General features: G+C 53.0%; 63 protein-coding genes. 14 read left to right on the top strand and 49 right to left on the bottom strand.

The window, feature by feature from the left end; translation table 11 throughout:
- Window positions 1-41: 41 nt before the first annotated feature.
- The 15 genes from SE18_RS08700 to SE18_RS08630 form a co-directional block, all read right to left on the bottom strand.
- Complete coding sequence (locus SE18_RS08700; protein ID WP_160319488.1) at window positions 42-698, bottom strand: hypothetical protein; 657 nt, start codon at window positions 696-698, stop codon at window positions 42-44.
- Window positions 691-1641, bottom strand: coding sequence for a hypothetical protein (locus SE18_RS27455; protein WP_160319487.1), 951 nt, complete (start codon window positions 1639-1641; stop codon window positions 691-693). Before SE18_RS27455 ends, SE18_RS08700 begins: the two co-directional genes overlap by 8 nt.
- Before the next feature lie 56 nt (window positions 1642-1697).
- Complete coding sequence (locus tag SE18_RS27125; RefSeq protein WP_054534055.1) at window positions 1698-1985, bottom strand: hypothetical protein; 288 nt, start codon at window positions 1983-1985, stop codon at window positions 1698-1700.
- Between the two features lie 3 nt (window positions 1986-1988).
- Window positions 1989-2279, bottom strand: coding sequence for a hypothetical protein (locus tag SE18_RS08685; RefSeq protein ID WP_054534054.1), 291 nt, complete (start codon window positions 2277-2279; stop codon window positions 1989-1991).
- 34 nt (window positions 2280-2313) lie between these two features.
- Window positions 2314-2583 (bottom strand): hypothetical protein, encoded by a 270-nt coding sequence (locus tag SE18_RS08680; protein WP_054534053.1) that lies wholly within the window; start codon window positions 2581-2583, stop codon window positions 2314-2316.
- 33 nt (window positions 2584-2616) lie between these two features.
- On the bottom strand, window positions 2617-3345 hold the full coding sequence (locus tag SE18_RS08675) for a hypothetical protein (protein WP_054534052.1): 729 nt from the start codon (window positions 3343-3345) through the stop codon (window positions 2617-2619).
- A 51-nt stretch (window positions 3346-3396) separates the two neighbouring features.
- The gene (locus SE18_RS08670) at window positions 3397-3600 is read right to left on the bottom strand and encodes a hypothetical protein (RefSeq protein ID WP_054534051.1); all 204 of its coding nucleotides are present in this window, start codon (window positions 3598-3600) and stop codon (window positions 3397-3399) included.
- Window positions 3601-3818: 218 nt separating this feature from the next.
- Window positions 3819-4124 (bottom strand): hypothetical protein, encoded by a 306-nt coding sequence (locus tag SE18_RS08665; RefSeq protein WP_054534050.1) that lies wholly within the window; start codon window positions 4122-4124, stop codon window positions 3819-3821.
- Window positions 4114-4419 carry a hypothetical protein gene (locus SE18_RS08660; RefSeq protein WP_054534049.1) on the bottom strand — a complete coding sequence of 102 codons (306 nt, stop codon included), beginning with the start codon at window positions 4417-4419 and terminating at the stop codon, window positions 4114-4116. Before SE18_RS08660 ends, SE18_RS08665 begins: the two co-directional genes overlap by 11 nt.
- A 793-nt stretch (window positions 4420-5212) precedes the next feature.
- Entirely contained in the window at window positions 5213-5917 is a 705-nt protein-coding gene (locus SE18_RS08655; RefSeq protein WP_054534048.1) for an AAA family ATPase, read from the bottom strand.
- Window positions 5918-6318: 401 nt separating this feature from the next.
- On the bottom strand, window positions 6319-6519 hold the full coding sequence (locus tag SE18_RS08645; RefSeq protein WP_152976588.1) for a hypothetical protein: 201 nt from the start codon (window positions 6517-6519) through the stop codon (window positions 6319-6321).
- Window positions 6520-6550: 31 nt separating this feature from the next.
- A complete protein-coding gene (locus SE18_RS08640) occupies window positions 6551-6922 on the bottom strand; it encodes a hypothetical protein (RefSeq protein WP_054534045.1) in 372 nt (123 codons plus the stop codon).
- Entirely contained in the window at window positions 6919-7113 is a 195-nt protein-coding gene (locus SE18_RS08635; RefSeq protein ID WP_054534044.1) for a hypothetical protein, read from the bottom strand. Before SE18_RS08635 ends, SE18_RS08640 begins: the two co-directional genes overlap by 4 nt.
- Entirely contained in the window at window positions 7110-7268 is a 159-nt protein-coding gene (locus SE18_RS27450; protein ID WP_160319486.1) for a hypothetical protein, read from the bottom strand. The genes SE18_RS08635 and SE18_RS27450 overlap by 4 nt, the downstream gene beginning before the upstream one ends.
- 111 nt (window positions 7269-7379) lie before the next feature.
- A complete protein-coding gene (locus SE18_RS08630) occupies window positions 7380-7820 on the bottom strand; it encodes a hypothetical protein (protein ID WP_054534043.1) in 441 nt (146 codons plus the stop codon).
- A 172-nt stretch (window positions 7821-7992) separates the two neighbouring features.
- Here SE18_RS08630 and SE18_RS08625 point away from each other — a divergent pair, with 172 nt between their 5' ends.
- The 14 genes from SE18_RS08625 (at window position 7993) to SE18_RS27445 (ending at window position 17322) form a co-directional block, all read left to right on the top strand.
- Window positions 7993-8208, top strand: a complete 216-nt coding sequence (locus SE18_RS08625; protein ID WP_054534042.1) for a helix-turn-helix domain-containing protein — start codon at window positions 7993-7995, stop codon at window positions 8206-8208.
- Between the two features lie 308 nt (window positions 8209-8516).
- On the top strand, window positions 8517-8768 hold the full coding sequence (locus SE18_RS27120; protein ID WP_152976587.1) for a helix-turn-helix transcriptional regulator: 252 nt from the start codon (window positions 8517-8519) through the stop codon (window positions 8766-8768).
- Between the two features lie 435 nt (window positions 8769-9203).
- The gene (locus SE18_RS08620; protein WP_054534041.1) at window positions 9204-10235 is read left to right on the top strand and encodes a hypothetical protein; all 1032 of its coding nucleotides are present in this window, start codon (window positions 9204-9206) and stop codon (window positions 10233-10235) included.
- Window positions 10235-11578, top strand: a complete 1344-nt coding sequence (gene dnaB / locus SE18_RS08615) for a replicative DNA helicase (protein WP_054534040.1) — start codon at window positions 10235-10237, stop codon at window positions 11576-11578. The genes SE18_RS08620 and dnaB overlap by 1 nt, the downstream gene beginning before the upstream one ends.
- A 1-nt stretch (window position 11579) precedes the next feature.
- A complete protein-coding gene (locus SE18_RS08610) occupies window positions 11580-11927 on the top strand; it encodes a hypothetical protein (protein ID WP_054534039.1) in 348 nt (115 codons plus the stop codon).
- Complete coding sequence (locus tag SE18_RS08605; protein ID WP_054534038.1) at window positions 11924-12277, top strand: hypothetical protein; 354 nt, start codon at window positions 11924-11926, stop codon at window positions 12275-12277. The genes SE18_RS08610 and SE18_RS08605 overlap by 4 nt, the downstream gene beginning before the upstream one ends.
- The gene (locus tag SE18_RS08600; protein WP_054534037.1) at window positions 12274-12615 is read left to right on the top strand and encodes a hypothetical protein; all 342 of its coding nucleotides are present in this window, start codon (window positions 12274-12276) and stop codon (window positions 12613-12615) included. Before SE18_RS08605 ends, SE18_RS08600 begins: the two co-directional genes overlap by 4 nt.
- A gap of 57 nt (window positions 12616-12672) precedes the next feature.
- Window positions 12673-13665 (top strand): ParM/StbA family protein, encoded by a 993-nt coding sequence (locus SE18_RS08595; protein WP_054534036.1) that lies wholly within the window; start codon window positions 12673-12675, stop codon window positions 13663-13665.
- Window positions 13662-14030, top strand: coding sequence for a hypothetical protein (locus SE18_RS08590; RefSeq protein ID WP_054534035.1), 369 nt, complete (start codon window positions 13662-13664; stop codon window positions 14028-14030). The genes SE18_RS08595 and SE18_RS08590 overlap by 4 nt, the downstream gene beginning before the upstream one ends.
- 136 nt (window positions 14031-14166) lie before the next feature.
- Window positions 14167-14613: a hypothetical protein gene (locus tag SE18_RS08585; RefSeq protein WP_054534034.1), complete on the top strand. Its 447-nt coding sequence runs from the start codon at window positions 14167-14169 to the stop codon at window positions 14611-14613.
- 17 nt (window positions 14614-14630) lie between these two features.
- The gene (locus SE18_RS08580) at window positions 14631-16025 is read left to right on the top strand and encodes a P-loop NTPase family protein (RefSeq protein ID WP_054534033.1); all 1395 of its coding nucleotides are present in this window, start codon (window positions 14631-14633) and stop codon (window positions 16023-16025) included.
- Window positions 16026-16117: 92 nt separating this feature from the next.
- The gene (locus SE18_RS08575) at window positions 16118-16396 is read left to right on the top strand and encodes a hypothetical protein (RefSeq protein ID WP_054534032.1); all 279 of its coding nucleotides are present in this window, start codon (window positions 16118-16120) and stop codon (window positions 16394-16396) included.
- Between the two features lie 94 nt (window positions 16397-16490).
- Window positions 16491-16712 carry a hypothetical protein gene (locus SE18_RS08570; protein ID WP_054534031.1) on the top strand — a complete coding sequence of 74 codons (222 nt, stop codon included), beginning with the start codon at window positions 16491-16493 and terminating at the stop codon, window positions 16710-16712.
- 466 nt (window positions 16713-17178) lie between these two features.
- On the top strand, window positions 17179-17322 hold the full coding sequence (locus SE18_RS27445; protein WP_160319485.1) for a hypothetical protein: 144 nt from the start codon (window positions 17179-17181) through the stop codon (window positions 17320-17322).
- Between the two features lie 172 nt (window positions 17323-17494).
- Here the strand turns inward: SE18_RS27445 and SE18_RS08565 are convergent, their stop codons facing one another.
- The 34 genes from SE18_RS08565 to SE18_RS08400 all read right to left on the bottom strand — a co-directional run bounded on the left by SE18_RS08565 (window position 17495) and on the right by SE18_RS08400 (window position 46565).
- Window positions 17495-19270: a hypothetical protein gene (locus tag SE18_RS08565; protein WP_054534030.1), complete on the bottom strand. Its 1776-nt coding sequence runs from the start codon at window positions 19268-19270 to the stop codon at window positions 17495-17497.
- A gap of 21 nt (window positions 19271-19291) precedes the next feature.
- Window positions 19292-20662, bottom strand: a complete 1371-nt coding sequence (locus SE18_RS08560; RefSeq protein ID WP_054534029.1) for a hypothetical protein — start codon at window positions 20660-20662, stop codon at window positions 19292-19294.
- Window positions 20663-20665: 3 nt separating this feature from the next.
- Entirely contained in the window at window positions 20666-25693 is a 5028-nt protein-coding gene (locus tag SE18_RS08555) for a phage tail tape measure protein (protein ID WP_054534028.1), read from the bottom strand.
- A gap of 105 nt (window positions 25694-25798) precedes the next feature.
- Window positions 25799-25975, bottom strand: coding sequence for a hypothetical protein (locus tag SE18_RS27440; protein WP_160319484.1), 177 nt, complete (start codon window positions 25973-25975; stop codon window positions 25799-25801).
- A complete protein-coding gene (locus SE18_RS08550; RefSeq protein ID WP_054534027.1) occupies window positions 25972-26274 on the bottom strand; it encodes a hypothetical protein in 303 nt (100 codons plus the stop codon). The genes SE18_RS27440 and SE18_RS08550 overlap by 4 nt, the downstream gene beginning before the upstream one ends.
- Window positions 26274-26693, bottom strand: coding sequence for a hypothetical protein (locus SE18_RS08545; protein ID WP_054534026.1), 420 nt, complete (start codon window positions 26691-26693; stop codon window positions 26274-26276). Before SE18_RS08545 ends, SE18_RS08550 begins: the two co-directional genes overlap by 1 nt.
- 59 nt (window positions 26694-26752) lie before the next feature.
- Window positions 26753-27337, bottom strand: coding sequence for a phage tail tube protein (locus SE18_RS08540; protein ID WP_054534025.1), 585 nt, complete (start codon window positions 27335-27337; stop codon window positions 26753-26755).
- Window positions 27337-27792 (bottom strand): hypothetical protein, encoded by a 456-nt coding sequence (locus tag SE18_RS08535; protein WP_054534024.1) that lies wholly within the window; start codon window positions 27790-27792, stop codon window positions 27337-27339. The genes SE18_RS08540 and SE18_RS08535 overlap by 1 nt, the downstream gene beginning before the upstream one ends.
- A 2-nt stretch (window positions 27793-27794) precedes the next feature.
- On the bottom strand, window positions 27795-28139 hold the full coding sequence (locus SE18_RS08530) for a hypothetical protein (RefSeq protein ID WP_152976586.1): 345 nt from the start codon (window positions 28137-28139) through the stop codon (window positions 27795-27797).
- The gene (locus tag SE18_RS27800; RefSeq protein WP_054534022.1) at window positions 28057-28416 is read right to left on the bottom strand and encodes a hypothetical protein; all 360 of its coding nucleotides are present in this window, start codon (window positions 28414-28416) and stop codon (window positions 28057-28059) included. The genes SE18_RS08530 and SE18_RS27800 overlap by 83 nt, the downstream gene beginning before the upstream one ends.
- Window positions 28403-28762 (bottom strand): phage head completion protein, encoded by a 360-nt coding sequence (locus tag SE18_RS08520; RefSeq protein WP_160319483.1) that lies wholly within the window; start codon window positions 28760-28762, stop codon window positions 28403-28405. The genes SE18_RS27800 and SE18_RS08520 overlap by 14 nt, the downstream gene beginning before the upstream one ends.
- 2 nt (window positions 28763-28764) lie before the next feature.
- Window positions 28765-29100, bottom strand: coding sequence for a hypothetical protein (locus SE18_RS08515; RefSeq protein WP_054534020.1), 336 nt, complete (start codon window positions 29098-29100; stop codon window positions 28765-28767).
- Window positions 29101-29102: 2 nt separating this feature from the next.
- Window positions 29103-29612 carry a hypothetical protein gene (locus SE18_RS08510; RefSeq protein ID WP_054534019.1) on the bottom strand — a complete coding sequence of 170 codons (510 nt, stop codon included), beginning with the start codon at window positions 29610-29612 and terminating at the stop codon, window positions 29103-29105.
- 5 nt (window positions 29613-29617) lie between these two features.
- Complete coding sequence (locus SE18_RS08505) at window positions 29618-29914, bottom strand: hypothetical protein (protein WP_054534018.1); 297 nt, start codon at window positions 29912-29914, stop codon at window positions 29618-29620.
- 29 nt (window positions 29915-29943) lie between these two features.
- Window positions 29944-30354 (bottom strand): hypothetical protein, encoded by a 411-nt coding sequence (locus SE18_RS08500; protein WP_054534017.1) that lies wholly within the window; start codon window positions 30352-30354, stop codon window positions 29944-29946.
- A 52-nt stretch (window positions 30355-30406) separates the two neighbouring features.
- On the bottom strand, window positions 30407-31789 hold the full coding sequence (locus SE18_RS08495; RefSeq protein WP_054534016.1) for a phage major capsid protein: 1383 nt from the start codon (window positions 31787-31789) through the stop codon (window positions 30407-30409).
- Window positions 31790-31820: 31 nt separating this feature from the next.
- Window positions 31821-32939, bottom strand: a complete 1119-nt coding sequence (locus SE18_RS08490) for a hypothetical protein (protein WP_054534015.1) — start codon at window positions 32937-32939, stop codon at window positions 31821-31823.
- A 3-nt stretch (window positions 32940-32942) separates the two neighbouring features.
- Complete coding sequence (locus SE18_RS08485; RefSeq protein WP_054534014.1) at window positions 32943-34973, bottom strand: phage portal protein; 2031 nt, start codon at window positions 34971-34973, stop codon at window positions 32943-32945.
- Window positions 34970-35188 carry a hypothetical protein gene (locus SE18_RS08480; RefSeq protein ID WP_054534013.1) on the bottom strand — a complete coding sequence of 73 codons (219 nt, stop codon included), beginning with the start codon at window positions 35186-35188 and terminating at the stop codon, window positions 34970-34972. Before SE18_RS08480 ends, SE18_RS08485 begins: the two co-directional genes overlap by 4 nt.
- 42 nt (window positions 35189-35230) lie before the next feature.
- Complete coding sequence (locus tag SE18_RS08475; RefSeq protein WP_054534012.1) at window positions 35231-35461, bottom strand: hypothetical protein; 231 nt, start codon at window positions 35459-35461, stop codon at window positions 35231-35233.
- Window positions 35462-36715 (bottom strand): terminase large subunit domain-containing protein, encoded by a 1254-nt coding sequence (locus SE18_RS08470; RefSeq protein WP_054534011.1) that lies wholly within the window; start codon window positions 36713-36715, stop codon window positions 35462-35464.
- Window positions 36684-37316, bottom strand: a complete 633-nt coding sequence (locus SE18_RS08465; RefSeq protein WP_054534010.1) for a terminase small subunit — start codon at window positions 37314-37316, stop codon at window positions 36684-36686. Before SE18_RS08465 ends, SE18_RS08470 begins: the two co-directional genes overlap by 32 nt.
- Window positions 37317-37385: 69 nt before the next feature.
- Window positions 37386-37598 carry a hypothetical protein gene (locus SE18_RS08460; protein WP_054534009.1) on the bottom strand — a complete coding sequence of 71 codons (213 nt, stop codon included), beginning with the start codon at window positions 37596-37598 and terminating at the stop codon, window positions 37386-37388.
- A gap of 9 nt (window positions 37599-37607) precedes the next feature.
- Complete coding sequence (locus SE18_RS08455) at window positions 37608-38411, bottom strand: peptidoglycan recognition protein family protein (RefSeq protein ID WP_054534008.1); 804 nt, start codon at window positions 38409-38411, stop codon at window positions 37608-37610.
- A gap of 3 nt (window positions 38412-38414) precedes the next feature.
- A complete protein-coding gene (locus SE18_RS08450) occupies window positions 38415-38801 on the bottom strand; it encodes a hypothetical protein (RefSeq protein WP_054534007.1) in 387 nt (128 codons plus the stop codon).
- Window positions 38773-39270 (bottom strand): hypothetical protein, encoded by a 498-nt coding sequence (locus SE18_RS08445; RefSeq protein WP_054534006.1) that lies wholly within the window; start codon window positions 39268-39270, stop codon window positions 38773-38775. Before SE18_RS08445 ends, SE18_RS08450 begins: the two co-directional genes overlap by 29 nt.
- A 129-nt stretch (window positions 39271-39399) precedes the next feature.
- The gene (locus tag SE18_RS08440; protein WP_054534005.1) at window positions 39400-39675 is read right to left on the bottom strand and encodes a hypothetical protein; all 276 of its coding nucleotides are present in this window, start codon (window positions 39673-39675) and stop codon (window positions 39400-39402) included.
- 624 nt (window positions 39676-40299) lie between these two features.
- Window positions 40300-40551, bottom strand: a complete 252-nt coding sequence (locus SE18_RS08430) for a hypothetical protein (protein WP_054534003.1) — start codon at window positions 40549-40551, stop codon at window positions 40300-40302.
- An 858-nt stretch (window positions 40552-41409) separates the two neighbouring features.
- The gene (locus SE18_RS08425) at window positions 41410-41883 is read right to left on the bottom strand and encodes an HAD-IIIA family hydrolase (protein WP_054534002.1); all 474 of its coding nucleotides are present in this window, start codon (window positions 41881-41883) and stop codon (window positions 41410-41412) included.
- Between the two features lie 564 nt (window positions 41884-42447).
- The gene (locus SE18_RS08420) at window positions 42448-43413 is read right to left on the bottom strand and encodes a 3'-5' exonuclease (protein WP_054534001.1); all 966 of its coding nucleotides are present in this window, start codon (window positions 43411-43413) and stop codon (window positions 42448-42450) included.
- Window positions 43414-43466: 53 nt separating this feature from the next.
- On the bottom strand, window positions 43467-43679 hold the full coding sequence (locus SE18_RS08415) for a hypothetical protein (protein WP_054534000.1): 213 nt from the start codon (window positions 43677-43679) through the stop codon (window positions 43467-43469).
- Between the two features lie 305 nt (window positions 43680-43984).
- Window positions 43985-45097 carry a ParB N-terminal domain-containing protein gene (locus tag SE18_RS08410; RefSeq protein ID WP_054533999.1) on the bottom strand — a complete coding sequence of 371 codons (1113 nt, stop codon included), beginning with the start codon at window positions 45095-45097 and terminating at the stop codon, window positions 43985-43987.
- Window positions 45098-45100: 3 nt separating this feature from the next.
- Window positions 45101-45937, bottom strand: coding sequence for a PRTRC system ThiF family protein (locus SE18_RS08405; RefSeq protein ID WP_054533998.1), 837 nt, complete (start codon window positions 45935-45937; stop codon window positions 45101-45103).
- On the bottom strand, window positions 45918-46565 hold the full coding sequence (locus SE18_RS08400; RefSeq protein ID WP_054533997.1) for a Mov34/MPN/PAD-1 family protein: 648 nt from the start codon (window positions 46563-46565) through the stop codon (window positions 45918-45920). Before SE18_RS08400 ends, SE18_RS08405 begins: the two co-directional genes overlap by 20 nt.
- Window positions 46566-46634 lie beyond the last annotated feature (69 nt).

The following is a 46634-nucleotide window of genomic DNA, read 5'->3' as shown; positions in this document are numbered from 1 at the left end:
GCAGCGGCTGATCAGCCGCTGCGATGTAGTGACGAACAAGGTTAGCGAGTGTTTGCATAGCCCTCACCCTCCAGCAGTTCGATCAGCCGAATGTTTGCAGGAAGTAAATCACCAAGAGGATAAGCATCGTCATTGGTAATGGTTTCCCAAAATTTCACGACTGAACCCGGATTCGAGCGAGAACGAGAGTTATTGAGGTGCGATGCAAAGACGCTCGTAAAAAAGCGATCAAGCATTGTGTCGATTGTTCTATTCGCTGCTTGGAGTGCATTCCCCGTATCGCCCCAGCAAATCGTGCCATTGCTATAGACATTAGGAAATGGCGAATGATAGAGCATCGTATTTTCGTTTGGCCAGGCTGTGCTATTGAGTGCATAGATTCGATAGACGGTTCCGCATCCACTCCACACTAGTGGCGGTGTCACAATCGAAATCGGTTTGGGTTTATTGCTCTCAGTGGTGATCAAATTCCGGCGCTTTGGTGGAACATATTTGATAATCAAGTCGCGGCCATCATGGCGGCCCATTGCAATCACATGCTCGGGAAGAATACCTGTTGATCGTGGAATATTGCCAAGCAGGGCGTGGAGCGATTCAATATTAACTGGATAGACCTGCTGAACCAATCCATCATTACGCTCAAGAATCGTCGCTGTTTTATAGAAATGAACCACCAGCGGTGCTGCTTCATCAGTCAAATGAAACGCTAATGATTGGCTTTGTGTAGGGTTCGGCGTTTCCAAGCCATTTATTGGCTTCTGCAAAGAATTCTTCTGCATCTGCGGGGTCCTCTGGAAAAATAAGGTCATAAAGCGGTTGGGCCTCGAAATCTTCCTCATCCTTCGTGTCATTATTCCCAAGAACAATGTCGATCAGCGCCTTTGATTGTGCCGCCACGTTCACATTTTTGCTGCACACGACTGCAATAGCGCCATACAGCGGAAGAACAAAATCGAGGGTGATATCAGGGTTGAAAGCTAAATCATGGGAACGATCGAGGTACAGACTTTCGAGAAGTCTCCCAAAGAGTTGGTTTCCTCGAACGCGATCAATGTAGTCAGGCATCTGCCAATCAGTGTTATTCCCTTGGATTCCACTCTCTTGGATTCCCCGATGCGACCAATCAACAACATCCAACCCAGTAATGTTGTTGATATAGGCCACGATGGCGGCAAGCTGGCGATGATTCGGATCAGCCGATGCAGCAAGGACATTAACCACCTTGCTACAAAACAGGAAATCCTTGGGCGCACGGCTGGCGCGTGGGAACTGGGCAACGTCAGGATCAAAGGTGTGTGCCTCGTCGCCCATAATGTGGTTGATAACACTGGCAAGCCAGTGCTGCCTAGTGCCCGGATAGCGACTAGGGGGGTCGTATCCATACACCATAATCGGCATATCCTGAAGAAACATGCCAACGATTTCAAGAACGGAAAAGGCTTCCTCATCGCTGTTGAAGGTCATGGCGAGTCCTTCAACATCAAGGTGATCACGCAAACTGTTGTACAGGTCGAGATAATCTTCGATCCAAAAACAATAGTTCAGGGCCATGACGGTCATGGGTCGAAGCTGAAATTTGACGGTTTGCCAGAGATCATAATCAGGCCAGTTTTGCTGCATGGCTCTACCAATCAGCAGCATTTTCCGCATCGCCTCAATATCGTCCCGCTTAATGTAGGCGTTCAGCTCGCGTCCTGTTACCAGCCGTCCGGCAGATCGTTGCTCGCCATGACTGGGCTTGGGCTGATCTCCGCTGCCTTCTCGATAATCGTGAGCGTTGCTGGTTCGCTCGGGTAGGTGGCTATACATTTGACATACTCCCAGACAGGTTGCGATTGAAGCACCTCGTCAATCGTCATGTCGCTCGTTCGTAAACCCAAAAAGTCGCGCATCCATTGCGGCAATGGTGGTGGTGGCGGAACAGGGTCTAAAGCAGTCAGCGCGGCTACCAATGCCGCGCTGAGGTTAATCGTTGGCTGTTGCATGAGCTACCCCTTTGTGCCAACCTTCTTCACAAATTCAACAATGACTTGGCCATCGTTCGTTGTCTGCTTGATCTCAGCATTGGCCATATCAGGAAACCCCATCGCAACCAACTGTGCCTTGATTTGCAGGTTTTCAGCTTCGTGCTCTTTGGCCGTGGTTGCCGTTGATGGGAATTGATAGTCTTGGGTTGGCGTGCGAACAATTTTCACCTTTGGGGTGGCCGCTGCGGTCGTGGTTGGCTCGGCGGTTTCGGCTGGAGCGTCGGTTGATTGTGGTTTGGTTTTGCCTGACATGATGGTATCTCCTACAGATTCATGTGCCATAGAATTAATTGGCTTTTATGTCTGATTCAAACACCCGATAGTAGCGATGGTGGCTGACGGCGATCAGATAGACCTCTACGCCGTCGGCTAAGCGTGGCGGGATAGTGCCTGGTAATCGTCGATACACCTTCGTGACCCCGATTACCATTCCTTTGCGCACGCGGCCCATATACTGCGTGCGCGGCCAGCCATCAGCATCGGGCTTGGGGGCAACGATGCGTGAGAATCGCACCCATTGCCCTAGTTCATACTTTTTCTTTGGTGGCCGTGACACAACCCCTCCTTGCTGCGATGTGATGTGCTTGATTTATTGCTGCGTGAACGCGCCCAAGTCGAGCAGCCCGCGCAGCCCCATGGCCGCGATTTGCACCAGCTCTTTGATTGCATCCGCCGACAGCACAGCAGAGTTTTGGGCCTTTTTCACCTCTACCCAAAACTCTTCTAGCTCTTCGAGTAGCACGGCATATAATTCGTGCTGATTACGAATCGCGCCATGCTTCCGGCAAGCTTTTTCAAGCTCGGTCAACACCGCATCGAGCACTGGCGCAATCGCATCTTCGAAGGCTATTTCTTGGGCTTGCTCTTTGCGCTCGGCAGCAGCTTGGTCGAGCAACCAGCGCCCGAAGTATTCCCAAACTTCTTGCTCGGCAGCGGCTGGCGTTTCTGGCGCGCCGATGCGTGACTCTGATGGCAAGCGGCGAAGGTAATAGTGATCTTCGCTTTTGTAAATCTCTAAAACCTCGCCTTCATACTCCAGCACCAGCGGTGTGTCGGTTTTTGCATCGAGGCAACATTCAATCAAGATGTAGCCATGTTCGTAATCAACCAGCCACTCTTCTGTGACCGCCAGCTGGAGTAATTCCGGTGATACGAGGTCGTGCCAATCGTTGATCATCGCGTGGCGCGCCAGATTCGCTTCTTGTAAATCTGCAAGGCGGGTATTGGCCTGCTGCTCCAGCCACGCTGCCTGCTTAGCTTCGTGGGCTTCGACCATCTTCGTTTGCAGGGCGGCTTTCTGTTCGGGTGTGTATCGCATTTGGATAACTCCTTTATGTAAAATCAATATCGTGGTGGCCGATGATTACGGCTATGTTGGCTGGCGGTAGTTTTTGCCAGTTGTGGGCTTAAGTGGTTTCCATCGGTCAGTTGGCAACGGGTCGCGGCGATCATCGAAGCGCTGCCATGAGTCGCCTTGCCACAGATAGCAACGCCATTTGCCATCAACGAGAAGCTGTACAGCCTTGCCAAGCCCCGGCGTTGTTTTGCTGAGTTGGTACACTTTGGATTTCATCTATCCTCCGGCTGCGCAGCCAAGTCGGTGATCAATCGACCTAGCCGCGCGATTGGAATCTATTCGGGCATGGATGGATGGGTGGGATGCTTTCCTCGAGGAACTATTTGATTACTTCCGGCAATCAATCGACCTCGTAACGTGAGGTGGTTCGGCGTGTTTACCAGGCCAGCACACAGGCCTCAGTAGCCAGGTTGGCCGCTGGCTACGGCCAAGGCTCAAACGATTTTCTTGAGCACATCGCGCAGGTTATCGCCAACAAACTCAAGATTGCGGTAGTACAAAATCACGCGATTCTCGTGCAGGTGTGCCACAATCGTCCAGCCGTGATGAACCGCTGCTTCAAGCTTATTAATGGCCTTGCTATCAATCGGCAGGTCGGCCAGCGATTGTTGCGCCAGCTCGGCAGCGCGTTGGTCGAGTTCTCGCTCGCGCTTGCAATTCGCTTCGTGCCACAGGAAGTTCGCGCGTGTGATTTTGACCAATGGCCGCTTGCAAATCGGGCAGGTTTGGTCAGTCGCCATGAACTGGTTCCTTCTCGAAGGCAGCAACCGCAACCTCGCGTAGCGTCGGCCCCTGCCATAACAGGCCGCGTGCAACCAACTGAGTACACTCATTAACGCGGTTGATGACCACAACGTGTTCGCCTGCTGCTAACTCCAACTCTTCAAACAGCCAATTAATCTCCAGTTGGTCAAGCAACTCCGTTTGCAGATCAGCTACCTGAGCTTGCAGCTCGGCGATGTGCGTGGCCATCGCCTTGATTAAGTCTGCTTGGCGCTCATCCTCAAGCGAGCGCGCCGCTAATTCGTTGGTCATAATTCGGTACAAATCCTTCCTCCTAGAGACTCTAGGCGCGGTCAGGGTTGTGATAGTTGGTGGCGCTAATCGGTATTGCGGCGGCCTAGGTTGGCGGCCTCAATGCGTAATCGCTCTGCATGTTGTCTCGCTGCGCGTTTTGCTCGGCCACACGATTCAGGCGTGGCACAGGGCGTTTGGTGGCAGCGCGTACATTCCGTTTCCGCTTTCACGGTGGCCTGCTTGCGATCATTGCGTTTCATTGTTTCAATCGCGGCGTTGAACTTTCCCTGCCGGATAGCGGGCAGCTTGGGCGCTGGGCAGCGGTGGGTATGTTTTCGTGCCTCGGTGATGGTCTTGCCACAACTGGGGCATTGCCACTTAGGTGTGGGCTTTGGTTCCGGCAGCGGCTCAGGGTTGGGGTTGGCTTCGCATCGCTTTTGATGGATTACGATACCCCGCGCGCTGATGTGCAACGTTTTCTTGCACCAACAGCACGTTCTATCGTCGTTTCCGTGGCTCATACAGTGCCTCGCAGTCGTTGGTGTTTGCACACAGACCCAAATCGAACGAATTGACCACACACGCGGCAGCGCAGATAGAAGGTTCTGCGCTTGGGCTGCTTTGGCCGCTGCGGGCAGCGATCCAGGTGTTCTGTGTATTTCCAGAGTGGCCAGCCGTTGCAGTATTTGCCACAGTAATGGCAGCGCTCCGGCGCTTGGTCAATAATGTCCTTCATCGCCTCCTCCAATGCGGGTCTGGAGGAGTGCCGCCAAACCCGCCATTGCACAAACAAAGATGATTAGTGTCATCGTTATTCCTTTGGCTTGGGCGGTTCAAGGCCCAGCGCTTGTTCGATGGTTCCCCACTTCTGAACTCGTGGCCGCGCTCCAAGCCTGCCTGAACGATCCTTGCCCCAAACCGTGCCGCTCTTGTGGCTAATTTCATCAGCCGTAAAGTGATAGTTTTGCCCGCTGCGCCAGCAATGAATGCCAACATCAACGAGCTGCTTCACGTAGCGGCAGAGCGCTTCCGGCAAGGCCAGCACTGTGTGCTCGTATCCATCCTCATCCTTTTCGATTTTCGAGTGTGCAATAAGGATTTTGACCAGCGGCAGGGCTGAAAGTTGATCGAGCGCAGCGGTTAGTTCTTGGGTTGGTTCAACGTGGCTCAACCGCTTGTCCTTCACTGGATCACCCTTGCTGTTTACTTTGCCGCTCGGTGATTGACGATGAATCGAGCGATAGAGCCGATTCAGGCCATCGATCACCACGTACTCGTAGGGGTGGTCGTTCTTGGTCAAATACCGAATGACCTCGTTCAGTTCCTTCAAGCTGGAGACTTCTGCAATGTCGCCAGCGATTGCCTTCGTTCCACCCTCGCAGCACACAACCAATCGATTCTTAATTGTTCCCGCGCTGCACCCTAAGGTGGTTTTGCCTGCGCCTGCCTCGCCATACAACAGGACTGTTACGGTACTGAAATCAGGCGCTTGCTTCCGTTTAATCAGAGATGACATGGCGTAATTCCCCGTTATAAATCGCGGTTTTGATATAGGTTGTTAAGGTGCAACAACATTATTTTGGGTAAAGAATGGCCCGCAGGAGGCTGAGGCCTGCGAGCCGTGAACTGCTATGGTCGCGCCTGATTGGCGCTGGTAAACGGGATTAGCAGCCCGTTTCAATCTGTTCCGACGCGATTACTTGTGCTTGCAATACTTGACGTGTTGGGCAAGTGGCCCACCTGGGTCAATCTCACGCCCGCAATGGGGGCATGGCTTTTTCTTCGGTGGCGCTTTGCCCTTTGGCAGGCGACAATCAATATAGACTTTGATCATGGCGGCTCCTTGGTTGAGGTAGTGCCGGTGACGCTTCCGGCTTTGCAAAGGCGGCTGCCAGTGCAAACGCTGGTTGATGCCGATTATTTGTAAACAACGAGAACGCTGTAGGTATGTTCGTCCTCGGTATTCTCACTTTCAGGCAACGCTGCGTGGGATGCGCTCGTTGACACAATTTCAGCGTTGGTGTGGTTCATCAGCCATGTGTTGAATTGATGCACAACCTCAGCTGCTGCCTTATTGAAATCACTGTCTTGGGCACTGAAAATTCGTACTGCGGTCAATTCAATCACCTCCTTTCATTCCAGACTTTGGCTAGAGCCGAATACCGCGCGCCTTGATCTGGGCATCCAGGTAGCGACTGGCAAACTCCAGCCGCCAAAACTCTTTGTTGTTCCCTGCGCGCGATTCGGTGCAGGCCATGTGGCGCAGGCTGCTGCGAGCGGCCAACAAGGCAGCATTGGAATAATCATCGAGCGGCAACCGGCGGCAGCATGCTTGGGCAATCGACAAGGTATCTTTGATAACGCTTGTCTGGCTTTCAAAACCATATTGCAGTTGGTTGTAGGCCTCGGATAAATCCGCGTTAAGCGAGGCGCGCCGCTCGGGCGTTGTCGCAACTGAGAGTGCAGTGGCTATCCTCGCCAGCGCTTTGGCCAGCGCGTTGATCTCTGCATCAGTGATCATTGTCGCCAAGCCCAGTCGTTGACGGTTGCGCTTGCAGCCTGCTCGGCATCTTCGTAGTTGGCATACGGCCCAAGCACTGAGCCATTAGCAAACAAGATATAGATGCCTGCGCGCTTGGCCGTGTAGCGGTAGCCGTTGGCCAGCGTGACAATTTGGCCTTGGTTCAGGTATTCATAGGTGCGCTTGTTCATTGCTTGCCTCGCTGCCAGCGCTGAAGCTCGGTAATGGCTTCGGCCTGCGTCCGCAGCCCATCAGCCACGCGCTCGCCGTTCCACCACACGCCCCAGCCGCTGACGGTTTCACGCACACAGTTGTGCACGTTGTTATCGTCGAGAGAAAAAGGCATCAAAGCCTCCTTGATCGGTGTTGTTGCAAATTGGAAAGGTGCAAAAAAGTTGGTTGGGTTTTTCAGGGTTGCGAAGGAGCACTTGGGAATTTCCCAAGTGCTATTGGTGTGCTAGGCGCTCATCGCTGTGCGCCGCATGCGATTCCGATGGGTCACGCGATGTTTCGCGTGGTACTCGGTGTGATCCATGCGGGCAACGGCTAATTCGTGCGCTGCTTCGGGGTTGGCTTGTTCCCATTCGATGCGCTGAGCTTCGAGAATGGCACAGCGCTTGGCCCATGCGCGTTCGTAGATCGCCTGGGCTTGGGTCAGCAGTGCATTTAACTTGAGAGCCATGGATTCAGCCTGCTTCAACGTGGCGCGCAAGGCTTTGCGTTCGGCGGCCAACTCAGGGCCAGTCAACGCACGCAAGGCTTTCTTGAGCTTCGCTACCACGGTAGTAGCTTCGAGCGCTGGAAAGATCAACGCTGATGCTGCGGCCTGTGTTTTGTGGGCGTAGGCAACCGCCTGCTTTAACGCAGGGGTTTCCACTGGGGAGAATTGAGGGAGCATAACTGCCTCCATTTATTTAGGTAATTCGGTTTGTGTTAGGCGTGTCCGGCAAAAGATGACCTAATCACATTTGCAGTATAGCATCAATATCACACTTGTCAAGTATGTAATATTACACTTGACAAGTGTGATATTGATGCTATTCTTGGGGCACAATAAAGTGGAGGTATAGATGGCACTAGATGATTTCATAACCGTGCAGGATGCGGCCAGAAAGCTAGGGGTAACGCCCTCGCGCGTGTATCAACTGATTAGAGAGAATGTGATCAAGGCTGATCATGTCGGAGAACAAAAGACTATCATGTTGGTTTCCAAGGCAGAGCTAAATCGTTATATCCAGTCTTTGAGTTTAAAAAGCGAAGCGCCACCAGCGGGAGCTAGCCGCTAGTGGCGCAATTGGCATGCCAGGACATGCCACTATCATCAGAGGATTTATTAATTAGTTTAAATCAATGCTGCATTATAGTTTGTATATATGTAGCACAGATGGGCTAAGGTATTGATACTAAAGCATTGTAAAGCTATAATTCAGCAAGAGGGGAGGGTGTGCGCTGTTATCTTTGCCGGACACACGCACACCCCAACCGAACTTACCCAATAAATTGGGAAGCGCAGAATGCTAACCAATAGGGCATTCTACTCTTGCATTATACGTTGATTGTTTCACCCTTGCAACAATCAACGAGCGAGAGATCAATGAAGAACAAGCATACATCTGACGAAATCACAGGGGTTGTGCCAACCCCAGAGGTATCCACCAACGTGGTATATCGATCCATCGTTTCACTTTATCGCGCTGGCACGCCTGTAACCCAGGCGCTCATCGTCAGGACGACAGGACTAAGCAAAGCGACTGTGAGTCGCCATGTAAGCAAACTGCGTGGGCTGAATCGCATCAACATCGAGCGTTCAGGTCGTACCACGATTTTGCAACCCAAGGAGGCCTAAACGGTGATTCTTAAAAAGGGAAGCCGACCTGCGGCAAACAGATCGGCATAAGACCTTGAGCAATTGTTATTGGGATTTGCTCGGAGAATCACCAACACAACCATATATAAAGCCCGACTATTGATAGGGTTCAATGAGATGCGTGGTGTACAAAAAGTGTAGCATACTTAGCCTGACTTTCAAGTGGCAAACTGACAGCACTGACAGTCAATCCTATGGCCTGTATGTGTTACCCCTCTCTAGCTACCCCACGCACCTCAATATTTCATTTTGCAACAAATTATGTCAATGCGTCGTTCGTGCGTGTGCCGTGCGGGGTTAAGCCGCACAGCCGTGACACAGAGCACGCACCGTTGCAGGTCGAATCTGCGATGCTTGAATGGTTTGATTTTGTTAGTCGTTGCCAGCGCTGGCGGCGGCTCTGAGGTGCTATATATGTCACGTCCTGATTATTCCCCTACTCCCGTGGTTATGGCAATTAACGAAATTGCCTTTCACGGAAATATTATCCCCTTAACTTGGTTTCATCACATTCAGTATGAAAACGGTAAGCCTAATTTAGTGGCGATCATTATCTTGTCTGATGTGATCTACTGGTATCGACCTCAAGAACAACGCGATGAAGAAACCGGAAAATTTGTTGGTTGGCGTTCGAAATTCAAGGGAGACATGCTCCAGCGGAGCTACGATCAACTCTCAGATCGGCTAGGCATCACTAAACGTCAGGCTAAAGAGGCGACCGACTATCTAGTGAGCGAAAAACTATTGAAACGCGAATTTCGCAATGTTCTAACAGATCGAGGAAACCTACTCCCTAACCGAATGTTTTTAGAGCCAATTCCAGAAGGGATTAAGCGTATAAATGAGATGCCAACAGGTGGTTCTGAGGTATCCCCCACTTTAGTGGAAGATACCATGGTACGCCAGAGTGGAAGATACCATGGTACGCCAGAGTGGAACACATGTACAGAGATTACTAATAGTACAGAGACTTCGTTAAGTACAGAGATTACTAATAATGAAATTAATCATTCATCCATGCATGAGAGCGTTGATTCTGAAAATTCAGAACCCAAGCACGCAACTGACATGCATGGCGTGGATGTGTTGTCAAAAAATCCAAGTTACCGATTACTGAAAGAGTGCGGTGTTCGGAGCGACAAGGTATTAGCTGAACTGTCAATTATTCCAGTCGAAATAATCCAAGCAGAATGGGCGCTTGTGAAAAATTCCACAATGCCTGCCCATTACAAGCCCAATCAACTTGCAAAAAACTTGCGCAGCTGGCTGGTTGATCAGGCAGCCAATCCTGAACCTGCCCCAATTGTTGCTAGCGACCCTAAGCCAGAACATCCTTCTATCGCCCGCGCTGATTGGCAAGACCTTGGCCGGTATGACCGTAGCCAAGCGCTAAGCCAATATATGGACGATCTGAAGGCATGGACGAAGCGAAATGAGGGCCGCTAATGACAACGCAAAACTACGATGAATATGCCGAACAGTTCACGCTTGGGGCAATTCTCCTTGATCCTGATGTCACCGTGTTGGTTAACAACATTTTGGTTGATGCTGATGATTTCTACTTCGAAAAGCACGCCATGATTTATCGCGCGATTCGCGCGGTCTTTGATCGGCGGGTTCGCCCCAACGCTGCGACGGTGTACACCGAGCTGCAACGCCAGGGGAATCACGAATCGGTTGGCGGGTTTAGTTACCTGAGCCATCTCACGATGGTGCCACCGACGGCGACTGAGGTCGAAAGCTATGCGGTTTCAGTTGCCGATATGGCCTGGACGCGGCGAGCGCTCAAAAACAGCGCAGAGCTTGCCAGAATCGCGAATGACAACGAGTTGACTCGCGAAGCCAAATACTTGGCTATGACCGACAAGCTCGAAGCGCTTGGCCGATCTGCATCGCAGCAAGCATTCACCAGTATGGCAACGATGACCGAATTGATCTACACACAACTGGAGCATCAGATGGAAGGGGATCGCAAAGTAAGCGGTGTGCCAAGCGGCTACCACGATCTCGATAACCTAACCGGCGGCTTTCAGAATTCCGATTTCATTATCCTTGCGGCGCGGCCTGCAACGGGTAAAACCAGTTTGGCGTTGAATATCGCCTACAACTCTGCGAAGGAATCAGAAGCCACGGTTGCGGTATTCAGTCTTGAAATGAGCCGCGAACAACTGATGCAACGGATGCTGGCAACCGAAACGGGCATCGATATGCAAAAGGTGCGCTTGGGCGAAATCAACGATCGCGATTTGCAACTGTTGACAGAGGCGCTTGGGCGCATGTCAACCCTGCCCATTTACATCAACGATACGCCAGCCTGCACCGTGGCCCACATTCGCTCACGCTGTATGCAGCTGCAAGCCGAGCAAGGCTTAGACCTTGTGATTATCGATTATTTGCAGCTTATGCAGGGTGGTGCAACAGGCCGCCGTGGCGAGAATCGCCAGCAAGAAGTGAGCGACATTAGTCGCGGCTTGAAAGCCCTTGCTCGCGATTTGAACGTGCCAGTAATCGCGCTCTCGCAGCTTTCGCGGGCAGTTGAGAGCCGCAGCTCCAATGTGCCGATGCTCTCGGATTTGCGAGAATCCGGCAGTTTGGAACAGGATGCCGACATTGTGATGTTCATTTATCGGGAAGAGCTTTACAACCCTGATACCGATAAAAAAGGGATTGCAGAGGTACATATCTCGAAGCATCGCAATGGGCCAACAGGCATTGTGCCGCTGCGCTTCTTTCGTTCAACAACGCGGTTTGCTAATTTGGACACCTATCGCGAAGCGGAGGGCTACTAGCATGAGCGAATTCTTTACGAGTGATGAATGGCAAGCCGCTGATTGGTTGAATGCGTTGGATCGTCTCGCCCCAGCTCCAGCGCTTGAACCCATTCCAACATCGAGCAAGATGCTGGACGCAGCGCCCAAGCCTGTTTGGGGTTGGCCAATGCCGCGCACGTTCAGCGATGATATGCCCGAATCGCAAGAAATCATGCTGGTTTGGCACGATCAACAATGGCAGCCCTGCATGACCTCGGTGGATCGCCAATACTATTATCTGCTTGGCGATAAATACGAAGAGCGCTATGCCTTCGAAGCGCATGCGCTTTGGTTGCCACTGCCTCACGCGATGGAGGTGCAGGCATGACCCGCAAAGCAAAAGAATCGGTTACCACGGTTGATCAATTAGAAGTGCTTGGCTATATCCTGTATCAAGTCGAGCTTAGTCCAACGCGGATCACACTTGAACCCTGTGGCCAGCAAGATGGCACAACCTTGTGGGCAATTCGACGCGGCGAGCGTGTGTGTTACAACCGTTCGACCAAAATCTTTGACTACGAGCCACAGCCAAGCAATCGTACCAAGCAGTTTCTGAAAACCCATCGTTTCAAAACTGTTGACGATGCACTCGCTGCATGGGATGCCTACAAACGCACGGCAGATTATGCTGCAATGATGGCTCGCTATGCTCCGCGCAACCCAGAGACTGTGCTATGAAAACGGCACTGTGGGCAATAAATTTTCAATTGGCAGCGCAGGCAGAAGATTGGCGATCAGCGCGCTGCATTCTAGATAATCAACTGGCAGGGTATCCTGCGCTTGATTGGCGGCAGTATGTGACCGCTGAACAGGCTGCAATGGTCGAAGCGACGGTTATAGAGGTTTCAATCGCTCCTGAGCCGTTACAGACGGCCAGCAGCTATAAAAAGCGCGGCGATGAACACATCATCGCGATCACGGCGGGGGATCGCACGTTCGTGACGAGCAATAGCGAGCTGAAGGCTGTGGGCCAAGCGCTGCGCCAAGAAGCCCGCAAACGCAAGCGGAGCGCATAGAATTATCGAGCACTTGGGAATTTCCCAAGTGCCTACTGAATAAAGGAATGACACACAATGACGAATACAGCAATGTTGGCAATTGGCATCAATCCCGGATTTGGCAATACGAAGATTGTTGTCAACAATGGAGCAGGTGACGAAAAATCGATTGTGTTTCCAAGCATCGTGGCGAAGGCGCAACGCCAAGTGCCTGGCGCGCTTGAACAAATTCAAACCATTCAAATCAAAGATGAAAGCTTTTGGGTTGGCGAGGATGCGCTGATCGGTTCACCCCGCAGCGAGATCAACAAGGCTCGGCTGAAGGATGATTATTTCATTCCGGCACTCGTTCGGGCTGGCTTGGAATGGCTGGAGGTGCCACGCGAGCCAAGCGTTGCGGTTAGCGGCCTGCCTGCCAGCTGGGCTGATGAACTGGATACGGCCACGCGCTTGGGCGAGCTGCTGCGCATCGCAGCGGCCCACACCTTCAGCGGGTCAAAGATTCGCATCGTCTCGGAACCGTTGGGCGTGCTCTACTCGCAAGTGCTGGACGCACGTGGAGCGCGAGTCCGGCCTGAATTAGCTAAGAGCCGCGTGCTGATTGTTGATATTGGCCACTACACGGTCAATGCCGTTGTGGTGAACAACTTGCGTCCAGAGCCAGCCATGAGCTTCAGTCTTGACTTGGGCACGTCAACGGTGCTCGCTCGCATTGGCCAGCTGCTATTTGCCAGCTATGAAATGGACTTAACCTTGTTTCAAATCGATCAGGCAGTGCGCAACAAAGGCCTGTTGGTCAGCGGTGAATTCCTGCCGCTGCCGCCAAAGGCAGAATTGGTCTTGGCCGATGCAGGCATGAAGATTGTGGCAAAGCTAACGGAATTGCTGCGTGGTGGTGGCGCGATTGAAAAGGTCTTGATTGGCGGTGGTGGCGCTGAAATGGAATCATTGGCTCAGCCCATCGTCGATAAATATCGCCAAGCAATCGTGGTGCCGAATCCGCAATTGTCGGTTGCTACGGGGTTCGCTCGCTTGGCTCGCTATAGCATCAATAAGGGCGGCCAATGAAACGACTAAGCGCCAAGTTGAGCGATGCGCTTGGCGATGCACTGGGTCGCGCTGGCAACGACACCAGCGCGACGCTTGCACTGCTCATCATTGGTCTGCACGCCGTTGGTCGCGATATTAGCCAGTTTCGTGCTGATGCCTATCGCGCCCTATCGAGCACAGACCTCGAACCGCAGATCGCCAACCATTTACAGCGAATTATCAACGGTGGCATACCGTTGGCAGACATACAACATACGGTAGTCACACAACAGGCAGACAACCGTATGACCTTTGAACCAGAAGAAAAAACCAGTTTTCCAGCGGTTTTTACTGATGATTTCGAGGATGAAGACGACGACTTAGATTTTGGTATGAGCGTTTGACCGTTGTGTTATACTCGTAGGCAGCAAAACGCGGCGCGATGCTGGAAACATCCGCCGCATGAACTGCCAATCTCTAACAACCATCCGGCAGCTACGGGTATTCTACCATGGCTGCTACGTCCAAAGGTAGGTATCTGTGACAACACGATCCCAAACCCTCCTCGGAAGAAAAACGCTGGACGAAGCGCGGCCCATTGGCGCGGCAATTCTCTCTGGCGTGGCCTTTATCATCAGTATTGCAACCACGGTGGCCTGCGTGATTGATGTGCGCGATATTGCGCGGCCCGATGTTTCCATCATCTACGCCGTGCTTATTGGCTTCATTATTGCCATTGGCCTGACCGCTGCGCAGATTTTGACCAGCGATGTCACAACGATCGGCTATCTTATAGCTCTAGCCCCTGATGCGATTATGACCGCGCTCCAGCTGCGCGAGTGGCTGCTCACGCCGCTCTTCAATGCAATCATGCCAGGTAGCAGCGGCGTTGCAATTTCGTGGCTGGTAGGCTTGGTCGTGGGCATCATTTCCGCATACATTCCTGAACGATTGATTTTTGGCAAGCGCAAGCTTATCAAAGTATAGAAATAGAGGGCAGTGCCATGACAGCAGAGCTTTGGATCGGCGTAATCATTGCCGCAGCCATTTTCGTATATGGCTCAATGTATGGTCTTGTTCGCCTCCAGCGTCGCATCGAGCGGCGTGAGGCTCTTGCTGCTGGCCTGCCCTTGCCTGATGAGAAGCCTAAGAAGATCAAACCCGCTGCCCCGATTCAAACGCCAGTGCAGCAAAACTTTCTGAATCAACAAGTGGCCCAACCATCCATGCATGCATTCCCAGCTGGCATTGCGGCCACCGCAATCGAGCCAGTAAAGCCTGCTGTTCCCGTGCTCAGTTACAAACTGCAAGACATTGAAACAACCAAGCGTGGGCATACCGCAATGGCTGGGAGCACGGGCGCTGGCAAAACCACGACGCTCAATACCCTGTTGGCCAACGATATCAAGCGCGGCGTGCACTGCATTGTTTGCAGCACGCACTACACTGCATATCACCCTGAAGATCAGCAAATCGACTTGCGTGGCATTACCCATCTGTTTGAAGTCGCCTACACGCCAGAAACGATCCGCTTGGCGATTGTGGCCGCAGCTCGGCGTATCGACGAGCGGCTAGAGTTGTACCGCGCTGGCAAAGATGTGGGTCAAGACACCGTGCTCTATCTTGGCGAATGGGGTTCGATCAGCCGCAACCTGGGCAAGGAAGCTGATGCCCTAATTCAAAAGATTCTGGACGAAGGGCGCAAGACCAAGGTTTGGTTGGTTGTGGAGCTGCACAGCGCCATTGTGAGCCGCTTTGGTGGCGATAGTGGGCTGCGTGAAGCATTCCGCACACGCTTGGCCCACACGGTCGATCACACAACGTGGTCGGCATTTGTTGGTAAAGAGATCGAACGCCAGCCCGTCCCAGTCGGCTACTGGATGACCAGCAACGGCCTCATTGCCTATGATCGGCCAGCTCCCGAATTACTCAATGCCATGGCGCAAACGATGCTGCCAAACATTCACGAGTATCTTTTGCCTGTATCAAATGATGCAGATGAATCGTCGAGCGCTGGCTCGCCAAAACCTGCCGATCGCGTAGCTGAAAAAACCAGTTCTGTGAACGATGATAACGCACTTCTGAGCGTGTTGATGGGCGTTGAAAAACCAGTTTTTAGCGCTGATGAAAATAGTGATGAAAACGCTCTAGCAGTAGAAAAACCGATAAAAAACCGTCCTAATTTCAAGCTTATCAAAAATAAACTGGATCGTACTATCCTGATGATGCTGTGGGCGGGTATTAGTAAGTCAACCATTGTTGAATCGCTGCAATGGCCTGATGGGCAAAATCTGCGCAATCGCACGCAACAATTCAAATATATTAATACGGTGATCGAGCAAGCGGCAGCGCTGGGGATCGCTTTCGAGGGAATGGCGCTAACAATTGATAACGATTGATAGTAATTGTAATCAATCCGTTTCAATTCGTTACAGCAGCGTCTTGGGTGGGCGTTACAATCCGTTTCAATTCGTTACAGGAGGGGTTATCAATGCCGAAAAGAGTACAACTGGCAGTTACTGCGGTTCGTGTAGCCTATCCTCGCATGATGGGTATGTCGGGAAGAGTAGAGATTGAAGACTATCAAACCAAGTTTGATGAGCTTAAAGACGAATGCACACAGGCGTTATATGAAGCTGCTCAGGATGGCGCTGGCGAAGCTGAGTATGAAGTAGTCCAGCTTACTATGGACTATAAGGTTGAATCAGATTCAATACCGCTCATGATCGTCTCGGGAACGCTTGTGTACAGCTACGAACGTCAAGAATAGTGCTATAATCAGATCAAACCTTCTCCTCTCTCTTCTCTCCCACAAGCGGCTCCGATTTGCGAGCCGTTTGTGGTTTAATCCTCTCGGAGCTGTTATGATTCGCTTACACCTCACAGGCCCCTCGCGCGATGCGCTGGTCCAGGCAATCACGGAATTGCGCGAAGGTCTTGATCGCCACGTTGATTTCGGCTTGCCGCTCGAAGATGAGTACGGCCAGTGGCACTGCCACGGCTACCAGCTCACGCGCGCCGAATTTGCCGAAGCCCAACGATCAGGCGATTGGCCAAATATTGATTGGTATGGCAAGATTCAATAAGTCCACTATCCCTCACGATGGTGGAAAAGAAAGAAGGTGATCACGCGCAATTGCGCAGAATCTTACGCTTTAGCGCCAGCACGCCAATGCGAAACCGTATGCTTTCGGTGCGATGGCGCTGACAGCCTGCATTAAGAGTGTTGGCCCTGCCAAATGGCCGTCTAGCCCACGCTGGCAGCAGCTTCCTATCCCTATATCATTTGGCTACTGATCGGGCGCCATTCAGGCGTGGTAGGGTCGTCGATTGGTCATGTCGCTCTGCGTGCGCTGTTAAAGAGTGTCGAGGGTGCTAAATGGCCGCGTAGCCAGCGCTGGCAGTGCGATCAGCGGCTTTGACGGTAGTGAAACGGTACTGAAACCGTAGTGCAATCGTACTGAAACGGTAGTGAAATAGCGAAGGGGGATTGACCAAACGGCTGTGGCATGATTGAATTGTGGGGGATGATTATTTAACGATGGGGTGTTTATGAGTCGTGATACGGAATTTATGATCAAAGTTGGATTTGCAATTGGGTTGATTTTGTTTGCTATTTGGGCGCTTCAGGATTTCAATCAATCATTGACTGATGGGACGTTCTTCGATCCATGGGTCAATAGCATGAAGCGCTAATGGGGGTTTCACTTGGGAAATTCCCAAGTGGATGGCAGGAAAACTGACGTATAAACATGTATTGATTTGCTAGGATAAATACGCTATACTAGCGCTACATCTCCACGCGAGATATTAACTTGCACGAACGCCGATCCAGTGATGGATCGGCGTTCGTGCTTTAGCCACTATGTTAGCGAACGCGGCGGGTGTCTTGCGCTGCGCCAATATCGGTTAGGTTGGCCAGATAGCTTTCAATCGTGGGGATGGGTTCCTGCGGGGTGATTGAACCTTGGCCACTCGTTGCATTGATGGATTGCTCGGCCACCACAAACTTGCGCAAATTCGCCTCACCAAACGAGGCTGGCAAGTCGGTGATCGTGATCGTATCGCCTGGCTCGATTTCATCGAGCGGATACACACCGCCGGACATATCCGTGAGGCGCTGCGGCACGACATCGATCTGCGCATTCCGATTCTTGGAATCATTCAGCGCGAACGTGCGAGCATTGGCCGCCAATGTGGCGTTGGTCGTATCGACCTTCACGGTCTTGCGGCGGACAATGCCATAGAGCAACGCAGAGACGCTATTGACACTATAGGCAGTTTGGGCCAGCACACCCTTAGCGTTTTGATACGCCGCTCGCACGCTGTTGTAGAGTTTATCCAATGGTCGCTTCATGGTGATGCGCGTGCGTCGCGAAGCCCACGCTCGCGCATAGGTGCCGCGTGGTCGATAATACACCCGCCCCTCGCGATCGACCCCATACACGTAGTCGGTATCAACGGCCAGATCATCGAGCACCTTGCGATAGCTCTCGTTGATCCACGTGCGCTCCTCTTGATCTTCGCCGCTATTCACAATCAGCATTTTGGCGGCGGATAGACCACAGTTCGGATTCAGCGTGCGCAGGTTGGCCAGTGCATCTTCAATGATTTCCTTATCGGTAATCACAATGCCTTTGACGGTGCTGCCGATTGCGTGATTCTTGGTAAAGTCGGCAACGAAGGTGGTCGCGGTTTTACTCTTGACCACCACGCTCTCGCTATTGACTGCACCACTCGCGGAGGTGGTGGATTCAAACACGAGGCGTTGGCCAACGTAAATATTCGCCATTGAGGCGGGTGTGACGGTGCGGTTTGCACCAGCGGTGATTGCGGCGGTGATCGTCACGGTGTTGACCATGTTGGCACTGCTGGCAGCGACGCGCCAGTTTTTGATTCTGAAATACACGTCGCCTGTTTCACCTGCATACAATGCCAGTGCTGCGTCATACCACATATCCATGCTGATGATATCGGTATCAGTGAACGCTTCGCATAAGGCGCCGTTGACAATCGTGCCTGCGCCTGCACCACTGCCGGTAATGGTCAAAATCCGCGCAATAAAGCCAAAGCTCGCATCGCTGCGCTGAAGCACACCCGTCCAGTTGGTTGGCGCGCGAAACTCGAAATCGCACTGGATAATCCGCTGCTTCCGCGTGGCCCCACTTGGTGATTGAATGGCCTTCGAGCCGATGAATGAAACGCTGAATTTCTCATTTTTCTTCGGATAAATCGCCGGGTATTCGCTCCCAAACTCGTGCAGCTCCTCGGCCCGATTACTGACGCGCTCCTTGCCAACAGGCAACCATTTGCTATCGTCCATGGTTGACCATTCAACACAGGCCTCGTCATCATCAAGACAGGCAATCAGGTTAAAGCATTCAAACGACAGGATATTGTTGGCTTCGAGCGCGGGTGTGTTGAGTCGGTAGATAAACCGTTTCCCATCGCTGCGACGCACAATCGCGTGCAGGGCTGGCGGATTATCAAGGTACACGGCTGGCTCGTCGGCCAAGGCGCGTATGCGGAACGTCAGCGCATCGATTGACACATCAATATCGAACGCGCGTTTGCTGAGATTGGCCACCATGGTGTTGGTGGCCGGATTCAGTAAGCTAATGGCATAGTCATAGATTTTCATCATGGCTGTTTTTCCTCTCTCGCCTTAGCGCGGAATCAATGAGGCCGTGCGGCGCTTCAACGTCGCGTTCACAGTCGGTGTTGCGCCGCTGGAACTAGGCATAATCTTCCATGATGTGCCATTGGTCGTCAGAATTTTCAGGCTATGCTCCTTGCCTTTCAGGAAAATGCGGGCATCGCCTTCGCTAAACACATCGAGCGGCGCGGCAGCGGATTGGGCATATCCCAGGCTTGGCGCTTCAGCGCTGACATAGTTGTCATTGATTGAGAGCGTGCCTTGGTTGTTGTTGGGGCGCGTGACGGCGCTATAGGGAATGATGGATGTACGCCCTTGATCGAGCGCGACAAGAAAAACATCGGCAATATCGAGCGTGCCAAGGCCCGTCGCGGTGGCCGTAATGCCAAGCTGAAGTTGTGCCATCGCGCTGGGCGCGCTCAGGATTCCAAGGCTTATCACGCGCGGCGACGTGCCGCTGGCTTCATCGATATGGGTATAGCGGCCATAGATTAATTGGCCGCCAAGCGTGGTGGCAATGGGTCGAATGCTAAAGCCTGCACTTGTCGAATTGTTGCGCACTTTGGCAAACACCAAGCAGCGCGTGGTCTGGTTGATGGATTGCTTGGTGGTATGCACTACTTCGCTCGTGCTGGGTGGGGTATAGCGCATCACAGTTCCCAAGGGCGCATTATTCGCCACATCAGCAACCGAACTGTAGCCTGTTCCTGTGGCCAACGGCGCGGCATTGAATGGAAATAAGCTTTCAGCTGGGCCAATCACCACCGTCCCTGCCGGAATGGTCGGCATGACCGCAGCGGTTGGCAGGTTGCTGAACGCCAAGTCAAGACTTGCGGGACTAGCGATATCGGCTGCGGTTGTGAAGCTCAGGCTTGACAGCATCGTGTCGGCTTCGCCGCCTGGGCTATTTGAATTCACGACGATGCTGTTGCAGAGAATCGGGCGACGCGGAAATTCGACCTTTACGTTGCGGTAAAAACGGGCATTGGTATCGGTCAGGAAGTCACTCGTGAGCGTGATGCCAAACCGTGCTGGCTCCTGCGAAAAGAGCAGGGCATCATAAGCCACGCCGCCGTCAATTTGCTCGCGCAAAATCACGGGTGTGCTGCTCATTCCATCGTTGAAATCGGCAGCGTCGTCGAGGATTGTTTGCAATGCGTTCAAATTCGCCACGACTTCATTACGATCAACGCCGCCAACGGCCAACGAAAAGGATTCGTAGGTGTCGAGGTATGGCTCGCCGCTGCCCGGGTTGCGATCGGGAATCGGCGGCTGCCAGCTATTCAACTCAAGGCGGTACTTCCAATTAACCGACTGATCGTTCAAATTAAGCGCAATTGGCACTTCTTCTTGTTTGATAATCCAAAATCCATGAGCCATGGGTTATTTCCTCCGGTAGGTTTGTTGCTTGATGCGAGCCTTCCCCGCAATCTGTTTTGATCCCTCGTTTATGCCTTGGCGCGCTGCTTCGCGCACCCCTTGGCTATCGGTCGCGTTGAAATACTGGTTAATGGTGTAGTTTTCGGTTGTCGTGGCCGCTGCGGGCATGGATGATTGGATGGTTCCCATCCGCGCAGGCATGCGAGTGAGGCTACTTGGGAGCTGGAGCGCGCTTTGCATCGGGGTCAACAGGTCGCGCATGGTTTGCGCGGCTGGTGTGACCTTCAGGCCCGCTGGCACGTCAAACAAGCCTGGTCCAGCCAGCACGTCAATGCCGTTGCCCGTGACCCGTTCAAGGCCTAATTCCCCCATCACCGTCAGACCACCACGCGTAATCCCCCCTTTCGCCATATAGGCAATGTGGCCAATGGCCGTGCCTGGATTGACCATATTTAAGCCGTCAATGACGGTGTTGATGCCTGAAATAATGGGATTGATGATGCGCGCAACAAACGAGCGTAGATTGCTCAGGCCGCTTGAAACCGCGTCGCTAATCCCGTTGGCAATGCCGCTGCCGATTTCCTTGGCCTTCGTCAAGGCTTTACCAGCGGTATCGCTGATCCAGCCGCTAATGGCATCCCAGACCTCGCCTAACTTGCCGCCGATAACGGGCAACACGTCGGTGCTAATCCAGTTAATAAAGGCTAAGCCAATCGCGGCAAGCTTCGGCCCAACTTCCTCCAGCACGCCTGCAAGGAAGTTGTAGATGGATTCACCAATCTTCAGCAACGTACCTGGTAGGCCAGGTAGGACATCGGTGATAATCCAGCCGATAAATTTCGCGCCAAGCTGGGCAAGGTTGGCAACCACGCCGGGGATTGCCTCAATAATGAAGCCCAAGAGCTTGCCCAAGAACGTGCCAAGGTTGCCTGCTAAACCGGGGAGGGCGTCAATCACCCAGCCGATAATCGAGGCTCCCCAGCCTGCGAGCTGCGCCACGAGATTCGGCACGTTCTCCACAATGAAGGTGAAGAGCTTGCCAATAAACTCAGCTAAGCCATCGAGCAACGGCGGAATGGCTGCCACCACCCACTCGAAAATGGCCTTGCTCCAGCCCACAAGCGTGGTTACGACTTGTGGCAGCTCGGCAGCGAGCCAATTCAACAACCCACCAATGAAGGTATTGAGTGCGCCGAAAAGACCGGGGATTGCATCGAGCACCCATTGCCCCATCTGCGCCGTCCAGCCTTCAAGCGCGGCTTTCAATTCCGGCGATTGGTTGAGCAGCAGCGCAATGGCTGCACCAATTGCTACAAACGGCGCAACCGCTGCGAGTAATGGCCCAAGCAATCCACCTAGCGCGCTACCCACACCTGCTAAGGGGCCAAGCAGCGCACCCAGTGGGCTAACCAGCCGTGTGACCCAACCAAAGAGCGACGAGAATGGCCCAAGAAGTTTCGATAGCCCTGCGCCGATCGGTCCAAGCACCTTCGTTATTGCCGCGCCAATCGGGGCCAGCACGCCGCCAATCCACGTGCTGAAGGTGGTAAAGCCGCCAATGATCAGGTCAATAATCCCCGCCACGTTGAGCGCAAACCCCTTAAAGGTTTTGATAAAGACGAGGAACAGATCATCGAGCGCGCCAAGCAGCGGTTTGAATGCGCCGCCGATTTTGGCGAACATTGTCGTGATGCCGGGGTTTGGCCCTGAGAAGGCCAGCGCTAAGCCACCCCAGAGGGCGGTTGCGGCAGGGGCAAAACTGATTGCGCCGAAAATGGTGGTTAATCCGGCAAGGATTCTGCCGGGCAGCGTATCAAAGGCCTTTGACCAATTGATGTCGCCTAGCTTGGCGAAGCCTGCTGTGAGCGCATCGCCAATGATGCCGCCTACGCCGGATACGCCTGCGGCAATTGCGCCAAGCAACCCCTTTTCAGCGAGCGCCGTTTTGACGTCGCTGATCAGCACCACAATTCGGGGTAGCAGGCCAGCTTGAAATTGTTCGCCCCACTGTGCGCCAAGTTCACGCAATGGCACCAAGACCTTGCCTAATGACAACAAGATGCCTTGTAGCGCCGTTGAGAATGGATTTTCAGTAATAAACTCGGTTGCCGCATCGAGCGCTTCAAGCTGGCGATCCTTGAAATCGACGAAGGATTGCGCCGTATCCGTGACGGTTTTCTGAATATCCTCAATCGGCTTGGGAATAGCTCCCGCTGCGCCCTTGAGATCGGCCAATTGCCCGCTGAGATTGCCCACCCCACCCGCTGCACCCTTGGCCGCGCCACCTGCACCCTCGGTTGCCTTGGCACTGGCTTCCTGTTCGCGTTGATACTGTTGCTCAACGCTATTGAGTTGGGTACGAATGCGCCAATACTCAGATGATCCTTTTTCGGCCCCTTCCAATTCCTTCTGCAGGATGCCAATTTTGCCCGCCGTATCCGCCGTGGCATACTGGTAATCGCGCTCCGCTTTGGCCGCATCGGCGTTCTTTTTCTCAACCTCGGCTAGCGCCTTTTCACGCTCCTTTTCGACTTTGACAATCTCTTTTTGGATTTTGTTGTACTCTTCGGAGCCGACGGCGTACTGGCTCTGCTCGGCCTTCAGGCTGGCAAGCTTGGTTTCGGTATCGGCCAGCGACAACTCATAATCGCGTTGTGATTCGGCGCTGGCTTCGACCTCGCGTTGATACTGTTGCTCGGTCGAGGTAATTTGGGTTTTGAGCCGCCAGTACTCGGCATCAGCCTCGGTATATTTGGATTGCTCCTCGCGCAGCAACGCGATTTTGCCAGCGGTGTCAGCCGTGGCAAATTGATACTCCCGTTGGGCTTTGGCTGCGGCCTCGGCTTTCTTGGCCGCATCGTCCATCGCCGCGCCACCGCCACCCCCGCCGCCTGCACTTGCTGCTTTACTCAACAGATCAATCTGGCGTTGAATCAGATCGTTGTGCCGTTGTTGGGCCTTGATCTGCTGGTTTTGCAGGCTAATATCTGCCTCCAGCACGCTCTTGGCTTTGGTGGCCGCATCAAGTTTGGCCTGCGCAGCGGATTGCTCCGCGCCTTGGGATTTCTTGGTGTCGCGAATCTTCTTTTCGAGATTCAGCGCTTGCAGCTCCAGCGCTGCGGCTTGGCGTTCGGCCTCGTCACCACCGGTGCTGTTGATGAGTTCTTGCAGCTGCGCGGCCCGCTGCGCATCACGCACATCAGCTTGCTGATCGCGAATCGCCTGAAGCTGCGCATCGAGCGGTGACAAGATTGCGTTGTATTTCTCGGTGATGCTGTTCAGCTCGCGCTGCGCGGCAGCCGCATCGCGGTTGGCCTGCTCCATCGCCACCATCGAGCGAAACATGCGATCAACCTGATCGCCTGCGGCTCCGGCGCTACTGCGCACGGCGGCAAACGCACGCTCTGAGACAGTTCCGGTGGTACGCAATTCGTCAATGGCTGCGGCCACCGCGGTTTGCGATCCCAACAGCATCGGGATCATGCCCTCTTCTGGCAGCACGCCCGTGTCGACCATTCCCTTTAATAGTGATTCAATGGTTGACCCGATTTGGTCAAAAATCTGGTAATCGACCTCGCCCCAGCCATCCATCCAAACTTGGGCCGTTTCCGTTCCCCAAGTGTCGATATCCGGCAAGAGTTTGGGCGGCGAATGCGGCTCCAGCCAGTAGGTGATCATGCTGGCAATCGAGTTAAGCGCCTGCATCACATAGCTGGCAGCACTCAAAATCCCGTTGGCCAACTGTTCGCCAATGTTGCGGCCATAGTTCACCGCGGATTGGGCCAAGTCGATAAACACGCCAAAGGCGGCTTGTGCGCCGTTCGCAAAGGCCGCGAAGTAGGGGCTAACAAAACTAATCGCCGCGCCAATCGCATCGAACACGCCCAGCACAATGCTGCTGATTTGCGGCATATGCGCCTGCACCCAATCCGCAAAGAGCGCAAAGGTTGGTGCTAGCCGTTCAGCAACATCAAGCAGCAAGGTTGAGAGTGAGGCCTTGATATAGTCAATCGAGCGGCCAATACCCTGATCCATGACCTGAAAGGCGCGTTCGGTTGCGCCGGAGCTATTGGCCATTTGGTCGAGCGCGGCGCTAAACGATTGTGTATTGCGGCCTGTTAGCGCGAGGGCTGCGCCACCCGCTTCCACACTGCCAAACAGATCATTAATACCCACATTGTTTTGGCGCGCCGCTTCTTCCATCAGGATTAAGGCATCCTGAAGATTGTGGCCTTGGGCAATAAAGTCTTTGAAGCCCACACCCGCAATCGTTTTGAAGGTTTCGGCAGCCTCGCCACCGGATTGGGATAATTCAACCAAGAGCTGGCGCAGCTGCGTGGTGCTCACGCTCGTGGGCACACCCATCGCGGTCATGGACGCAATGGCCGCTGTCACATCGCTAAAGGAGATACCCAGCGCTTGGGCATTGGGAATCACGTTATAGAGCGAATTCGAGAGGTCAGCAAAGGATGTTTTGCCATAGGCGACAGCGGTAAACATCTGATCGCTGGCATCCTGCACGCTCAACACGTCCGCGCCGTAGGCATTGACGACGCTGGTCAGGCCGTCCACGGTGGTCTTAGTGTCGGTTACGCCGCCAATGGCTGCTTTTTGCGCCACCGCCAAAAAATCAAACACATTGCCTTCAGGAACGCCAGAGGACAAGGCTTCATACAGGGCGGGAACAACATCCTTGGGCAATACGCCAAAGTCGGTAGCAAAATCCTTGACCTGGCTTGACATCGCGCTCATGGCCTGCTGCGAGGTATCGGGCAGCAAGGTGAACACTTCTTGGATTTGGCGCTCAAAGCCAATAAACGAGGTCATGGCCGATGCAGTAACGCCTGCAATGGCCGTAGTAATGGCAGCGCCCGCGAGGACAACGCCGGATTTCAGCGTGCTGGCAATGGTTCCGCCGATGGACGTAAAGCCACGCTCGGCGACGCCATGAGCTTCCTCAATCCCGCTATAGAGGCCGTCTAAGTTAATTTCCGTGCCAAGGGCGGCACTGCCTAAAGAGAATTCTGCCATCGCACACTACCCCGTTGGGGATAAACACATGGGCACGGGATAGTGGCGATGTGCGGGTTTGCCATGGGCGCATGGTGCGGCGATGGCGGCTCTTTAACCGATTGGTTATTGCGTTCGGGTTCCGCGTTGGTTGAACCATTCGCGGGCTTTGGTTGGGCTGTGTTCAATCACGGCCATGGGCGTGCGCGGTGTGCGCTTCGGATCGAGATACATTTTCTTGATTGCATTGGCCATCGCCAACAACGATCGATAGAGTATCGTCCAGAACAATTTCTCGTTCATGCATGTTCCTTTGTTTTGATACGCATCCCCATGGATGCAAACCACTCCTCGGCTTTCGCCGGATTAATCTCTTCTTTCTCCATTGGCTGCGCAATGGGTCGTGCCTCGGTAAAGGCCACGTTGCGCAACTGGCGAATCTTCTCGCGATAATCGGAGCGCTTCAGGTGTGGCGCTGTTGCTATATCGATGCCAGTGAGTTGGTCGCCTGCATCGAGCGCGGGCATTTGGCGAGCAAGGATATCAAGCTGGAAAATCGGCAACTCGAAAAAGCGATCAGGGTCTATTCCATAGAAGCGCACTATTTGCGCGTAGATTTTTTCCGGATCGGTTTCGTGACCAGCGCCGTCCCCGCTGCCTCCTCCGGCGCTTTCGACTTTGGGCTATTTTCTTGCGTCCACCACCCAGCAAATCGCAGCTTCTCAACAAGGGTCATGGATGCGCAAACATCATCAGGCATGTCTGGGCCAACAACGCCAATCAGATCATCCAGAAGTTTGGTGAGTTCAATCTCGGCCAACTTGAGTGCACGCGGGGTGCTTTCGACACTTACATCGGTGAGCATTGCCTGCTTTGCAGCAATCCGCTGTTGAAGCCGATCAAGCTGTGCAAGGCTGCGCAAACCAAAGTGACTTGGCCGCAGCAACTCATAGACTTGGCCATTACGCGCACGAAACGTCAGCGGTTCTGGCTCAAGATCAAATAGGGTGAATTCAGCCATTGGGTATACTCCTTCTAGGAATCGTGGGCGGTGGTGAGCCGCCCCGATGCAATAATCGATTAGTTGATTTGAACGGTACCCCAGCCCATTTTGTCGTCGTCGCTGGATTGGGTATCATCTTCTAGGGTCATAAACTCACATTCCAGCTCGGCGCGAGTGGCCTTACCACGAGCAGGAGCCGGATTGCCCGATTGCACGCAGCGGGGGATGTAGTTTTGACCTGGGTACAACCCGTAGGGGCTATCGGCTGACCCACGCAACAGGAGCGCATATTCGGTTGGGGTTGCGCCCCGCTTGAACCCCAACCGCTTGACGTTGGCGGAACCACTGGTGCCGGTGGCAATCCGGCCAACGTTGTTGATGATGCGGGCATATTTTTCATAGGTCATATCGACCACAGTGAATGTGACCATCAGATCCTCTTCGGGCCGTGTGACCTTGACAGGTGCCTGGTGATCGTTGTCGCGAAACACCTCCAGATCACCGGAGTGTTCAATCGTTTGGTCGCCCGTGGTTGGACCAAGCTTGTACCACGTTGATGGCACAGCGGCATCAATTGCAGGCTCGGCGGTGCCATAGGGAGCGACATACACGTCCACTGGCCCAACAAGTTGGGCGTAGGGAGTCATTGCAGTTCCAGCCATTATTGGTACTCCTCAAGAGCATATTCATGGATACGGTAGCGGGCGTAGCCAACCACCATATCAATCGATAGATCAGGGTCAACGGTTGTAAACGGCGATGCGTCCATGACGAGGGAATAGATCAGCGCCGTGCCGTTGCTGGTATTAGCCGTCGTGCGGCCTTCTAGGTCGCGTATGAGTTCAATCAGGCTGTTATAGATCTTCCGCGCCGCTGCGGGGGTTGCGCCATAACAACGTAGCTCCACGCGGCCCACATGATCGCCAATATCAATATCCGGCGTTGTCCCCGGATCGTCCTTGGCGACGATGCAGGATTGATCGGCCTTCCATGCATTCACACTGCCAGCTTGGGCAAACTTATGCTTGCCAGCAACGCGATCTCCAACGATTGCCTGCACGTTGGTGTTATCGCTGATTAATTTCAGAATGGCAGCAATTGGGTCAATCATTGGCATCGTTATTTCCTCATGTGGCGTTCAATAATCTCAAGCACGCTCGGAATGGTCTTGTGTAAGCCTTTGGTCAAATACTCATACTTGCGATGAATCACCCGCGCGTAGGCGCTCACATCGCCTTTGGTTGTGCCAATCCCGCCAATGATGCGCCGTCCACGCGTGACGGCGGGAATGGCGGTAATCGACCGTCGCAGCGCTCCAGTGCGCACGCCGTGGCCCGGGTAGAGTTCGGCCTTGGCGTGGCGCTCGGCGGTGCGGTCAATTTCATTCAGTGCTGCCGTGGCTCGGTTGGTCACTTGGCGTAACGTTTGCTCGCCGCGCCAATCGAGCTTTAACTGCTTGCGCATCAGCAGCTCCTTCTGGTTTTGGTTCCGGCGTTGGCTCAGGATCAGGTTCTGGACTTGGCTCAGGATCAGGTTCTGGACTTGGCGCTGGTTCAGGATCGGGCACTGGCTCTGGCGTTGGTTCGGGTTCTGGTTCCGGCTCAGGCGCTGGCTCAGCAGGTGGCGCGTCACTAATCAGGGCAGCAACCTGATCTGCTGCGATATAGACTCGCCCGCGAATACTGAGCGCGTTACCGCTTCCCAGTAGCCGATCAATGGTTTGTTGCTCAACTTCGATCATGAAAATACTCCACAGTGCAGGTGATATGGCGTTGGCTCGCCGCTCGGCGCGGTTTGATTTGGTCAATCCGGTAGCCGCCAGTGGTAGCAACGCCATCAATCACAAGATTCACAATTCGGTCGCCATGTTGAATATCCGTCCCTGCTCGCACCATCAGTGCGTAGGTCGTGATCACGGCGCGTTCCGCGTCATCGGTTCGTTGCACACGCTCCTCTTTGATGACGAGGCGACAGGCTACATCAGTGAGATGCGTTTTCCACGTCAGGATGTCGGTGTTGTAATCATCCTGTGTGGTTTCTGCCCGTTGCACCTCGCAGCGATGATTGAAGTGTGCATCAATTGCCATCATTAGACCCGCACGGCGTACAGCGTTGCCGCTGCGCTAAAGGTGACTTGGATTGTGCCATCGGCTTGGTTGTACACGGTGGTCGGAAACGGGCCAATGACATGCTGTTTGGTTGCCCCAACGCTTGCGGTTAAGTCGGTGACGGCTAAACCATCAACTGAGTTAGGGGTTTGCACGGTCACGGTGCAACCTGGGGTTGAGGTGACCAGCAGCACCACACGACCATTATTGGGAATGAAATAGGTGTCGCTGGAGCTAACGGCGGTGCCACCATCGGTAGCATTTAAGCCGTTTGAATTCCGGCGGGCATCGTTGGGTTGGACGGTAACGTTTGCCATTATTAGGCCTCCGTGAAAACTAACGTTCGATAGATGCGGGTGCGCTCGTACTCCCAATCGGGAGCCTCGTAGCTATATTCATGGGCCACTGATTCCTTTTTCATGGCCGTGCGCTCAATCGCGCCTCGGACGAGCTCAATCGTGGCCGCTTTGCGTTTCGGGCGATCATCGGCGGGCACATAGACCACACGTACCCGCGCACCCCAGCGGACGTATAGCCGTTCGATGCGCCCGCCATCCTCCCAGACTTCATACAAATCGCTGGCAACGGTGGCGTAGGCTCCGGTGTCACGTTCCTCCACACTGGTGACGCTTGCGATGCGATGCGGCAAATACACATTGGTCGCACTACCGCGCACAATCTTGGTGATGCTCGCAATGCCATCATTCGGCGCGCCAATGCGGCTCGTCATGATCGCTTCTTCACGGTCAATCACGGCCTGAAGGTCGGCATTGTCCATGCCCGTTGTGACAACCGCGCGAAGCTCGGCCAGTGTTAAGAGACTTGCCATCGGTCTTACTCCGTTGCTTTCTTCTTGCCTTTTGGTTCCGATGTCTGGTTGTCAGGCGCTTGGCCTTGTTGCGGATCGGGCGGGGGTTGACCTGCCGGATCATCGGGCTTTTGTTCAAGCTTGCTTTGCAGCTCAAGCATGGCCTGCTCGGCGGCTTCAAGCGCAGACACATTGATAAATGAATCTGGCGAATCGCTTAACAAGTGTTGACCAACCTTCTCGTCAACCTCAAAGACATCGCCTTCGGCATACGCAACCTTCAGTGGCTTATTGGCATAGGCGCTAATACATTGCAGTTTCAACGTGAAACCTCCTTTTATGCGCGGTGCGCCTAAGCTGGTAACAGCTTGCCAATCAGCACAGCATCGAGGTCGGCGGTTGTTGGTGCATAGGCGCCGTTGGTGGTGACCGATACTCCAACCAGCACGCCCGCATTGATTGGCGCAGCATCGACCCGCTTAACCCCAACTGCTTGCTGCACGGTGTCACTCAACACAGCGGTTGGGCCATTGGCAATCACGGTGCCCGCTGCGGAGACTGCGAACGTGGCGGTGCCTGCGGTCAGGTCGGCATTGCTTGCGCCGCTCAAACAGATAGGATGGAATTGATAGCCTGCGGGAACCTTGAATCCCGTATTGCCTTGCGGGAAGGCAAGCGCGGTGGTTGCGCCTGCACCCGGGTTCGCCAGACTAAAGATCAAGGTCACGTCGGTGCCATCGTTGCGATCTAATTCATTGGCCATAACTACCTCAAAAAACTAGGCATAGCCCCACTCACGCAGGGCTATGGATTTTTTAGACCAATACGTTGCGGCAGCCAGCGGTGTGTTTGTTGGTTGAGCGCGTGCCATGTGCTGCGACGGCTTGGCGGAAGCTGCTCACCATGATGTAGGTGCGGCTACGAATATCGCGATCTACTTCGATCAAGAGGTCGCGCATAAAGCCAACCGCCCACATGCTGCGATTCATCACGCTGAAGCCGCCCAACGTGTTATTTGCGGTGGTCGCTGATTGCTTACCATCGGCTTCAGCTTTGCCATAGGATTCACTGAGCACGATTGGAACACCACGATAGGAGGCTAGTTGACCACTCAGAATGACTGCGCTCGGCCCAAATTTATCGATAGTGGTTACGGTGTCGAGCTTCAGGAAGCCACTCAAATAGGTACTCACATCGGTGACTAAGCCCAGCTTGCTTGGATCGGTGGCATATTTGTCCATCAACGCTAAGGTTGAAGTCACATCGCCATCCACCAATGCATCACCACCAGCATTGAATGTTTGGGTCGCGTTATCGACCAAGTGTTGGTGGCGAATGCCATCTTGGCCTTCGCTGATGTAATAGTTGTCGGTATCAGGCGTGGCATCGTCACTATTGATGTTGCCGCTGCTCGCCACGGTGCTATCGGCATTCAAGGCAAACGCATCCATGGCTTCGCCGCCGGATAGTGCGAGGTTGGTGCGCATTGCGGGCATCAACGCCACAACCGCTTCTTCGTCCAGCGTGTATGACCATTCCTGATCGGCAACCATTTCGGTCGCGGTCAGTGTGACCTTTTGCGTACTGGAGTCATTGGTGGTAGTGCGGGTGCGCTCCTTGCCTTTGCGCCACGTTGGACGGCCAAGACCTAATGGCAGTTCGAAGGGATTGCTGGTCATATTGACAGGCTGCATAAGGCCAATCACGCGGCTTGCCAGATACATGTCATCCCACAACTGGGTCGCCATGTCGGTTGGTACAATTTCTGCGCCTGTGCCTGTACCTTCGGCGGTCATGGCGCGGACGGCTAAATCAAGGTCGCCTGAGGGAGCATTGACCAGTTTTGGCATCAGCGCATGGGCGCTCTTGATCAGGTTGTGCGCCATCCAGAGGTCAACAGGTTTAACCTTGGTTGCGCCATAGCGGCTACTGCCGTCGCGCTCAAAGTTTTTGAGCATGCCATAATAGCGATTGCCTTTTGCGACAACTTCGCCGTTTGGTCCGACGAGTGCGCCAGCAACACGCCGATCAGGCGTTTCCTCCAGTTTTTGTTGGGCTTGCAGATCGGTGAATGCTTTGAACTGCGCTGCAAACTCGGCTTTGAGTCTATCGGTATCGATCAACCCACCCTCGCGGATCGCGTTTGCAATTTGGGCCATTTCGCCCACAAGTGATTCAAATTCGGCTTGTGTTGCCATGGATATACCTCAATAAAAAAGTGTTGATTATTTAGCGATTGAACATGGTCTTGAACGAGGCGATCACCTCACGAATGTTGGTTTTATCGATGTCGATCACCTCCTCTGATTTGGTTGTTACGGTTTCATCAGCCTCGGCCTTGGTTTCATCACTGCCACAGGCTGCGCCTAATGCGCACGCGGTATCGTGCATTTGCTGCACGAGATCCATATCCTTGGTGCTGTGCCGTGCTCCGGCCTTGCCAATAATCTGAAGCATCGAGCGTTCAATGGTCGTCATCGTGGCGCTGATTTCGGGCCACTCGCGATCCACTTCGACCCATTCGTCTTTTGGTTGAACCTTAACCAACCCAGCTTCAATGGTGTACTCAACACGGTAGAAAGCCAGGCCAATACAGGCAATCGCGTGATCCTCGTAGACTGCTGCCACATGGCGACGCACACCGTCATAGTGGTGATAGCCATCATCGTCACGATCCCACAACACGCGATAAATCGCGGTGCTGACTTCCTCAACCAAGCGATCGAGGCTGATACTTTTCTGAATCAAGCCCCCGCTATCGATCGCGGGGATGGATGGATGCATGGGTGCTTTCGCCATAGATTCAAATCCTCCATAGAAGCGGCGAACAACCTCGGCAGATGGTTGCACGCCTAATTGGCGTAATGCGTCAGGGTTCATCGGAATGGGCACGAGTGACCACTCCACAAATTCCCACGATGGAAAAATGAAGCCACCGCTGGAATTCGCTTTATAGGTCAGTGGCCGCATACCGATGCTGGCACAACGCACCCAACCGCCCGTCCATTGCAGCAGGATGATCGTTTGCGGATCGAAATCATTCGCTGCTGGGCGCATCTCGAAATCAATGTCGATATACTCTTTCGAGTGTTCAATATGGATTGAGCGGCCAACGGTTGACCACGGGTCGGCATAGTTATGCATCCATTGCACAACCGGATTGAGCCGATAGTTATCGAGCACGGCACCACTCGGTGGAATGATGTCGTTTTCACGGTCGAGCCGGGCGGTATTAACCCGAATCCTGCCGCCTGGCGTTTCGCCTGCTTCCGCCTTGCGAATCACCTCAAAGGTGAATGTTTTGTGAATGACTGGCGCATCGGGGCCAGCTTTGATAATGCGAGCCATGACCTATCCTTTCGGTTCTACTGGCGCAAAAGCGCGGGTGCAGTTGGGATGTTCAAGGAGCTTCTTCTGTGCGTCCTTGAGTGACCATTTTTGGCCGTTTGCGATGCGACAGGCCGAATCAGGATCGTCTTGGCCGTTGTCGAAAACTTCCACCTCCTTAATGCCCGCGTCCTTATAGCGAGCCAATGTGCAGATGTTTTGGGCCGTCCCCAGCTCCGTGCGGGCAATCGTGCGTGCGCGGTTTTTATAGGTTTCCTGAATCAAGGCCTTGATGCCTGGCTGGTTCTCATCGCCTTTGATTAATTGACTGATCGTCCAGCCTTGTTCGGTTGCATATTTCAGCAACGCTTGCAAGGCCGTCTTGGTCGTTTCGTCAATCATGCGCACTTGCTCGCCTGCTTGGTCGAGCGCTGCGACGACTGCCGCGTTATCGGCATCAAATTCGACCGTGACCCCTAAGGCCTTATTCCATGTCTCCCAGCTGGCTTCACAAATTTGTAGATAGAAGCTGCCAACAATGTCACCAAGCTTGGTCACATCGTCGTCCGTGATCAGCACATCAAGGTCAGGCACCGCCTTTTTGGTAATGGCCTTGTGCCACACGCGGGCGAATTTATTAGCTCGCGCACGGGCCACCACGTTGTTGGCCAACTCTTCGAAATAGCCTTCAATCGCCGTTTCCATATCAGCAGCAACGCGCTTGCGGATTTTCTGGAGGGCGCGGCCTGTGCGGGCTGCACTGGGCTTCTTGGCTTTCACCAGTGTTTCGACCGCTTTGGTTTGCGGCGTTGGCAGCGGAGCGCTCATTTCATCAGCTGGAATCAGGTTTGATGGCAGGTAGCCCACGTCGCCGCCTGGAATTGCGCCAATACCTAATGACAACGATTGATCAACGGTATTGAACGGAACGCCCATATTGAAAAACTTGGTTGCCCGTTCAAGGAGTGCATCATCATCTTGCTGAAGCGCGCTGACATCGCTCACATCGGTTTCGATCCGTTCGCCCTTATTCAGCAGCGGCATGGTGTAGGTGAAATGCTTGGTATAGACCGAATCACGCCGCCCGATGTAAGGCTTGAGTGTGACCCGCCACAACAAGCGCTCGGCCATTTTCAGGTTGTCATAGGTATCTTTGCCATAGCCCATGATCTCGTCTGGAATGCCAAACAAGCCGCCAATTTCATCGCGCGCAAAGCGCCGTTGTTCAACCCACTCCATGTCTTTTGGTGCCCATGAATAAGGCACGACGGTAGTTTCATCGTCGAGCATCAACGGACGACCCGTGCCATGCTTATCCATGATTTGCTGCTCAAGCCGCTCTTTTTCACCATCAGTCAAGAACTTCTTGGTCGTCACGGCAAACTCTGGCTTAGCTCCGGTGGTCACAATGCTTTCATTCCAGCGTTGGCCCGCAACATCGAGCTTCACGCCTGTGCGCAGCGCACCGATCACCGTGATGCCACGCCATACGTTGCGCGGGTTATAAAAGCGATCAAACACCATATGACTGGCAGGGACGCGGATTGGGTCAGCGTCTTGGCCATAAAACACGAATTCGGCAATGCGCGGGTAGTTGAGCCGTGCATAGTCCGGCAGAATCCACAACCGATCGGGTCGTCGATTCCACATCTCAACAACGCTGGTTTTGGCCTTATTCGTAACCAATTCGACCGGATTTTCTCCGCCAAGAATCAGGTGGATAAAGTATTGTTGCCAGTGTTGGCTTGGCGTGGTTGTATCGTTGATATAGCCAAATAAGTCATTGAGCGGGTGCGATTTCAGCGGCTTGCCATTGCTATCGACGACGCGCACAGGCAGCGGAGCCAGCGACTCAACAATCACGTTGACGGCTTTGCGCACCCAGACATAGCTGTTGTAGATGCCCGCAAACTCCATGTAGTTGTCGATTTCATAGAGCGAATCGCCCGTTCGCGCACTACTAAAGACATGCTCAATACCGTGCAGGTGTGGCAGGTACTTGCTGGCTTTTCGGATTGCAGCGACGCGCTGCTTGATTGCCTCAACAAATTTCATAGTCGGCCACTCCGATAGCCCTCAATCCCCGCCGCGATCACCCAAACGAACACCGACACCACTACCCCAACCAACCATCCCAGCACAAAGGGAATGACCAAAAGCACGATGGGCAGCGATTCGCGCAGCCATTGGCCAAGCAGATGCACCCACACCACCACGGCTGCGATGGATTCAATGAAAAAGAGCTTGATTGGTGTGGTGATGCGCTTCATACATGCCTCCACTTGGGAAATTCCCAAGTGCTCAAGTAATAACTACAACCGTGACGTGAAGTGCTCGAATGTTTTCGTTACATCCGCCTCGATTAGCGGCTCTGGTTCTGCTGGCGTATCGAACGATCCAGAGAACAAACTCAAGCTTGGGTCGTCCTTGCGCTTGAGTAGACTCTCCATAAGCGCCCACGTAAACGACTTAACTTCTTCAATCCCTTGCAGCTCTTGCTGGAGCATGCGACGGTTTCGCTTTTCACGACTTTTGCGTCCCATTTAGACAATCCCCCGCCGAATACGCCCAATGATGTAGCGTTCAGCGTCCATGAAGTGGAAAGTCGATTTGTCCTCAATCTCCTCGGTCGGCTCGCCTTCCTTATCCAGCGCTCGGCTATAGCTGCCTTTTTCGGCGAGATAGCCCTCGCAATCGTCAAACACAAAGATTTCATTGCGCGCGTGCGCGCCAAAGACCCGATTGATGCCAATTTCAACTTCTTTGATATCGGGTTCGTTGACAGGCAAGCCAGCCATCCGAAACTCGCGCCGCCATTGGCCTTCCGACTTCGAGCCGCCCACACAGATCGGAATCATTGGTTCGCCTTTGCGCAGGTCGCGTGCATGCTCCGCTGCCGTCTTTTCGCCTGCCTTGTATTCACGATACAGGTACAGCTTGTTACTGGTTGGCTCCTCAGCGAAGAACAGTCCGGCGGTATTCACCCCCCCAAAGTCAAGCCCTAGGTAGCGCTGCCAATCGTCTGGAATCGTGAAGCGCGGAACCTTATGAATCTCCGGCTTGAATGCCCCATAAATCAACCCAGCAGGCCGCTCAAACAAGCCTTGATAAAACATCCTGAACTTCCACAAAGGAAGCTCGGCCTTGGCTCGTTTATACTCCTCGCGCGGAAACACCGGATTCATAATTGAGGCGAAATTCACCACCTCAATTGTTTTGTCACCTTTCAACCACTTGTCGTGTAAAACCTTGAGCCAACCCAAGTCATAGGGAGTGGTTGTGATCAGCGCTCGGCCTTGATTGAGCGAGAGCCGCCGCTGGAGCGCTTCCCAGCTGGCGAGCTTGAATTTCTTTTGCCCTGCTTCGTCGCACCACACGGCTTTGGCGGTTGCTGATTCGAGTGATTCAGGATCAGCGGCATAGCCAAAAAACACCGTGGTTGTATCCGCATTGAGGCCAAACATGCGCTTGGCTCCGGCCTTACTGAATTCAAACCGCCGAACAGGCGAACCGTAGTAGCGCCCCAGCTTCAGTGTTTGCTCAAACAATCGCCGGAATTCCGGCAATGCTTTAACCTCTAACAGCGGATAGGTGGGTGTGACCACCATATAGTCGCCAGGCCCGCGCAGTTTGATCTCGCGATACAGCCATTGCGGACCGAACGATGTTTTGCCTGATTGCGTCCCTGCGATTACGGCTATGAATCGGCGTTCTGATTCCCAAGCCTGCGTCTGTCCATAGTGCAGATCAAGCTCAAGCCGACCATTAGTCGTCGTCCAGAGCTGGGGGACGCTCATGGCTCTTCTTTACAACGATTTCAGAAATTTCAATTGGGCCGCCATCCTCGCCAGTGACTTCTGCGCGATCCACCCACATCGCGTGGTATTTGCCCAGCGTGGTCAACGCATCCTGTGCGTTATACAACTCTATCGATTCACCTTTTGGCCCCGTTGAATACTTCTTAATCAGGTGCATCTTGCCTAGGTTTTGGGCTTTGACGAGACTGAGGTAGACGGCTGGACGCATAGCCTTTTCCTCGGTTTCCTCAACAATTGTTTCGGTTCCGCCGTCGTCTCCCCTACCTGTACTGACCACAATCCGGCGTTTTTCAATCGTTCGCTCTTCCATGCCGATAAAAAAGAAATCCTGCATGGTGCTACGAGCCTGCTGTGCGAGCCGCCCCAAGATTTCAGCCTTGGGCATGATGCTATCGAGACGGCGGTTGATCTCGGCTTGGATCTCAGGTTTTCTCAGGTTTTCGGAACCTGTTGAATACGCCGACTTTGCTGCATATCCCGCACGAATGGCCGCCTGGGTGGCGTTGAAATCGACCAAATATTCATCAACAAAGCGCCGTTGTTTCGCTGTCAATGGTTTTTCTGCTTTGTTGTCGCTCATTGGTCACCGCCTAGGCATGGATGCATGGATGCATGGTTTTGGGTTTGACTTGGGAATTTCCCAAGTGGATTATTTTTTGCGCGCATTCCGGCGACGCTGGGCACGGTCTGGCTTGCCCCATCGCCACGCGGGTGGCCGATCAACTAAATGGCCCGTACCAACCATTAAGTTGTTGACATCGGTGTGCATGCGAGCGAGTGCCACACCGACAACAATTAACAGAATCACGATCAGGGCAAGACCAACACAGGCTTCCACAGAAAGACCAAACAATGATTCCAACTAAACCTCCTAAGCAACGACTGATTGATGAAGAAAGTCACGACTATCGGTCATTTCGTACCAAACTGCTTCACACAAGGATGAATGAATGAAGCCAAGACCATCGGCGCGCCAGTACCAAATATTGTTTCCATTAATGGATTGACCAATAACTACCTTGCCATCGAACTCGTGGCCCGCTTGGAACGTTGCGGCAATTGGAAAATTAAGCCCTGGGCCTTGGCGACAATTCGCATCGTTGTACTTAATGCGATAGCGCTTGATAACTGGCTCTTTACGCCAAGTGTCAAGCATTGGCATAAGCACAGGGCCGGGGCATTCGCTCTGCCCCCACTCCTTATGCCCTTTCGTATTACTCTTTGCCTGAAACCCACGATCCTCGGCCAATGCGTTAAACAGTTTGATATTTGAATCCCACTGTTTGTCCGTTGGGCGTTGCTTACCGCCAATCGGGTTATGAACCGCAATAGTTGTGTTGTTGCCAGTGCCATTGCCACAATGCCAAAGGATTTCGCTCTGATTGCGCAGCCAGTAAATGGTGCCCGTTGCGCCTACGGCATAGTGATACATAATGCCGTGACCGTAGATTGGAACCCCGTTGGCATAGCCCCAGATTTTCCCAACGTGATACTTGGCAATTGCCTGAAGATGCCGGATTTCTGCATCAACCGATTCTTCGGTGTCGACTTCAGGGCCGTTGTAATGAAAGGCGCTGCCGCTGATAAGTTTCAAGAGCCGCGTGACAAGGAATTGCGACGGGCGACGCAGTAGCAGATGCCGAATATCAACAACTGGTAAATCAAGGATGCCCATTGGTTACACTCCGTCGGTTGCGCCAGGAACGACCGTAAGGACTGGACGCTCACGCACTTGTTTAGCTGCTTCAGCTTCAATCAATGGCACAAGCGTTTTTGGATCGAGGCTCAGGCCAAATCGATTGGCATAGTCAATTGCTTCTTTGACCGCAACCGCTTTGGCTGTTTCCCATGCGTGTTCAGGGGTAAAGCCTTGCGCAGCGGCAGCCCGTTCACCAACCTTCACAGCGGCATACAGCACGGCTTGCTGATGCTCGGTTAATTTCGAGTTGATGAAAGCCGTACCAAGTTTGATCAGGGCTGGGCCTGAGCTGGCGATAATGCCAAAAATCACTGAAAGCAGTAATGGCACGAGGATGTTAGCGATTTCGTTGATGGTTGCGAGCATGGGGTTTACCCTCCTGTGTTGGTAATGGTTGATTCGGTTGCGTTGCGTTCCGCCGATCCCGACTGGGTTGTGATTGACGGTTCTGGGCGTAAATAGCCGCAATATCCAGCTTTATATCGTCGAGGTCTTGACGCGAGGCGCGCATTTCAATTTGCATAGCCTGCATCGTCATAATGACCTGTACATTGGCCTCGGTATTTTTCTTATAGGCATCCAGCAGCTCGCCATCGTAGACTTGCGACAACAACGCAATTTCCTCTTTCCTTAAGCGAGCCTCACGGTCTTGATCGTTCTTCTTCTGCTGTTCCTTCTCGTCAGCACGCGCTGGATTGAAATACGAAACAAACCAATCCCATACTTTGCCGACCGCTGGAGCTGCTGATTTACTCAGAAAAAACAAAATCACAACGAGAATCCCAATGAGGCCGTTGCCATTGATTAGCTTGATTGCTTGCTCGGCCTCGGTCATAAAAAATCCTGAAAATAACAAAAACCCGCACAGTTGAACCATTCCAGCAGAAGCTGGAATGAATCGACCGTGCGGGTATCGCATCGCTCGTGTGCCTAGTTGCCTAGGTCACTATGGCTAGTCAAAGAATTAGCGACTAGTCACGCAGGCAACAGTATCGTTGCTTGCTACTTTTGTTGGCGTGAGAGTGATTTTTGCCAGCGTTGGCTGGTCTTGGGCATAATCCACTTCAATCACCGCCGAAAAACCGGAATGGTCTTGCATTAAGGTTTCACCACGCTTCTTGCATCGTTTTAGAAATGCGTTCGTGGTTTCACCGATGCGTCGCTTGACCTGGGTCACACGAGCGACCTCTTCCCATGCGCCAGATTGGAAAACTAGAATTGCTGTTCCATAAAAGGCCATGGGACACCTCGTTGGGTAGGGCGCTGTATGACTGTACATAAATGCTAAAACGAATGATTTTTGTTGTCAAGCACGAATGCGCTAAAAAGGGGCAAAAAACCCTACACTGACCAGCAAACGCATGCCTACGACTTGGAATAGTGGATCACAAAGAATTGCACGCGGCAAAATAAATTGCTGGCGATATTAACTTTCCTGATTTTGCATAGTTGTATCGGGTCGTGGATTCTACTCTGGGTGTGGGTAAAAGTGGGATATTGAGGGTTATTTAATTTCATTCAGATTTCGTTTTAATTGCAGGATTGATTATTGATTGATTTCAGGGGAGGCGGATCAGTCAGGGTGGTGACTGATCCGCAAGTAAATTCAATCGTATCTCTCTTATTATGGCCGTGCAACTCGTAGAATGATAATGCCCAGTCCGCGTACATCAGTTTCATTAAATGAGCTAGGGTCAGGGTGGAATTCATGGCCTTCACAACCAACGACTTCGCGTCTCAGAGGAGATAGTGGCCTAGTGCCAATATTTGGATCTTGATATTTATTGTACTCCTTGGCAAAATCCGAGGACGTGATGTTGGGGAATGTGATCATTTCTTTCATAACTACAATCTCCAATCATTTTTATACTTCCCGACGAAGACCCTTTTTCGATTTCTTCACTTTATCCACTACCTTCAAAACAATGATGCCTTCATGAACATCAGGGAGATACTGGAACCCTGAACATCCAACGATAATATCTTCGTCCTCCTCATCAAAATGAATATCATCCTCAACAGCCGCATTAGCATATTGATTATAAATATCCATAAATTCGTGTACATCTTTCAACTCTTTCATATGAACCATTTTCTCGCGCATTTTTTGAGCCATGGAAACCTCCTAATGAGATAATCATTGATCCATCGTACACCATAACTAGGCTAATTTCTGTCACATTTTTCTACTTCATAAACTAAATTCTGCACTTCAAAAAACAGTCGCGTCAGCGACACCACGCGGCAGCGTTGGGCGGGAACGGTTAGGCAGAGTGCGCGATAGATCGAATGCTGGCGGTTTTGGATCAGTTGCTTAAGTAGATCACTCGTGGTCAAAAGTAGATCAAGCACGTCGCCGCGCCACCGTGGGAAAATGGCAGAGGAGCTACCGCACCGCAATGCCCAAGGCTTCAGCCGCAGCCGGTGATCAAGGACTGGAATAGCGTTTATTGCAGCGTTCGTAGAACCGCCGCAGGCGCTCACATTGTGAGGCGAAATAGCCCAGACTTGGACACCGGATTTTCCCACGGTGGCGCGGCGCAGCCGCGTGCCCGCCCCGCAAGGGCGGAACGCCAGCGGTTTGTTAGGCGCAAGCGCGAGCGCAGCGGGCCTTTAGGCCGTTCCCTAACAAGCTGTTGGCGTTGTGTCAATAGCCCATTTCGAGGGCTATTGGGTGTTCACTATCCCCTGTCACCACTCCCTTGCAAGTCTATTACAGGGGTTTGTGATCAGGCGGAGTCAATACCCAAACCACGGCCCATCTGTGTTCATTTCAAGTGTTCACGTCAACCCTGCGCATCTAGTGAACACCTTTGTGAACAGTTGCAATGATCAGGTATATCAAAAACAGGATCGAAGAAAGCGAAAAAGTAAAGATGGTGTACACCTCCTAGGGTATTCACTTCCGGTGTACAGTTTAGTGAATACCCCAAGTGTACAGGCCATGGGGCTGATTTCTATCTAATATCAGCCCTTAACCCAGCGGCCCAAAGAAATCCCGTTCCCACATAAAGGCCACCGCGGCATGCTCCGCCGCCTGATCGTCCTCGGGTCGATCGCCGATATACATCGTGTCTGCTGGTGTATGACCAAGCTCCTGCATAAGTTCTTTCAACATCAACCCGCTCGGCTTCCGACGCGCGCACCCTTCGGGATCACGATACTGTTCGATACTCGCCGTCGGATGATGAAAGCAGACTTTCACAGGCGTATCCCGCGAAAGCTTCAGCGCGCGTAAGGCCTCAATCAACTTGGCCTTGAAATCACCCTCAGAATTGTAGCCAAATGCAATGCCCCCTTGGTTCGTTGCAATCGCAACGGTGTGGCCAACGGCACGCAGCTCAGCTAGTTTTTCAATCCGTCCCGGCAATGGTTGCACGTGCGCATAATCGCCGCCGTCCATGTAGCCTTGAATGAGGGTGCCATCGAGGTCAAAGATATAGAGCATGGTTCTCTCCTGTGATCGTAGAATCGTCGATAGTCTACGCCATAATTTCATGCGTATGCGTGCCGATTGATTAATGGTTGGTGTCAAATGGCCCAAAATTACACGAATCGTTGCCGCCCGCCAAACCGTAGGTTTCTGCGCAAATGCGCCCGCTGCGGCCTATTGCCGTTTTTCGGCGTATGGGGACAGGCTAGCCATAACATCGTGGACACATAGCTTTCACTCGCTAGCGAGCTGGTCAATACCTTGGTTACACATACCGATCACTAAAGAAAAGCGGGGGAATCTGCGTTGCTGAGCGCAATAAAGGATGTAGGAACCTCACGAAGCGGCTTTTAGGCGATTCCAGTGGGCCGAACCAATCCGACCGCGTGAGAAGTCGTATAGGCAACCGTACAGGTAGTCGCACAGGTGAATTTTCACCTTGCTATCAGGTTGCTTGTCCATTCGGCGAAAAACGGCCCTAGCATTAATATTCTTAATGCCGTGGCGTTCGGTAGCACGAATGTTGGTCACAAGCAAGCCCATGATTGATTATTCGGACAATCAATCATGGGCCTTTGATTAATACTCGTTTGGAAGTACAACCGCCCCTAACTCAAGCGGCCCGAACATCGAGAAGGCCGCCATTTCTTTGACGCAGGCCAGCGCAGCCAAGCAATCTCCAGCTGCATCATGCGGCCCGTTCAAGCGCTGCCAGCGGTTTGCTTGGCGTGAATGACTCCAGTCGCCAACCCAATCGCTGTACACTTCCATTAAATCATTCCAACTTGCCATCTCCAGCCACGTGCGCGCATTGATATCGCGCACGTGCAAGCACCAAGCAAGCACTTGCTTATCGAAGGATAGATTGTAGACCAAGACTTCTCGGCCTCGAAGAATCTCCGCGAGCTGAGGCAGCACATCAAGGAGATCAGGGGCATCGGCCACACGCTCCATTGTGATGCCATGAACTTCAACCGCGCGCTCCGTTGGCTCTTGGCGTGGTTTAATGAGCTGGTTCATCAGCACCGCGCCTGCGCAGTCTACAATCCCGATCTGCATGATTTCGGCATTACCCAACCCAGTTGTTTCTAGGTCGAGAATCAGCCAGTTTTCAGCGATCATCTGCTGCGCCCAACGGCGGATTCGCAACACATCGATTCGTCGCGCTTCAGCATAGAAACAGAAATAACAGGCATTGCACACGCGCAATCGGCAACGCTTGCCGTCCTCGTCGATGCCGCCTAAACGCTGATCCTTTGGTATGCGGTATGTTTCTACCTCGCCGCAAACCTCACAGGTTTTCAGCGCGTCCTGCGCTTTGGCCAGCGCTGCGGCCTGCGCTTCCGTTGGCTTGCGTTTGGGCGTTGCCAAATTCTGATCATAGAGGTAATACGTCGTGTGTTTCTTTTTCCAATAAATAAAGGCCACTGGCTCCGCTGGCGGTTTCAAGCCAAGCTTGGCCAATTCGGTCTTGGTTAGGTAGTGGGCTGGTTTTGCCGGATCATCGAACCAGGTGAATTGCTGGAGCTGCGCGAGGTCAGTCATACATCCTCCAATACAACAGATGTTGTTTCGTTTGCTGTATCACGAAAAGGGGGCTAGTTCACCTCCTCAATAATAGCATTTTCGATTGAGAAATCGAAGGTTTTGAACCGCTCTTCTTTCTTGAGTTGATCAATTTTCGCTTCGGCTTGGGCCTGACTGAATGTCTCCGCGTGGCGCTTATCGCCTAAGCTATTGCCTGGGCAAATAAACTTAACTTGCTGATTCCGATTGTTGAAATTACGGAACACCGCCTTGATAATGACCATAGATCCCCCTATTAAGAGTGTCGGCCCACGAAATGACCCCTTCAGGCCACGCAGCGAGCCGCTTCATTGACCTTTATGATTTGTGCGCGTTCGTTGCGCGATATGTGCACGATTTGTACACGGTGTGTGCAGCAGCCTATTAAAGAGTGTCGTCCTACCAAATGGCCGCTTGATGCCACTCAGCGAGCGGGTTCCATGCCCCCAGTGAAGCGAGCATGGAACGAGCATCAAACGATGATGAAACGAGCACGGTGCGAGCGTGCCCACTTGGGAAATTCCCAAGTGCTCTGCCAATCATAAAAAATCTACGCATCCTCAATTGTGATTGCCACGGCCAAAAATGCGGCTTGGCTTTGAATGCTTGGCGATGTCAGCATGAGCTTGCCAGCGTTTTCAAAGCGACCTTTATCGACCTCAATTTCAATATAGTGCTTGCTTGTTTGCTCATACGTGGTCAGCGTCTCGTGTGCGATGCGCTGGGCTTCGGCTGCCATCGACTGAATCAATGCTGCAATAGCTTGCGTTTGAATCACCGACTGAAGATCATGTGATGGTGCTGGAGCTGCCAAAGGAGTTAGGGTTGGCCCGCTCGCTGGCGTGAGCGTGAGCAATGGTGGCGCAGCAGCTGGTGTCAAGCTTGGTACCAGTTGTGGTGCTGGCATTGGCTTGGGCGCTGCGGCCTGCACGGGTGCTAGTGCTGGCGTTGCCGGAATCGGGTGATTTTCGACGCGTGGTGCAGCTTGAAAATTGACAATGCTTGGAATAGCTTTTGGCGCTGGCGTAAGAGTTGGCTCTGGTTCGACGACGGCCAATTCTTGATCAGTGGGCATGGATGCATGGATGGTTGGCTCAGGCGTAAGCATCGATGCTGATGGTAATTCCGTTGGCCCATCGCCAATTTTCGCGGTGTTCATCAGGCGGCCATCAGCGGCTCGCCGGATGCCCGAATCCTCAATCTCCCCAACTGCGACCAATTCGGCGCGGCGGCTGCCAACTGTTTTGTTATTGCAGCCAACCTTGGCCGCAATAACCGAATCTGACCATTCGCGCCATTCATCATCACGCAGCAGCAAATCGATTGCGCGGCGCACGTCTTCGCGGGTGCGTTGCAGGCCGTGGTTCGAGTTGGCCCCAACGCTATACAGAATCGCATCGCGGCGCGTTCCTTGACGAATCTCGCAATCAATTGCGCTGTGGCCTGCCCGCTCGGCAGCGGCCAAGCGGTGAAAGCCATCAGCGAGCCAATACTCGCTGCCATCGTAATAGGTGATAATTGGTGGAAATACTACGCCGTCCTTCATGGCCTCAGCATAATTATCAACCGTGAACATGCTGAGGCTGGCGCGTGTTTGCGTGCCGCCATCGGTACGCACAAAGCGGGTGTCGATTTCTTCAACTTCTGGTTTTACGAAGGTCATGATTTATCGTCCTTTCTTGGTCAGAAATTCTGTTTCAACATCGAGCGAGCGCGCCAAGTTAGTTGCCGTGATCGTCTTGCTGCTCATTGCGAGCGATTCCAGATCAATACTGGTTTCATAGCGCGTAATGCCGCGCTTCGTCAGCAGCGTGTTCAAATATTCAGAGACGATCATGGCCATGGCCGAATTGATCATCATTGATTGAACATTCTCAACTAGGTCGATTGCGCAATTACGCTGATCGTCGGTTGGCTGGAGCTGTGGCACTGGTTTTATGAGGTCAGGGTAGAGCAAGCTGGGCGCTGGCAGCATCGAGCAAAACGGCCCCAGCACGCCTTGCATATCTGATTTATGGCGCGCCGATCCAATTACCACTTGACCACTGGTGTCAGCATTACCACTATCAATCCACAAGGTTTTGCCAATCAAGGATTGATGAATAATCGCGCGGGCCGCCGTGGTATCGACGCAGCCGATAACGATCGCTACACGGTCGTTTTTATAGCGGCAAAGATCGCTCAACATATCAACAGTCGCCATTTCTGGAATAGCTGCCATTGACAAGCCCAGCGCGCGATTGAACCGATGGGTTAGTGTTTGCGCCTTATTCCGGCCAATTTCGGCGTGACTGAATAACTGGCGGCCCACATTCTTCTCTTCAACATGGTCGCCATCGATAGCGATACAGCGAACCGATTGCCCCCAGCGGTGGTGGGCCAACAAGCGCGCAATGTTTTGTAGGACGTAGCCGCCTGTACCACCTGCGCCAACGACAATCAAATCGATCTCGCTATAGCCAAAGCCGAAGGTAATCGGCGGCTCAAAACTTGGCAGCTGCATAGCTCCCTCCCTCGGTAAATGGGCCAAGCCCATCAAACAACATCGTCAGTGGAATGCGCTGGCGGTGGCCGTACACGTTCAGCCGTGCCACTGCTTCAGGCTTTTCAAAGATATTTCCAACCACCATCGAGATTGATAATCCTTGGTCGTCGCGGTCGTCGGTGCCGCTGAAGTAGGCGCGCATCGTGTGATGCGAATGAATATCAAGGAGTACCGGCTCTTGGGGCATTGCATAGCGAACACTGCCTGCACTGGCGTGCTGCTCGGTTGGTGCGATCAATCGCACGCCGTTATTGCGCCAAATAACAAACCACTGTTTTTCAAGCGGGCGAAGCATGCCGCTTGGTAATGTGCATGCGTCGCAAGCTGAATTGAGCAAGGCATCGAGCCACGAGGCTGGCAATAAACCCCGGTGGTGGTTCCATTGAACGCTTGGTAAGAGTGCATTCAGGCCATAGATTGAGGTGTTGTACTGCTCAACGCAGATCGTGGCGCTGAGCGCTGCATTGGTCGCTCGCTTGAATAATCCATTCGCAGCAAAGAGCCAATCAATGCCTGGTGTCGGTGGCGGCAGCGGCTGATCAGCCGCTGCGATGTAGTGACGAACAAGGTTAGCGAGTGTTTGCATAGCCCTCACCCTCCAGCAGTTCGATCAGCCGAATGTTTGCAGGAAGTAAATCACCAAGAGGATAAGCAT

The sequence above is a fragment of the Herpetosiphon geysericola genome, from assembly GCF_001306135.1.
GTDB lineage: Bacteria > Chloroflexota > Chloroflexia > Chloroflexales > Herpetosiphonaceae > Herpetosiphon > Herpetosiphon geysericola.
The sequence above is the reverse complement of the archived record's forward strand: the minus strand, read 5'-3'. Positions and strand labels throughout refer to the sequence as shown.

What these genes read in the sequence shown, in the direction of transcription:
- SE18_RS27455 (WP_160319487.1), bottom strand. Translation starts at nt 1,641, where the DNA reads ATGCTGCTGATTGGTAGAGCCATGCAGCAAAACTGGCCTGATTATGAT.
- SE18_RS27125 (WP_054534055.1), bottom strand. Translation starts at nt 1,985, where the DNA reads ATGCAACAGCCAACGATTAACCTCAGCGCGGCATTGGTAGCCGCGCTG.
- SE18_RS08685 (WP_054534054.1), bottom strand. Translation starts at nt 2,279, where the DNA reads ATGTCAGGCAAAACCAAACCACAATCAACCGACGCTCCAGCCGAAACC.
- SE18_RS08675 (WP_054534052.1), bottom strand. Translation starts at nt 3,345, where the DNA reads ATGCGATACACACCCGAACAGAAAGCCGCCCTGCAAACGAAGATGGTC.
- SE18_RS08670 (WP_054534051.1), bottom strand. Translation starts at nt 3,600, where the DNA reads ATGAAATCCAAAGTGTACCAACTCAGCAAAACAACGCCGGGGCTTGGC.
- SE18_RS08665 (WP_054534050.1), bottom strand. Translation starts at nt 4,124, where the DNA reads ATGGCGACTGACCAAACCTGCCCGATTTGCAAGCGGCCATTGGTCAAA.
- SE18_RS08660 (WP_054534049.1), bottom strand. Translation starts at nt 4,419, where the DNA reads ATGACCAACGAATTAGCGGCGCGCTCGCTTGAGGATGAGCGCCAAGCA.
- SE18_RS08655 (WP_054534048.1), bottom strand. Translation starts at nt 5,917, where the DNA reads ATGTCATCTCTGATTAAACGGAAGCAAGCGCCTGATTTCAGTACCGTA.
- SE18_RS08640 (WP_054534045.1), bottom strand. Translation starts at nt 6,922, where the DNA reads ATGATCACTGATGCAGAGATCAACGCGCTGGCCAAAGCGCTGGCGAGG.
- SE18_RS08635 (WP_054534044.1), bottom strand. Translation starts at nt 7,113, where the DNA reads ATGAACAAGCGCACCTATGAATACCTGAACCAAGGCCAAATTGTCACG.
- SE18_RS27450 (WP_160319486.1), bottom strand. Translation starts at nt 7,268, where the DNA reads ATGCCTTTTTCTCTCGACGATAACAACGTGCACAACTGTGTGCGTGAA.
- SE18_RS08630 (WP_054534043.1), bottom strand. Translation starts at nt 7,820, where the DNA reads ATGCTCCCTCAATTCTCCCCAGTGGAAACCCCTGCGTTAAAGCAGGCG.
- SE18_RS08625 (WP_054534042.1), top strand. Translation starts at nt 7,993, where the DNA reads ATGGCACTAGATGATTTCATAACCGTGCAGGATGCGGCCAGAAAGCTA.
- SE18_RS27120 (WP_152976587.1), top strand. Translation starts at nt 8,517, where the DNA reads ATGAAGAACAAGCATACATCTGACGAAATCACAGGGGTTGTGCCAACC.
- SE18_RS08620 (WP_054534041.1), top strand. Translation starts at nt 9,204, where the DNA reads ATGTCACGTCCTGATTATTCCCCTACTCCCGTGGTTATGGCAATTAAC.
- dnaB (WP_054534040.1), top strand. Translation starts at nt 10,235, where the DNA reads ATGACAACGCAAAACTACGATGAATATGCCGAACAGTTCACGCTTGGG.
- SE18_RS08610 (WP_054534039.1), top strand. Translation starts at nt 11,580, where the DNA reads ATGAGCGAATTCTTTACGAGTGATGAATGGCAAGCCGCTGATTGGTTG.
- SE18_RS08605 (WP_054534038.1), top strand. Translation starts at nt 11,924, where the DNA reads ATGACCCGCAAAGCAAAAGAATCGGTTACCACGGTTGATCAATTAGAA.
- SE18_RS08600 (WP_054534037.1), top strand. Translation starts at nt 12,274, where the DNA reads ATGAAAACGGCACTGTGGGCAATAAATTTTCAATTGGCAGCGCAGGCA.
- SE18_RS08595 (WP_054534036.1), top strand. Translation starts at nt 12,673, where the DNA reads ATGACGAATACAGCAATGTTGGCAATTGGCATCAATCCCGGATTTGGC.
- SE18_RS08590 (WP_054534035.1), top strand. Translation starts at nt 13,662, where the DNA reads ATGAAACGACTAAGCGCCAAGTTGAGCGATGCGCTTGGCGATGCACTG.
- SE18_RS08580 (WP_054534033.1), top strand. Translation starts at nt 14,631, where the DNA reads ATGACAGCAGAGCTTTGGATCGGCGTAATCATTGCCGCAGCCATTTTC.
- SE18_RS08575 (WP_054534032.1), top strand. Translation starts at nt 16,118, where the DNA reads ATGCCGAAAAGAGTACAACTGGCAGTTACTGCGGTTCGTGTAGCCTAT.
- SE18_RS08570 (WP_054534031.1), top strand. Translation starts at nt 16,491, where the DNA reads ATGATTCGCTTACACCTCACAGGCCCCTCGCGCGATGCGCTGGTCCAG.
- SE18_RS27445 (WP_160319485.1), top strand. Translation starts at nt 17,179, where the DNA reads ATGAGTCGTGATACGGAATTTATGATCAAAGTTGGATTTGCAATTGGG.
- SE18_RS08565 (WP_054534030.1), bottom strand. Translation starts at nt 19,270, where the DNA reads ATGATGAAAATCTATGACTATGCCATTAGCTTACTGAATCCGGCCACC.
- SE18_RS08560 (WP_054534029.1), bottom strand. Translation starts at nt 20,662, where the DNA reads ATGGCTCATGGATTTTGGATTATCAAACAAGAAGAAGTGCCAATTGCG.
- SE18_RS08555 (WP_054534028.1), bottom strand. Translation starts at nt 25,693, where the DNA reads ATGGCAGAATTCTCTTTAGGCAGTGCCGCCCTTGGCACGGAAATTAAC.
- SE18_RS27440 (WP_160319484.1), bottom strand. Translation starts at nt 25,975, where the DNA reads ATGAACGAGAAATTGTTCTGGACGATACTCTATCGATCGTTGTTGGCG.
- SE18_RS08545 (WP_054534026.1), bottom strand. Translation starts at nt 26,693, where the DNA reads ATGGCTGAATTCACCCTATTTGATCTTGAGCCAGAACCGCTGACGTTT.
- SE18_RS08540 (WP_054534025.1), bottom strand. Translation starts at nt 27,337, where the DNA reads ATGGCTGGAACTGCAATGACTCCCTACGCCCAACTTGTTGGGCCAGTG.
- SE18_RS08535 (WP_054534024.1), bottom strand. Translation starts at nt 27,792, where the DNA reads ATGCCAATGATTGACCCAATTGCTGCCATTCTGAAATTAATCAGCGAT.
- SE18_RS08530 (WP_152976586.1), bottom strand. Translation starts at nt 28,139, where the DNA reads ATGCGCAAGCAGTTAAAGCTCGATTGGCGCGGCGAGCAAACGTTACGC.
- SE18_RS27800 (WP_054534022.1), bottom strand. Translation starts at nt 28,416, where the DNA reads ATGATCGAAGTTGAGCAACAAACCATTGATCGGCTACTGGGAAGCGGT.
- SE18_RS08520 (WP_160319483.1), bottom strand. Translation starts at nt 28,762, where the DNA reads ATGGCAATTGATGCACACTTCAATCATCGCTGCGAGGTGCAACGGGCA.
- SE18_RS08515 (WP_054534020.1), bottom strand. Translation starts at nt 29,100, where the DNA reads ATGGCAAACGTTACCGTCCAACCCAACGATGCCCGCCGGAATTCAAAC.
- SE18_RS08510 (WP_054534019.1), bottom strand. Translation starts at nt 29,612, where the DNA reads ATGGCAAGTCTCTTAACACTGGCCGAGCTTCGCGCGGTTGTCACAACG.
- SE18_RS08500 (WP_054534017.1), bottom strand. Translation starts at nt 30,354, where the DNA reads ATGGCCAATGAATTAGATCGCAACGATGGCACCGACGTGACCTTGATC.
- SE18_RS08495 (WP_054534016.1), bottom strand. Translation starts at nt 31,789, where the DNA reads ATGGCAACACAAGCCGAATTTGAATCACTTGTGGGCGAAATGGCCCAA.
- SE18_RS08490 (WP_054534015.1), bottom strand. Translation starts at nt 32,939, where the DNA reads ATGGCTCGCATTATCAAAGCTGGCCCCGATGCGCCAGTCATTCACAAA.
- SE18_RS08485 (WP_054534014.1), bottom strand. Translation starts at nt 34,973, where the DNA reads ATGAAATTTGTTGAGGCAATCAAGCAGCGCGTCGCTGCAATCCGAAAA.
- SE18_RS08480 (WP_054534013.1), bottom strand. Translation starts at nt 35,188, where the DNA reads ATGAAGCGCATCACCACACCAATCAAGCTCTTTTTCATTGAATCCATC.
- SE18_RS08475 (WP_054534012.1), bottom strand. Translation starts at nt 35,461, where the DNA reads ATGGGACGCAAAAGTCGTGAAAAGCGAAACCGTCGCATGCTCCAGCAA.
- SE18_RS08470 (WP_054534011.1), bottom strand. Translation starts at nt 36,715, where the DNA reads ATGAGCGTCCCCCAGCTCTGGACGACGACTAATGGTCGGCTTGAGCTT.
- SE18_RS08465 (WP_054534010.1), bottom strand. Translation starts at nt 37,316, where the DNA reads ATGAGCGACAACAAAGCAGAAAAACCATTGACAGCGAAACAACGGCGC.
- SE18_RS08455 (WP_054534008.1), bottom strand. Translation starts at nt 38,411, where the DNA reads ATGGGCATCCTTGATTTACCAGTTGTTGATATTCGGCATCTGCTACTG.
- SE18_RS08450 (WP_054534007.1), bottom strand. Translation starts at nt 38,801, where the DNA reads ATGCTCGCAACCATCAACGAAATCGCTAACATCCTCGTGCCATTACTG.
- SE18_RS08445 (WP_054534006.1), bottom strand. Translation starts at nt 39,270, where the DNA reads ATGACCGAGGCCGAGCAAGCAATCAAGCTAATCAATGGCAACGGCCTC.
- SE18_RS08440 (WP_054534005.1), bottom strand. Translation starts at nt 39,675, where the DNA reads ATGGCCTTTTATGGAACAGCAATTCTAGTTTTCCAATCTGGCGCATGG.
- SE18_RS08430 (WP_054534003.1), bottom strand. Translation starts at nt 40,551, where the DNA reads ATGGCTCAAAAAATGCGCGAGAAAATGGTTCATATGAAAGAGTTGAAA.
- SE18_RS08425 (WP_054534002.1), bottom strand. Translation starts at nt 41,883, where the DNA reads ATGCTCTATATCTTTGACCTCGATGGCACCCTCATTCAAGGCTACATG.
- SE18_RS08420 (WP_054534001.1), bottom strand. Translation starts at nt 43,413, where the DNA reads ATGACTGACCTCGCGCAGCTCCAGCAATTCACCTGGTTCGATGATCCG.
- SE18_RS08415 (WP_054534000.1), bottom strand. Translation starts at nt 43,679, where the DNA reads ATGGTCATTATCAAGGCGGTGTTCCGTAATTTCAACAATCGGAATCAG.
- SE18_RS08410 (WP_054533999.1), bottom strand. Translation starts at nt 45,097, where the DNA reads ATGACCTTCGTAAAACCAGAAGTTGAAGAAATCGACACCCGCTTTGTG.
- SE18_RS08405 (WP_054533998.1), bottom strand. Translation starts at nt 45,937, where the DNA reads ATGCAGCTGCCAAGTTTTGAGCCGCCGATTACCTTCGGCTTTGGCTAT.
- SE18_RS08400 (WP_054533997.1), bottom strand. Translation starts at nt 46,565, where the DNA reads ATGCAAACACTCGCTAACCTTGTTCGTCACTACATCGCAGCGGCTGAT.